Genomic DNA, 56,730 nt, shown 5'->3' with positions numbered 1-56,730 from the left:
GTTTTGATACCATTACTGATTTAGCCTTACTTAAAATAAATGCAGATCACCTTCCGGTCATTCCTGTCGATGATAGCTATGTATCGAGCGTAGGCGATGTGGTACTTGCTATAGGTAACCCGCTTAATTTAGGTCAAACAATCACGCAAGGCATCATTAGCGCAACGGGTAAGCAAAAGATTACAGACAGTCCGTACAATAACTTATTACAAATGGATGCGGCTATTAACGTGGGCAACTCTGGCGGCGCATTAGTTAACTCCAATGGTGATTTAGTCGGTATTACCTCTGCGCAGTTTAAAACGCGTGAGAATCTGAATATTCAAGGAATATTCTTTGCGGTGCCTTACTCGCTTGCTAAAAAAGTAATGGGAAAACTCATTCGTCATGGTCGTGTTGTACGTGGCTATCTAGGCTTCGAAGGCACGGCAGTAGATAGTACCGGTAAAGAAGTCAACGACAGCCTAACTCCCGTTACGGGCATGCGAATTACTAATTTAGACCCTTTGGGTCCAGCATGGCAAGCGGGCATTGAAGAGCAAGATATCGTTATTAAAATTGCAGGCCTTTCGGTAGCAAACCCACAAAAAGTGCTGGAAGAAATAGGTAATACAGAGCCCGGTAAAGAAATAGAGTTTGAGCTTTACAGAGATGGGAAAATAGAAAAAATCATGGTGGTGGTAGCTGAGCTTGAAACAAAGCTTTAATAAAGAATAATACCAACCTGCATAAATCGTCAATAAAAAGGTCGGATAGCAATTCGCATATCCGACCTTTTTTCAAAATAGTGTAATTAGTTAAGTATCTACTTAGCTACTTCTACGTTTAATATTTGCACCTAACGCACTTAGCTTATCTTCAATGCGCTGATAACCTCTATCAACGTGATAAATACGATCAACGACCGTTTCACCTTGAGCCACTATACCCGTCAAAATTAAACTAGCTGAAGCGCGTAGATCGGTTGCCATCACTTGCGCACCCGTTAAGCTTTCAGTCTCACCACAAATTGCGGTATGTCCTTCTAATCGAATATTAGCGCCCATACGCTGTAACTCTGGTACATGCATGAAACGGTTTTCAAAAATCGTTTCTGTAATAGTCGCACTACCATTTGCTACTACATTCAATGCTGTAAACTGAGCTTGCATATCCGTAGGAAAACCTGGGTGTGGGGCTGTTTTAATATTAACGGCTCTTAGTTCTCGGCCGCGCATATCAAGATAAATACTGTCGTTATTCACCTCTAGGTGTGCATTGGTTGCGCGTAATTTTTCAATCACAGGCTCAAGGGAGTGAAAGTCAGTGTTTTTACAAAGTACTTCACCGCCTGCCATTGCTGCCGCGACTAAAAACGTACCAGTCTCAATTCTATCTGGTAAAATACTGTGCTCGCATCCTGCTAAACGCTCAACGCCTTCAACTTCAATGCGGCTGGTTCCTGCACCTGTGATTTTAGCGCCCATCGCAATTAAGCAATTAGCTAAATCAATTATTTCGGGCTCGCGAGCAGCATTATCAAGTATGGTTTTGCCATCAGCAAGAGCAGCTGCCATCAATAGGTTTTCAGTAGCGCCTACGCTTACCATTTCCATAAAGATTTCAGCGCCTTTTAAGCGCCCGTTTACCTTGGCATTAATATAACCATTTTCAACGTTAATTACCGCGCCCATGCGCTCCAAACCTTGAATATGTATATCAACAGGACGAGCACCAATAGCACACCCACCAGGTAAAGACACTTGAGCTTCACCAAAACGTGCAACTAAAGGGCCTAATGCAAGTACAGAGGCACGCATTTGCTTAACTAAGTCGTATGGCGCTAATGTTTTATTAACCGTTGCGCCGTCAATCACTAGCGTATCGCCGTGCCAATTAACATCAGCACCTAGAGTTTTTAATAAGGCTTCAGTGGTCACTATATCGCGAAGGCGCGGTACATTAGTAAATGTACTTTTTCCATCAGCTAATAATGAAGCAAACAAAATAGGAAGTGCGGCATTTTTAGCGCCAGAAATAGTCACTTCACCAGCAAGTGAAGTACCACCTTGAATTACAAATTGATCCATTAAGAGGCCCTATTTATTGCGGTAAAATAAATTTTTGTTCACGCTTCCACTCTACAGGAGTAAATGCACGAATAGATACTGCGTGAATTGTGCCATCTGAAATTGTATTCATTAATGGACCATAGACTAGCTGCTGCTTTTTAACTCGGCTTAAACCGTCAAAGCATTCGCCTACTGCAACAACTTCATAATGGCTACCATTGGCTTTTACATGTACTTCAGCTAATTGAAGTTCTTCGCGTAATAATGTTTCGACTTGGCTAGTTTCCATAACTCTCACTCAAATAGGGTTGTAACCTGACCCAATTGCATTAAATTTTGCAATTGCTCAGGTAGGTTTTGCAATTCAAGGCGAATGCCTTGCTGCTTTAATTCTGCAAAAGAGTGAATTAACCAAGCTAAGCCCGCTGTGTCAACCCTAGATACTCCACTTAGGTCGAAATAGATGATTTTATGCTTAGTTAATAACTTGTTGTTCAGAAGCTGTTCATCGCCAATTGAATTTCGAGTAAGCTCACCGCTTACTCGAAAATGTTGTCCATCAACTTGGCTTATTGCCAATTTAGTCATTCGAGTTACTGCCTCTAAACTGAACTGGTAGCTGACTCTTTTGCTCTAAAAGGTTACTTACATTATCAATACCTTGCTGGCGCAAAATACCTTGTAGCTCACTTTGTTTTGCATCTAGTAAACTAATACCTTCAGCAATCATATCGTACGCGCGCCATTCACCGTCGCGGTCTTCGCGTACTTTAAAATCGATTCTGATATCTGGCTTACCGTCTTCAATAATTTTAGTCTTAACAACAACGACATCTTTGCCTTTAAATGCTTGCTCGGCACCAAACTCAACTTTTTGGTTTGTATATTGAGTGAATACACCAGCATAAGTTGCAACTAAGTACTCTCTAAATACACCAATAAAGCGTTGAATTTCTTTAATTGCTTTGGCTTTTTCAGCTTCGTCGGTAATTGCACGTACTTTAGATACTTCACTACCTAGTACGCGAAGTGCTGCATATTTGTAGTCGATATAAGGCATTAATTCTTCTTCAACGATTACGCGAAGATGCTCTTGATCTTTAACAATTAATGGCTGGTCTTTTTTAATACGTGCAAATGTATTATCGGCAACTTGGCGTACCATTTTATTTGGATCAACCAATTTAACATCTGCTGCACTTACGCTTTGAGTTAGCGTCATTGCGCCAATTGCTACAATAGCTAAAAACTTTTTCAACATAATAATTACTCACTACCTTGGTTGAATAAAAACTGCCCGATTAATTCTTCAAGTACAATGGCAGACTTAGTATCAGTAATTGAATCGCCATCACCTAGTGCTTTACTTTCCACACCAAACAAATCGTCAATTGCTTCATCTTGCTTGTTTTCAGTCACTGTTTCGCCTAAACAACGTTGTTTAGCTGAATCTGGAGAAATGACAGGGTGAATACCTAAGTACTGCTCACCTAAAATACCCGACGTTAAAATAGAGATTGAGCTTGTGTCTGAAAAACGACATAAATACTGTGCATCAATGGTCATATTTACCACTGGTAAAAACTCTTGTGGGTGAACATAAATTGATTCAACACGACCAATTACAACACCACCTACTTTTACCGGCGCACGCGCTTTTAACGAGCCAATGTTTTCAAACTTGGCATTAAGCGTATATGTTTCTCCAGAGCCACTAATACCTGAATTGGCAACTTTAAGTGCAAGCATCGCAAACGCTAAAATGCCAAGTGCTACAAAAAAACCAACTAAAATTTCTAATTTCCGTGAATTCATTATCTATACCCTATTAGCTGGTAAACATTACCGCTGTCAAAATAAAGTCAAAACCTAAAACTGCTAATGACGAATGAACAACCGTTTCGGTGGTTGCTTTGCTGATCCCTTCGGAGGTCGGCACACAGTCATATCCTTTATAAAGCGCAATCCAGGTCACCACTATGGCGAATACAAAACTCTTAATAATACCGTTTAGTATGTCTTGCTGAAACGACACTTGTGATTGCATGATTGACCAAAAACTACCTGTATCAACCCCCAGCCAATCTACACCCACTAAATGAGCGCCTATAATTGCTACGGCTGAAAATATCAAGGCAAGCAATGGCATGCTTATAAAACCCGCCCAAAAGCGTGGTGCAATAATACGTTTTAGCGGATCGATTGCCATCATCTCAAGTGATGAAAGCTGCTCTGTTGCTTTCATTAAGCCAATTTCAGCAGTCAATGCGCTGCCTGCGCGTCCTGCAAACAGTAATGCAGTAACAACCGGGCCCAGTTCTCGCAATAAACTCAGTGCCACTAACGGCCCTAAACTATCCTCAGCGCCATAACCAACTAATACGGTGTAACCTTGTAAAGCCAATACCATGCCGATAAACAAGCCCGACACCATAATAATCAGTAACGATTGCGAACCCACCATATAAAGCTGGCGAACAAGTAACGGTGTGCCTTTTCTAAAATTAGGAACATGCGCTAATGCACTAAACAGCATATAAGCTGAACGACCGAGAGCCGCAAAGCGTCCTAGCGTTTTATGCCCTAGCTTTTGAAATAAATCCAACATTATGCTTTTTCTCCAAGCAGCTCGTCTGCATAAGCTTGAGCCGGAAAATGAAATGGTACCGGACCATCCGACAAGCCTTTTAAAAACTGTTGAACTAAAGGAGATTCGTGATTACGCATTTCATCTGGGGTACCACAACCAATTACCCCTTGATCAGCGATAATTATAACGTGATCGGCAATACTCATTACCTCTGTCACATCGTGCGTCACAATTAAAGACGATAAACCTAATACCTCGTTAAGCGACTTAATTAGCTTAACCAATACGCCCATCGAAATAGGATCTTGTCCTGCAAATGGCTCATCGTACATGATTAGCTCTGGATCAAGTGCTATAGCGCGCGCAAGTGCAGCACGTCTTGCCATACCGCCTGATAACTCAGAGGGCATTAAATCTTTAGCGCCACGTAGCCCAACCGCTTGCAGCTTCATTAATACAACTAATCGAATAAGGTCTTCACTTAGCTTTGTGTGCTCTCTTATAGGAAACGCAATATTGTCAAATACCGACATATCAGTAAACAGCGCACCACTTTGAAAAAGCATGCTCATTTTAGTACGTGCTTCGTATAACTCTTTACGAGACATTTTAGGAATGCTGCCACCTTCAAATAAAATATCACCTGAATCTGGTTTAAGCTGACCACCAATTAAACGCAACATAGTGGTTTTGCCAATTCCGCTTGGCCCCATGATCGCAGTAATTTTACCTTTAGGAACGCTAAAACTCATATTTTTATATATAGTTCTATTGCCTCTCGAAAAGCTAACATCCTTGACTTCTACTATTGATTGCGACAAGTCGCTCTCCATAAAAATGTTCACTAGTGCTCCTATTTTAAAGCTTTTTTGTCAAAGATGGAAAAAACAATTCGTAAGATTTTGTAATACACCTGTGAAAAGGATTATAAGACTCGCTCAAAACAGCTTAACCCCGGCTTAAATTTTTAAATTAGCACTTCAAAAGCAGTACCATCATATAGTTGACCTTACTCTTTTATTTATACTTTCATCTTGGCTTTTGTTACTATTCGCGCCATCTGTATTTTGTATAACTGGCTTAACACAATGGTTACCTCGTTTGTTATTTTAATTCTTGGTTTTGCAGCTCTTGTTTGGAGTGCAGACAGGTTTGTTTATGGCGCTGCGGCTCTTGCTAAAAACTTTGGTGTACCTACACTTATTGTCGGTTTGACCGTTGTAGCCATGGGCTCTTCAGCCCCTGAAATGATGGTTTCAGCCTCTGCTGCTCTGGCTAACAAAACCGACACTGCCGTCGGTAATGCTGTTGGCTCTAACATTACAAACATTTTACTTGTGCTAGGTATTACAGCTCTATTTCGCCCTCTTTCAGTTTCATCTAGTACGTTAAAACGCGAAATGCCATTGGTAATGCTAGTATCTCTTGCTACTTGGTATGTCTTTTCGGATAACTACTTTTCATTTAATGAAGGTGTTGCACTTTTAGTTGGCTTTATCGTATTCATCGGTGGGTTAATTATTGTATCTATGCGTGCAAAAAACCAAGATGACCCATTTGTCTCAGAAGCCTGCGACGACGTACCTAACGATGTACCTACAAAAAAAGCGATATTTTGGTTAGTTATAGGCATGATACTCCTACCTGTTAGCTCTCATTTTTTAATAGGTTCAGCTGTAGACATTGCAAAATACTTCGGCTTAAGCGACTTAGTCATTGGCTTAACAATTATTGCCATTGGTACTAGCTTGCCAGAGCTTGCAGCTTCGGTAGCTGGTGTACTTAAAAATGAAGATGATTTAGCACTAGGTAATATTGTTGGCTCAAATATATTTAATATTCTAGCGGTATTACCACTTGCAGGTATCATTAACCCTTCTGCCATTGACCCATCATTAGTAAGTCGAGACGTATTAATTATGATTGGTGCAACACTTGCTCTTATTATTATGTCATTGAACTTTAGAGGCACCCAACGTATCAATAGAGTAGAAGGCGGCTTATTGCTAATAGCGTTTTTGGGTTACCAAGGGTATATTTTTAGTCAAGTAGGGTAAATGATGACAACGCTAAATTTTATTGAACAAGGTCTTCGCGTTTTAGATGTTGAGCGCCAAGCACTTAGTGATATTGCACAATATGTAGATGAGAATTTTAATAACGCGTGCCAATTAATGTACGACTGCGAAGGCCGTATTATTGTCATTGGCATGGGTAAATCAGGTCATATTGGCAATAAAATCGCGGCCACTCTTGCGAGTACTGGCAGCCCTGCATTTTTTGTTCACCCTGGTGAAGCAAGTCATGGTGATTTAGGTATGATCACTAAAAATGACGTGGTTATGCTTATTTCTAATTCAGGAGAGACCAGCGAAGTTTTAAATATCATTCCGGTTTTAAAACGACTTGGTGCCAAAATGATATCGATGACTGGCAATACGCAATCAACCATGGCGACCCTTGCTAATGTACATGTGTGTATTAAAGTAGAAAAAGAAGCCTGTTCATTGGGTCTAGCTCCTACATCAAGCACCACTGCAACGCTTGCGATGGGCGATGCCATGGCAGTTGCACTATTAGAAGCCCGCGGCTTTACAGCTGATGACTTCGCGCTATCTCACCCAGGTGGTAGTTTAGGCAAGCGCTTACTGCTTACTTTAAAAGATGTTATGCACGGTGGCGCAAATACACCTATTATTAGCGTTTCACAAACAGTTAAAGACGCCCTTATTGAAATGTCCGCCAAAGGTTTAGGCATGACAGCCATTGTTGATGAAAATCAGCAGCTCGTGGGATTATTTACCGATGGCGATTTACGTCGTATTTTAGAGCAAAGAATTGATATTCATACAACACAAATAGATGTTGTTATGACTAAGTCATGTACTACGGCTACACAAGATATTTTAGCCGCTGAAGCGCTTAATATTATGGAACACAAACGTATAAATGGCTTAATCGTCGTCAATGAGAAAAACCAACCTATTGGCGCATTAAACATGCAAGACCTATTAAAAGCAGGAGTGTTATAAATGCAATTTGAAGAACTCTATCAACCGCTGAGCGATGATGCAAAAGCACGCGCTAAAAAAGTAAAGCTACTTATATGCGATATTGATGGTGTATTTTCTGATGGCCGTATTTATCTTGGTAATCAAGGTGAAGAGCTAAAAGCATTTAATACAAAAGATGGTTTTGGCATTAAAGCGCTTATAAACAGTGGCTTTGAAGTGGCTGTAATTACTGGTCGTCATTCACAAATAGTGCAACAACGTATGAGCAGCTTAACCGTACAGCATATTTATCAAGGTCAAGAAAATAAGCTCATTGCCTATCAAGAATTAAAAGACAAACTCAACCTTAGCGATGAACAAATTGCTTATATCGGTGATGATGGCCCTGACATGCCCGTTATGGAATTAGTCGGCTTTGCTGTTGCAGTAAATGATGCCCATCCACTTATTAAACGTTTATCACACTATGTAACGCAAATGCCTGGCGGCTTTGGTGCAGTAAGAGAGCTCACCGACTTACTTATGCTTGAAAATGGTAAAGCGTTGACTACACAAGGCACTAGTTCATGAATGCAGCGCGCATAATATTAAGCGTTTTATTCATTAGCTGTATGGTTTGGCTTTGGTACCCTTATTTTACACAACCAAATATTTTGCCTCAGACTGAGCCTGAAGTTATTGCCAAGCCTGATTACATAGCCATTGAACTCAAACAAACAGCCTATGACGAACAAGGTACAATCAGCCACAAAGTAACTGCGGCTAAAATGGAACTATATCAGCAATTAGGTTTCACGTTTTTTGAAAAACCCATTTTTACTTTATATAACGAAAAGCAAACGTGGCAAATAAATGCAGACGAAGCAACATTATACGAAGACAAACAATTAATTTTAGAAGGTAATGTGGTTGCCAAAAACTTAACCGATAACGCCATGATAGACAAAATCAATGCTGATAATATTCAGGTAGATATAAAGCTATTAACAATGCGCTCGGAGCAACCCGTTATCATCACTGGACCCAATTTAAAAATCACCGGCAAAGGCCTAGAAGCCGACTTAAAAACCGAAGTGATAAAACTAATTAACCATACGCGAACCATATATTATGACCAATAAAATATTAAAATCACTTATTATTCCTACACTTATACTAGCATTTAATAGCAGTGCTGCAGAGCCAAATACACAGCCTGCTGCAAATCAAATATCAATAAGCGCCGATAAGCAAGAAGGTCAATTAAAAGCTAATGTCGGGATTTTTGAGAAAAACGTTGAAATTATTCACGGTAACCGCCGTATTACAGCCGACCGTCTCGAAGTACATAAACGCGATGAACTTGGTGATAATAAGCAATTATTAATTGCCACTGGTAGCCCTGCCCACTTTGAAGAGAAGCAATCAGACGGCACGACTATGAGCGCCAGTGCTGACGAAGTACGTTACGATGTATCTAAGCGTTTTTTAACGCTTGTTGGTAATGCACAGGTATCGCAAGCAGGACAAAAAATAAATGCTAAAAGCATTACCTACGACATTGAGCAACAGCTAATCAGTGCCGAAAAAGATGAAAACTCAACTGACCGCGTTCATACAATTTTAGTACCCATTGAAACTAAAAAAAGTAAAAAAAGCGACAAAGGTCAACCATGAGCACATTAAAAGCAGAACTATTAGCAAAGAGCTATAAAGGCCGTGAAGTTGTAAAAAACGTTGGCCTTGAAGTAAAAGCTGGCAGTATTGTTGGCTTACTTGGCCCTAACGGCGCAGGCAAAACAACCACGTTTTATATGATTGTAGGTCTTGTGCCCAGCGATAAAGGTAAAATATCGATAGATGATAACGATATTACTCTTTTACCTATGCATAGTCGTGCTAGATTAGGCATAGGCTACTTACCGCAAGAGTCTTCAATTTTCAGAAAGCTAACTGTTTATCAAAACTTAATGGCAATTTTAGAAACGCGCAAAGAGTTAAATAAACAAGCTAGAGAAGACACTCTCGATAAATTGTTAGATGAATTTAGCATACAACACATTCGTGATAGCCAAGGTATGGCATTATCAGGTGGCGAACGTCGTCGTGTTGAAATAGCACGTGCGCTGGCAGCAGATCCTAAATTTATATTACTGGATGAACCGTTCGCTGGTGTTGATCCAATTTCAGTATTAGATATAAAGAAAATAATAGAACATCTTAAAAATCGTGGGATTGGAGTATTAATTACCGACCATAACGTAAGAGAAACCCTTGATGTTTGTGAAAAAGCCTACATTGTTTCTCATGGGGAGCTGATTGCATCAGGTACTCCAGAACACGTATTAAATGATAAAACAGTACGCGATGTTTACTTAGGCGAGCAATTTAGGCTGTAACATTTACGCCATGTCTTTAAGCATCTGCTAGTATTAATTATAACAACATAAAAGGATTGTTAGAGATACATGAGGCAATCACTACAGCTGCGCATGGGCCAGCAACTTACAATGACTCCACAGCTGCAACAAGCTATTCGTTTGTTGCAACTCAGTACATTGGATCTCCAGCAAGAAATACAAGAAGCTCTCGACAGCAACCCGCTATTAGAGGTTGAAGAACAAGACTACTCAGAAGATGCTGCTGGCAAAAACGAGCAAAAAGCTGATACCGATGACATAACTGTTAGCGCATCTGCCGATGATGCTCCAAGCGAATACGAACAAGATAGTGGTGAAGCACTTGCGAAAGACACGCTAAGTGACGACATGGCTATGGATGTTAGCTGGGATGAGTACATGAGTGCCGCTCCTGCAGCATCATCGGGTCCAATGCCTGAAGATGAATCAATTTATCAAGGTGCCTCTACAGAGACGCTCCATGAGTATTTAATGTGGCAGTTACAATTAACGCCATTTAGCCCTACAGACGAAGCTATTGCTATTGCCATCGTAGAAGCAGTTGATGATTCAGGTATTTTAACACTAAGCTGCGAAGAGATTTTAGAAAGCTTTAATCAAGAAAACGAAGATGATAACGAAGTCGAACTTGATGAAATTGAAGCTGTATTAAAGCGCATCCAACTGTTTGATCCTGTTGGTATTGCTGCACGTAGTTTACAAGAGTGTTTGTGTATTCAGCTTAACCAGTTTGATAAAGAAACACCTTACATTAATGAAACAAAAATGATTTTAACCGAGCATATTGATTTATTAGCTGCTCGTGACTATCGTACATTAATGAAGAAAACCAAGCTCAAAGAAGAAGAGCTTAAAGAAGTAATGACATTAATCCATACTCTTAGTCCTAAGCCAGCAGATACTATTGTAAGAGAAGAATCTGAGTATGTTATTCCAGACGTGTCAGTTAAAAAAATTAAAGGCCGCTGGGTTGTTGAGTTAAACCCAGATAGCATGCCTAAAATTCGTGTTAATAGCCAATACGCTGCAATGTCTCGCACTGTAAAATCCAGTGGTGACAGCCAGTTTATTCGCTCGCATTTACAAGAAGCTAAATGGTTTATTAAAAGCTTAGAAAGTAGAAACGACACGCTATTAAAAGTAACTAATTGTATTGTTAAGCAACAACAAGGCTTTTTTGAACACGGCCCTGAAGCAATGAAACCGATGGTTTTAAATGATGTTGCTGAAATGGTAGAAATGCACGAATCAACAATTTCGCGCGTAACAACTCAAAAGTATATGCATACACCCCGTGGTATATTTGAGCTTAAATACTTTTTCTCAAGCCATGTAAGCACCGAAAACGGTGGTGAATGTTCATCTACAGCAATTCGTGCACTTATCCGCAAATTAATCGCTGCAGAAAACTCAGCAAAACCATTGAGTGATAGTAAAATAGCGGATATATTGGCTGAGCAAGGAATTAAAGTAGCAAGACGTACAATCGCAAAATACCGCGAATCTCTGGCTATTCCACCGTCAAATCAACGTAAAAGCTTGATCTAAGACGCAAAAAAAAGAGGGTAATGCTTATGCAACTAAACTTAACTGGTCGTCACGTAGAATTAACCGATTCACTAAGAGACTATATTAATACCAAATTTGCGAAGCTAGAAAGACACTCTGATCATATTAATAATGTTCATGTCATTCTCGATGTAGAAAAATTAAATCAAAAAGCAGAAGCCACAATACATGTAAGTGGTGCTGAGCTATTTGCATCTACGGAACATCAAGATATGTATGCCGCCATTGACTCGTTGATCGACAAGCTCGATCGACAAGTGATTAAACACAAAGAGAAGCTTGCTCGACACTAATATGATGAAATTAAGCTCACTTATATGCCAGGACTGCAGCAAAGCTGCGGTCCTTTTTAATAGCAAAAAAAGGATTTTAGAGTTCATTAGCGAACTTGCTCACGACAAACTTCCGTATTTACCGCAACAGGATATCCTTACTGCTTTAATGAGTAGAGAGAAACTGGGTAGTACAGGTATTGGCCGTGGCATTGCCATTCCTCATGGTCGAATGAGCGGTGCAGAAGAGCCTTTAGCTTTAGTACTCGTTAGCGAAACTCCAATAAATTTTGATGCAATAGATAATCGTCCTGTTGATATTTTTGTCGCACTCATCGTACCAGATGGCGATAACCAACAGCACTTAAAGACTCTCGCAACCATTGCTGATAAACTAAACAACAAAGATTTTTGTAAACAGTTACGCTGTGCAAAATCAGATGCTGAGCTTTACCAAGTTATTGTCGATCAATCATAGTTTTATAAAGGGTGTTAAATGGAGTTAATTATCATAAGCGGCCGTTCTGGTTCTGGAAAGTCGGTTGCTTTACGCGTTGTAGAAGATTTAGGCTATTATTGCGTAGATAATATTCCAGTTAACTTGCTTCCTTCATTAGTTCGCAGTGTGTCTGATAGCTACGATAAAATTGCTGTTAGCATTGATGTGCGAAACATCCCTAAAGAGCAAGATGAATTTAACGATATTCTTGAATACTTACCAGGCTTTGCAAATCCTACGTTATTTTATTTAGATAGCGACGATCAAACGTTGATAAAACGCTTTTCAGAAACACGCAGGTTACACCCACTATCAATTGACTCGCTGCCTCTTGATTTAGCCATCAAAAAAGAAAAAGAATTACTTGATGTATTAATCACCCGCGCCGACTTTATGATAGACACAACTGATTTAAGCGTTCACCAGCTTGCTGAATCTATTCGTGAAAAGATTTTAGGTAAAAAAGATAAGCAACTAATTGTCACGTTTGAATCGTTTGGTTTTAAACACGGTATACCAAAAGAAGCAGACTATGTATTTGATGCGCGTTTTTTACCAAATCCACACTGGGAACCTGAATTAAAACCTTTAAATGGGTTAGATCAACCCGTTAAAGATTATTTGGCCAATCACAGCATAGTACAAAAATTCACATGGCAAATTCAAACATTTGTACAAACGTGGTTACCGCACTTAGAGCGAAATAACCGCAGTTATTTAACCATTGCTATTGGGTGTACAGGCGGACAACATCGCTCTGTATATTTAGCGCAAACTATCGGTGAAAGTTTTGCAATGACACATCCCAATGTAAAAATTCGCCATCGTGAACAAGAAAAATAATAGAGCTGAATAATCACCTGTTCAGCTTAGGTAGAGTAAGTTATGCACTGTGAAGACACTTTTTTAATAAAAAACAAATTAGGCTTACACGCTAGAGCAGCTACTGTGCTTGCGCAGTTAGCAGTACAATTTGATGCGACAATCACATTATTTCAAGATGATAAAGAAGCCGCGGGCGATAGCGTACTTGCACTAATGTTACTTGAAAGTAGCCAAGGCAAAGAAGTAAAAGTTGTATGCAAAGGCCCGGATTCTGAGCAAGCTTTACATGCTGTTGGAGAGTTAATAGCACAACGTTTTAATGAGCAAGAATAAACAGTTATAAAAATAATGCTCGCATTACTAACGCCTCAACTAAAACAGATATATAAATACGGTTAGTGACGCCAGTTAACTCACCTCTCCCCATAAAGTAATATAAAAATTTATAAAGGACGCCAATGCCTGAAGCTTTTGAACAAGATTACCCACTACAGCAACTAAAACAGGTGACTAAGTCACTCAATAGTGGTCAATTTGTTCAAGTTAGGCGCATGCTCGCAAAAACAGCTCCTTGTGATACCGCATTATTATTAGAATCATCCCCCCATAAAATTCGCCGACTCCTCTGGCAGTTGGTTGATCCTGATGTGCAAGGCGATGTTCTTGAAGAACTATCAGAAGATGTTCGTTTAGGCATTATTGCCCAGATGGAACCTAAGCACATTGCAGCCGCAACAGAGGATATGGGCCACGATGACTTAGGTGAAGTATTACGTAGTCTGCCAGACACCGTTTATAAAGACGTTGTTAGCGCGATGGACATTCAAGACCGTGAACGTGCAACACAAGCACTTTCGTATCAAGAGCGCTCTGCTGGCGCGCTAATGAACACCGATACGGTGACCATTCGCCCCGACGTTACGCTTGATGTTGTACTTAGGTATATTAGGCTACGCGGTGAGTTACCAGAAGGTACCGATGACTTGTATGTTGTTGATAAGCATAACTGCTTTATAGGCGCTTTATCACTCAGTACATTATTAACTAACCCGCCAGAAAAAATTGTTCGCGATTTAATGGATGAAGATTGTGAGTCTATCCCAATCTCTATGGATGAAAGTGAAGTCGCGCAATTATTTGAACGTCATAATTGGATATCGGCCCCCGTAGTTGATGATAACGATCAGCTCCTTGGTCGTGTCACTATCGATGATATTGTTGACGTAATAAGAGAAGATGCGGAGCATAGCTTACTAAGTTTAGCCGGTCTTGATGATGAAGAAGATACCTTTGCACCAGTACTAAAAAGCTCTAAAAAACGCTCAGTTTGGTTAGGTGTCAACTTACTAACTGCACTTGCAGCTGCTTTTGTAGCTAGCTTTTTTGAAGGAACTTTAGATGTTTTACCTATTTTAGCTGTACTTAACGGTATTGTCCCTTCTATGGGTGGTGTTGCAGGCAGCCAATCATTAACGCTTGTTATTCGTGGTATTGCGGTAGGTCATATAAATCAAACAAACCAACGTTTCTTGATGATGAAAGAGCTTGCTATTGGCGCGTTAAACGGTGTTTTGTGGTCGTTGTTAATAGCAGGTGTTATAGCACTATGGCAGTGGGACTTTATGCTTGGTGGCGTACTCGCCTTCGCTATGTTTATGAACTTAGTGGTGGCAGGTGTTGCTGGTGCGAGTATCCCTATTATTCTTAAGAGAATGAATATAGACCCAGCACTTGCAGGGAGTGTAGTGCTAACCACGGTGACAGATATTGTGGGTATATTCGCCTTTTTAGGTACTGCTACTTGGTTGCTGGTTTAAATTAGAAACTTTTGCAAATAACTAAAGTAAAAAACACTTAGGGTAAAGCTGCAGCTATGACAACGGATACCAAAAATAAAAAAGACACACCTAAAAAAACGCCAAAACAAAAAGGGCTATCAATATTAAAAAGTGTATTGATATATGGCTCTATATTTTTCGTAATTTATAACGCTGTTAATTGGTGGAGGCAACCGGTCATGCCTGCAAATCCTCAATTACAATTAATCGATTATAAAGGGCAAAACATTGATTTAGCAGCAATGAGCCAAGACAAACCAACACTTGTCTATTTTTGGGGAACTTGGTGCCCTATTTGTAGTATTACCTCCCCTGCCATAAACGAACTCGCAAACGAGAATAACTACCCTGTCGTGAGCATCGCAATAAAATCAGGCTCGGATCAAAAACTACATGAGTATCTAAATGATCATGGCTACAGTTTTACCACTGTCAACGATCAACACGGTGAGATATTTGCCGATTGGCAAGGGCAAGTCACGCCATCTTATATAATCTTAAAAGATAATAAAATGACGCAAGGGCTAACAGGCATTCAGCCGTTATGGTCTCTTAAATTACGTTTGTGGTTATCATCAACGTTTTAAAAAACTAACTAGAAGTATATAGGCTCTAAATACGCCAATCTTAAGGGGAGTTTCTGAAAGCTCGCTCTTTATTACCTACAATAATATAGCCAATAAAGAGCAAGGTTTACTTAATTTACGTACTAAAGAGGCTTAAAAATCCTTAGCGTAATTAAACTAATTACGCTAGATATTAATAGATTAGATTACTAACGTGTACTTTGACGATTACCGCCTACTTTTGGTTTAGTGTTTGCTTTTTTAAATTGGCTAAAACCGGTATGTCGCGTTAGTGCCGGACGTCCGCCTTTACTGCGACCTTTACCTGCTTTTTCATCACGCCCTTCTTCAGGCACTAAACAGTTAGGCCCTTTACCAATTAAATTAGCTTTACCCATTTTACGCAGTGCTTCGCGTATCATCGGCCAACCTGCTGCATCATGGTAGCGTAAAATAGCTTTATGTAATCTACGTTGGCGAGCACCTTTAGGTACTGGAACAACTTCTGTATTGTTTTTTATATTACGTAAAGAGTTCATCTCTGTATGGTAAATAGTCGTTGCATTAGCCATCGGTGACGGGTAAAAATTTTGTACCTGATCAAGCTTAAAGTCGTTTGATTTAAGCCATAAAGCCATGTTTACCATGTCTTCGTCTTTTGTACCTGGATGAGCTGATATAAAGTAAGGAATTAAATACTGCTTTTTACCTGCTTCTTTAGAGTACTTATCAAATAATTCTTTAAATTGATCATACGCGCCCATACCTGGTTTCATCATTTTTGATAATGGACCATCCTCTGTATGCTCCGGCGCTATTTTTAAGTAGCCGCCCACATGATGCGTTACTAATTCTTTAACGTAACGAGGGTCGCGTACAGCTAGGTCATAACGTACACCAGAAGCAATCAAAACCTTTTTAATACCCTTAACTTCACGTGCTTTTTTATATAAGTCTATTGTTGGCGTATGGTCGGTATCCATGTGCTTACAAATCTCAGGGTACACACATGATAAGCGTCTACAGGTACTTTCTGCTTTTTTACTCGTACAACGCAGTTTATACATATTTGCCGTTGGGCCACCTAAATCAGAAATCACACCAGTAAAGCCAGGTACTTTATCTCTAATCTGTTCAATTTCTTCAATAATAGATTCTTGCGAACGACTTTGAATAATACGCCCTTCATGCTCCGTAATTGAGCAAAACGAACAACCACCAAAACAACCGCGCATAATATTTACCGATGTTTTTATCATGTCGTAAGCAGGAATTTTAGAGTCGCCGTAACTTGGGTGAGGAATTCGCTGATACGGTAAACCAAACACAGCGTCCATCTCATGTGTTTCTAATGGGTATGCAGGCGGGTTTACCCAAATAGAGCGATCGCCGTGTCGCTGAAACAGCGCTCTTGCACAACCAGGGTTTGTTTCTTGATGTAAAATACGCGAAGCGTGGGCGTATAGAGGTTTGTTAACACTTACTTGCTCATAAGCAGGTAACTTAACGTAAGTTTTTTCCCACGGTTTAGGTCGCGCAGGCTGAACCATGATTGGTTTTGCAGCTTCCGCCTTTAAATCAATACCCGCTTGTTTAAATTCAGATTTGCTACAGCCAACATCATCAGCGCCGTATGGATTTGGAATTGGATCAATTTTACCAATTTTATCTATAGCGGTAGAGTCACTACCACGCCAACCTGGTAAAGGTTCTTTTCTAATAACAGCCGTGCCGCGAATATCTTGAATAGTATCCATTGTTTCGCCTGCGGCAATACGATGCGCAACTTCAACTAACGGACGCTCTGCGTTACCGTAAATTAAAATATCAGCTTTAGCATCAAACAAAATACTACGACGTACTTTTTCTTGCCAATAGTCGTAATGAGCAATACGACGAAGACTCGCTTCAATACCACCAATAACAATTGGTATTCCTTTGTATGCTTCACGACATTTTTGCGAGTAAATCATTACGGCGCGATCTGGACGTTTACCACCTACGTTATCTGGCGTGTAAGCATCATCGTGGCGCATACGCTTTTCAGCTGTATAGCGATTGATCATCGAATCCATGTTGCCAGCTGTTACACCAAAAAATAAATTCGGTCTGCCTAGCTCCATAAATGCATCTTTAGAGTCCCACGCGGGCTGGGCAATAATACCCACTCTAAAGCCTTGCGCTTCAAGTACACGGCCAATTACCGCCATACCAAAGCTAGGATGATCAACGTACGCGTCACCACTAATTATTATTATGTCGCAGCTATCCCAGCCAAGTGCATCCATTTCTTCACGTGTAGTTGGTAAAAATGGCGCGGTGCCATAACATTCAGCCCAATATTTAGGGTATGAAAATAAGGCGCGCTTAGCTTTGAGTGTGCTCATAATTGTGGCCGTAGAATAACAAAAGGCGCGAATTATACCCTACTAAATTGTTTATATATACAAAGTAGTCAAAGCATATCGCACCTTAAATTCTAAATCGTTCATTAGCTTAAATAATAAATTAATCTTTTTTAGCGTTTATTTATAAATTCTATTAATTCATTCTCAGGCATGGGTTTAGCATACATAAACCCTTGTACCTCATCACACCCTAAATTCTTTAAAAACTGGGCTTGCGCTTGTGTTTCGACCCCTTCAGCAATCGTTTTTAAACCCAACTTAGCGCCAAGTGATATAACTAAAGCAGCAATAGCACCTGTATCATCGTTTGGTAAACCCTTTATAAATGCGCGGTCTATCTTTAATCTATCCAGGGGCAAACTTTGAATATAGCTTAGCGACGAAAAACCAGTGCCAAAGTCATCAATAGCAACTTCCAACCCTAGTTCTTTAAGCTCTCTTAGAGTATTAATAACAGTTTCTAGCTCATCCATTACTACGCTCTCGGTAACTTCTAATTCTATGTTCTTTGGCTTAACACCATATTTTAACAATGTATTTTTAACAGTTTGTGCATAGCCTTTTACTTTAAACTGCGGAACAGACACATTAACCGCAATACAAATTTCTGTACCCATATTTTCTAGGCGCTTTTGCTGTTGGCAAGCTTGCTCTAATACCCACTGCCCTATATCGACAATTAAGCCAGCATCCTCTGCAAGTGGTACAAATACAGCTGGTGATATATACACGCCATCACCTGTCGGCCAGCGTAATAATGCTTCACACCCAATTAGCGATAAATCATCTAGTGCAAGTTGGGGTTGATACCATACCTCTAACTTATTCCGAGCAAAGTCATGACGTAGCTGCCTAATAATACCTAAACGCCAAGCCATTTTATCTTGCATATCAATACTGTAATAAACGCCTTCTTTATGCTTTGCTTTTTTAGCTTGATTAAGTGCGATATAAGCAACTTTCAGTGTATCAATACCACTACTTTGAAAGTCTTGTTGTTGGCATAAGCCCACTCTAAAGTCGATAGGCAGTAAATGTTCTTCTGCGTAAAATGGAATACCTAGTTGCTCATTCAATTTTTTTAAGTCAAATTCGTCTTGGCGAATAATAAACCCAAAAACATCTGCGCCAATACGTGAAAGTAATTTAGCTGATTGGTAATTTTCTTTTAGCCTTTGAACAATACCAATTAATACTTTATTACCGACCTCTTGCCCTAAGCCATTATTAATATCTGCAAAGTTAACTACATCAAGTAATACAAATACATAATCATTAACGTGCGGCTTTTGATAATGCACTACCCGTTCAATAAAGTTAGTACGATTTGAAATACCAGTAAGCACATCTTTATAAGCTGCATCTCTTAACTTTACAAATAGCCTTATGTTATCAAGTGCTACACTTACATTAGTTAAGAAAATTTCAGCAAATTGCAGCTGTGCTTGTAAGGGGGTGTGGTCGCACTCTATATATAAAGCCGCTTTTCGATGTTTGCTTTTTAATATAAATGTTGAACTTGAATCTATATGTTGGTGCTTTGACAAAGCAAAACATGACTCAACTTGTTCAAATACTCTGCTATCAACATTAATTAATTTTTCACCAAAATAGCCTTCGTAATGCCCACAACCACCTAATACTTGAATAAAGTCATCGCCATCCAACTTGCTACAAACAAGCCCTCTAGGTGCGCACTTTAAAATAACACTCATATGCTTGATGACTTCTTTGCATAATTGCTTAATATCAGTAAGTCCTAAAATAGACTTTGATGCTGAAACAATCGTGTTCATCGCATCACTTTGATATTCAAGCTGGCATACCTGCTCGTATGAGCGAATAGCCGTTATAAGCGAAGTTAATAACTTAGAGCGAGTAAGCTCTGTTTTCGTTTTATAATCATTTATGTCGTATTCTCGTATTACTTTTTCTTCTGGTGTATTGCCTGCTTGCCCTGTTCTTAAAATAATTCTTACATGTTGATTATTTAATTCGTCACGCACTCTTTTTACAACCTGCAAACCGGCATCGTCAGTTTCCATAACAACATCTAAAAAAATAACCGAAATATTTTTATTTTTAGCTAACACTTCTATTGCTTCTGCACCCGAATAAGCATCGTGAAATCGCAAACCAGCCCCTAAAAACTCAACTCCAGACAAAGCTAATTTTGTTACAGAATGAATCTCAGGTTCGTCATCAACAATTAAAATATCCCAAAACTTAGTCTGCTCAACAACAGCATCGTCTTCAAAATCTTGTTCAAAAAATAAAAAATCGTTTTGATCTGACGACATTCGCTCTCCTAAGTAGCAATCTATAAATTATTTTTGGTTTATAATCTAATTCATACTATAGTCGATTAATAAAAAGTTGTTGTATTTCAACTTGAAAAACTAATAAAAGGTGTGCTTATTAAACCATTAAAAATATTAATCAAATGCGTGCTGTTATTACTATTGGTATTGGCACTGGTAGGGCTAATACTGCCTCAAAGTTATAGTGTAAATAAAACAATCGAAATTAATGCCAATCTTAAAGTAATAAAGCCGCTTATCACCGACTTTAGTCAATGGCAAAAATGGTCTCCATGGGAAAAAGTAGACCCCAGCATACGTTTTACTTTGGGCGAACCCAGTTCTGGCCTAGGAGCTCATCAGTCTTGGAAAGGAAAATGGGGGTATGGTGAAATGATCATAACTTCGGTAAGCCAAAATAAAGTCAGCTTCAACATACTTTTAAATGCTGAACATATTATCAGAGGCACTTTTAACCTTAGCGAGCAAAACGGTATAGTTACGTTAATATGTAATATTAAAGGTCAAACAACGGCTCCTTTAATATCTGGTTACACTGCAATTTTAAGCGAGTACGTACTCAGTAATACAGTTTCACTGGGGTTAAATAACCTTCAAACTGTTGCACAGCTTAGTGATCCACAAAGGATAATGCACAGTCATGACAGTCAAAACAGCACAGGCGAGAATTAATCTAGCCAACATCATTGAATCCTTACTTGGTTACCCTATAACAAAAGTAGGAAGTAACGGTGTACTACCTACTAACGAGCAGAGTTACGATATTAAGGGCCAAATTAAGCCACTTTATCATATCAATAGTGAAAACTCTGTTTTAGCTCGTGCTCAAAAGCGCCAAGATTTATTACTTATTAAACAACAACAAAATATAGAATCAATTTTAGCAATGGCTATGGGATTTTGCCCTGATGTAGCAAGTAGTAAACAGCCCGATGTTGACTGGGTAGAACACTTTATAGCCCTATGTGAAGATACCTCAAATGCGTCAATGCAAATTTTATGGGCCAAAATTTTAACGGGAGAAACCCTTAATCCTGGTACGTTTTCAATTAAAAGCCTACAAACTTTAAAACATATGACACAGCGAGAAGCAGACTCTTTGCAAAAATGTGTGTCGCTCTCAGGCTATAACGAAAAAGACGACAGCCACTTTATATTACTCGGCTTTTACAAAAAACCGTCCTTGTTTGATTTGCTACGAAAAGGCAATAAAGTATCTCTAAATTTAGGAAAAACGGGTATTAGCTTTCCTGATATTTTAACGCTCATGGATCTTAATTTACTGTATAGAAAAGAAATTGAATCTGCAGTGCTTAAAGCGGGGCAAGAGCTTACCCTTTCATTTTTATCGCAAAAAGTAACGTTAAAGGCAAAGAGTAGTGATTTGGTATTAAGCTATTACAAATTTACGCAAACAGGTGATGAGCTTTCTAAACTCATTAATTTCCCTGTCAATAAGGTCTATAAGCAGTTGATTAATAATGCGCTAGAGGGAGAGTTTGATTTAGCGTGGCACGCAATAAAATAAAATGCCACGCTTTGTTTAATTAGAAAATACTAATTAAAAATGAACCTGAATACCCGCAAATGGGCCAGATGCATCAATATCAGTAGTAATATCATCTACATCATCAAGTTCTAATACCATAGAGCGGTAACCGGCTTTAACAGCAACATCTACTGCTAGGTTATCAATAAGTTCCCACGCTACGCCTACTTGGTAATCTTGTACTTTGCTATCGTCAATAGCCAAAAAGCTACCTTCAAAAAATACACTTAAACCAGTAAATGGTAAGCCAGCTTCGGCACGGCCGTATGCAAGAGGAACAAAACCGGAGAAGTCTTTGGTTTCGGTAAAGTTAGTACCACCATTTTGGGTAGTGCCACTTACAACAATATCACCGTCAAACTGTTTAGCATTTAAACCTAGATCTATTGAAATTAAGTCATTATCAAAAATTTCATAATAAAAAATATAATCAATATGCGTTAAATCACTTACCGTATTTACAGTAGAACCAACAACATAATCAGAACCATTGAAGCTAAATGTATCTGTAAGCAGCGCTGAACCATTTAGCTCAAGCTCTGTATACTTTAATTTAATATTTGGAACTAGTGGCACTGGGTGCTCAAGCGCCGCGTAGTAACTTACAAAAGTCTCATCTTCAAAATCAAAATCTTGAGATGCATTATTTTTGTAAGAAAATTGGCCATCGTTATCTGACTTCCATCCATCAACACCTACATATAAACCTAATAGGGTGTCAGCTTGCGCCGCTGGTGCTAAACATGCCATTGAAAGGGCTGCTGCTAAACAATACTTTTTCATTTTTTATCCTTGAGCTAGTAGTTCGCTAAGTTCGATTAAAGCCGCATTGGCTCTAGAAATATAATTTGCCATAACTAAAGAGTGGTTAGCAACATAGCCAAAACCATTCCCGTTTAAAATAAGTGGGCTCCATACTGTTTCTTGAGTTGCCTCAAGTTCACGTATGATTTGTTGTAAACTTACACGTGCATTTTTCTTTTCAAGTACATCATTAAAGTCATACTCTATCGCTTGTAAAAAGTGTAGTAACGCCCAAGTAGCACCGCGCGACTCGTAAAACACGTCGTCAATTTCTAACCACGGCGTTCTTACTTGTTGTTGTAGTGGAGCAAGAGTTGCTTGTTTATTAGATGAATTACCTGCTAAATCGGTATTCACTTTTTCTTGGCCTACACTGGCGCTTAAACGCTGACTTAAACTACCTAAACGTTTTTCAGCTTCTTTAAGCCAACTACGTAAGTTATCTGCTCGTGCGTAAAATTGGCTATCGCGCTCATGCTCGTTAGCAATTTGTCCTCGATATACCATTAAGTAGTCAATACCTTTTTGGTACTCACCTTCAGCACTTGGCCATGCCCATGCTTCAGAGCTTATATTAAACTGTGGCTGCGCCTTTTTAAGTGCTTCATGTTCAGTAGACTGTGATTGTGAACGACTAAAATCTTTTCGCATAGAAAGCGATAAATCACGTACCATTTCTAGCGCACCATATTCCCACGCTGGCATATCATCCATAATAATACTTGGCGGTATTACATCATTTGATAAGTATCCACCCGGTTTATCGAGTAAGGTATTGGCTACTGTAATCAATGTAGAAGTAGTTACATAACCCGTTACTATTTTTTCATTACGAAGCTGCGCTTGCTCTTTAGCGTTTGCAACAACGTCAAAACGTGAAGGTTCAGTGCTCCAATAAACAGCAATTGCGTAAAAAATGATAAGCAGTAAAACAACTATTCCTGCTATTTTTCCTTTATGTTGCGACATGTGTACTCCTAATGGTGAGCGTGTTGAGTAGAAGGTTTCGACTGTTTAGCTTGAGCTTCAAGCGACACGACTTGAGCATTAGTAAACAAGCGATTACCGTCACTAAAATATAGCGTGAGTTTACGTTCTTGCCCTACTTTTAATGGCTCTTGTGGTTCAAATACCATTAAATGATAACCGCCAGGTTGAAAACTGACACTTTCATGAGCTTTAATTTCAACCGATTTAACTTGTTGCATTTTCATCATGCCGTCTACATGTGAGTGCTCGTGTATTTCAACACGGCCCAAGCCATCAAGCGTTGCCTTAGTTAAAGTTGCTGCTGTTCCGCCGTGATTAGTAAGCGTTAAGTAACCTACAGTTGAAGTACTGCCAGGTAAAAACTCTCTAACTTGCGCGTTAGCTACTTCGAGTACAGCCACATCAGAAGCATGTTCATGTCCTGAGTGCGCCGCCAACGATGACGAAAAAAAACTAAATAGTAATGCAGAAGCCATCGAAAAACATAGTTTCGTCATCATTCTTATCCTTATGAAAACTTTAAATTACAGGCTAAATTTAACATAGTTAACCTATAATAGTCAGTCAAATTAAGGATTAAGAGGCTACTTTTTTGTTACCGGCAACAAGCCAACACAACACTGCAACAAATAGTAACGGCCATGCAATCATTATAGATCCGAATAAAAGCGCTAAAACAGTCCCTGCTAACGCCACTACACCCGCACCTACTAATCCAATAGTAATTAAAGCTACTACCGCAACTACAGTAACAATTGCGGCCAAAGCGCCTACAAGCTCTAGCCCTGCCCAGCTAATATCAGCAATCCATAACGGCAACTGCCAAGAGTCAACATGCACAAACGCTATTAAATCAGTAAACAGTAATAAATAGATAATTACACATACTGCCAAAGCTTTCATAGTAATTCTCCTTATACCAACCGGCTTATATACGGGGTTTATTTAACGATAAGCAAATTGCGCTATAACTAGGCAAAAGTTTTTATATCTAGTTGTTATACATATAAATTTCAACAACGTTATAGAGTGATTTAATTCGTCAAATTGTTCAAATTTTTATGCCTATTGGTATTAATACTCTTTATTTTCAAGGCAGCAATGCGCAATAAAATAACCAAGAGCAACTGCAAACGGAAAACTTAAAAATAATAAAATAGTTACTAAGCGCGTTGCCCACACCGGAAAATCTAATCGATGCGCCAAACCACTACATACACCTGATATTTTTTTATTTAACGTATCTTTATACCAACCACGTTGGCGATTAAAGCTGTTCATAATCTTCTCCTTAAGCAGTCTGTTTTAAATCAGTTTTTAAACTTGTTTTCAACTGAGCTAGCTCAGCATCTATTTTTTCATTTTTAACTAAGGCTTCAATTTGTGCAGCAGTCGTATTTGCAGAGTCGGTTAACTCATACGCTTCTATTTGCGCTTCAATACTTTCTACACGTTGCTCAACTTGCTCAAACCGAGATAATGCATTAGCTACTTTGTCGCTTTGTAACGTTGTACTTATCTTTTTTCTTGCAGCTGCTACATCATGGCGTTTAACTAATTGTGCTTGCTTCGTTTTAGCTTCTACTATTTTTTGCTGCAGGCGCTCACAATCAACTTTAATTTTTGCGATAGACTCTTGCAAAGTTTCTAACTGAGTTTGCTTATTTACAATGCTTTCGTTAACGCGCTGCTTTTCAAGTAAAGCAGATTTAGCAAGGTTATCACTGCCTTTTTCAACCGCATGTTCAGCCTTAACTTGCCAAGCTGCTAATTCTGTTTTTTTAGTATCAATTTGACGATTAATTATTTTTTCTTCACACAATAAAGCAGCAGCTGTACTACGACACTCATTCAACGCATCTTGCATGTCGGTAAGCATTAGGTTTAAAAGTTTTTCAGGGTCTTCTGCTTTATCAAGCATAGCCACAATGTTTGATTGAATAACGTCATTTACGCGGTTAAATATTCCCATGGTATTCTCCTGTTGATTTTTAATTAATTTCAACAAGAAGATTCCAAGAGTTGTGCCAAGTCCATCAAAATAAAAATAAAACATTTAAAATCAAGGTAATAAACAATAAGGCATCTAAATTTTAGTGACTTCAAGCTGAACAGCATAGAGTGTAATTGGCCAATAAATTATGATTTTGACTAATTTTTAGGATCAAAAAAGCCACTCGAAAGTGGCTTAAATTTAGAATTTTTAAAGCTTAGCTTTATTCTGGTACAAAGCTTAATGCTTTATCCATTACCGATAAATCAGCTTGTTTCCCATGACCACTTTCAGAAAGGTGGCGCCTAAAGCCTCGTGCACCTGGTTGCCCCTGAAAAATACCGAGCATGTGACGTGCAATATGCCAAAAATTAGCCCCCAAACGCATTTCTTCTTCAATGTAACTGTACATTGAGCGCACTACGTCGTGGCGTGATTGTGTGTTTGCAGCATCACCATAAATTTTCTCATCAACGTCATTGAGCATAAATGGGTTACTGTAAGCTTCACGCCCAATCATTACACCATCGATATGTTGTAAATGTTCTAGGCTCTGCTCAATTGTTTTAACACCGCCATTTAAGCTTAAATCGAGTTGCGGATAATCTTTTTTAAGTTGATAAACACGTGGGTAATCAAGCGGTGGAACTTCACGATTTTCTTTTGGGCTTAAACCATTGAGCCATGCTTTACGAGCATGAATAATAAAGTCATCACACCCTACTTTATGGGACGCTTCAATTAGCGCACATAAAAACTCATACGAATCTTGCTCATCAATGCCAATGCGCGTTTTAACGGTAACAGGAATGTTTACTTCGTTTTTCATTGCTGCAACACAGTCCGCAACTAATTGAGGTTCAGCCATTAAACATGCGCCAAATCGACCATTTTGAACTCTGTCTGACGGGCAACCTACATTTAAATTTATTTCGTCATAACCACGCTCACCGGCTAATTTTGCACATTGCGCAAGCGCTTTAGGATCAGAGCCACCAAGCTGCAACGCCACTGGGCCTTCGTGTTTATTAAAATGTAAGTAGTCGCCTCGACCAAATAAGATAGCTCCTGTGGTTATCATTTCAGTATAAAGCACAGTATGTTTAGTCATTTTGCGATGAAAAGTACGACAATGGCGATCAGTCCAATCCAACATTGGTGCCACAGAAAAGCGTCTATCCAAAGTACATTTATTCAAAGCAAACCTCAGGGTATTAAAGTTATTAAGCACAGCTTAAAAGGCGCTGCATTTTACACAAAAGCCTAACGGGCATCAATGTTAAGAGAACACCTGCAAGCCAAAATAATGGGCTATGCCATTTAAAATATTGGTAACCGCAACCGAACTTAAAATAAGCCCCATAATTCTACTTATTATACTTGCACCACTGTCACCAATTAATTTATGTACATGCGTTGCAAGCAATAACAAAACCAGTACAACCGCTAATACAGCAAGCATCATTGAAGACGTTAGTAACTGCTCAACCCATGTATATTCTTCGTTGCGAGTCATTAATACGGCGCCTAACATAGCGCCCGGGCTCGCAATAGATGGAATCGCTAACGGAAAAATAGCGGTTTCAGTACTATCGCGCACACTTTTAATTTCGGCTTCAGGTTTACTTTCACCAAATATCATTGAAAGCGCAAAAATAAGTAATATGATTCCGCCGGCTATTTGAAAAGCCGAAAGTGGGATTTCAATTGCGTTAAGTAATTGCTCACCTGCAAGTACAAAAAATAAGAGCACTAATGCAGATACGCCTACCGCTTTAAATATAACTTTACGTTTAAATTTCTCATCATCACCACGTGTGACTGCAATAAATACAGGGACAGTGCCAATGGGGTCAATAACCGCAAAAAAGAAAATAAATATAGCCAATAGTTCGTGCATTACTGGGTTTCCTAGGTAAAAAGCGCTTAATAAAAACGCTGCAACTACAACACAGTATGTTAGTATACCACGGTAGCATAAGGATAAGAGTAATGATGAATATAGAATCACTCGTAAGTAAAGCAAAACAAGTTTGTGACAACCGTGGTGCGCGTTTTACGCCTATCCGCGAGAAAGTATTTCGTCTATTAGCCAGTGCACAAGGTGGTGTTGGTGCATACGATTTGCTTGAGCAATTAAAAGTAACTGAAACAGGTGCTAAACCTGCAACTATTTATCGTGCATTAGACTTTTTAGCTGAACTAGGTTTTATTCATAAAATTGAAAGCACAAATGCATTTATGCTGTGCCATCATTTTGATCATATTCATCCTGTACAGTTATTAATTTGCGATACCTGTGGATTTGTTAAAGAGTTGCACTCGACCGTTATCTCTCATGAGTTAAATAATTTAGCCGCTGAAGGTGGCTTCGTTGTTTCTGGACAAACAATCGAAGCACATGGCAAATGTGAGTCTTGTAGAGCATCATAATCCCCCAAAATTATCCTTAGTGGCTATACTCATACTATATAGCCATTTATTAGCCCCAATTTAAGAGTACCCACTATGAATGTAGAGTTCATCAATCCGTTTTTATCATCTTTAATTAATGTTTTGAGCACTATGGCTCAAACTCAATTAAAACCGGGTAAACCTCGCATTAAAACTGATGAGATTGCCTGTGGTGATGTATCAGGTTTGATTGGTATGGTTGGCCCGCAAACTCGCGGATCATTTTCAATTACGTTTGATGAAGGGCTAGCATTAACCATTATGGAACGTATGCTTGGCGAAAGGCCAGATACTATAGATGAAGAAGTAACTGACATGGTTGGCGAGATAACCAACATGGTAACCGGCGGTGCTAAAAACTTACTAGGTGAGAAAGGCTTCGACTTTGATATGGCAACGCCTATTGTGGTATCGGGTAAGGGTCATACAATTACTCATAAAAGCCAAGGTAAAAAGATTATCATGCCATTTAGCTGTGACGCTGGTAATGCAAACATTGAAGTTAGCTTCGATAAACTATGAGTTGGCAGCAAAAGCAAATTACATTAAAACCTCGCCCGCGAGGTTTTCATATAATTGATGACGAAATATTGTCTCAACTTCCTGAACTGGCAAATTACAAAATAGGCTTGTTACATTTATTTATTCAGCATACCTCAGCAAGTCTTACCATAAACGAGAATGCAGACCCCACTGTTCGTATGGATATGGAGAGCCATTTCAATAAATTTGTTCCTGAACGTCAACCTTATTATCGTCACGATTATGAAGGTGATGACGACATGCCCGCACATATTAAAACCAGTACGTTAGGCTGTGAGTTAAGTATTCCTATTTCAAATGGTTATTTAGCGTTAGGTACATGGCAAGGTGTTTACTTGGGGGAGCATCGTGACTCTGGTGGCTCAAGGCGAATTATAGCGACTATTCAAGGGGAGCTGTTTTAACACAAGCTTCTCGGTTTAAAATGTTAACCTCTGTTTTTCTTCAGTCATACCCTCATAGATTCAAAATACGCCACTCTATAGACGTAAATCTTAGGCGCGCGAAGTAATAATTTCTAATAATCAAAACTTCAATGCTGAATATTACACATAGAATAAAGTAGATGAGAGATATTTTAAATCATGATTTTTAATACAGAAAATTTTGAAAGGATATAAAATAATTGGAGCGGTACACGAGGCTCGAACTCGTGACCTCGACCTTGGCAAGGTCGCGCTCTACCAACTGAGCTAGTACCGCATTATATTTTCATTCAACACTACAATTTCTTTTGGTTAGAAATTGGAGCGGTACACGAGGCTCGAACTCGTGACCTCGACCTTGGCAAGGTCGCGCTCTACCAACTGAGCTAGTACCGCATTATATTTTCATTCAACACTACAATTTCTTTTGGTTAGAAATTGGAGCGGTACACGAGGCTCGAACTCGTGACCTCGACCTTGGCAAGGTCGCGCTCTACCAACTGAGCTAGTACCGCATTTTAATTATGGATATAAAATGACCACAATAAAAACAACTCAAACACACTAACCCCGCGTGGGTTATCGTCTTGAGCGGGGCAGGATTCTACAATAATCCGATGTGTTTGCAAGTGTTTTTTACAAATTAAAGAAATTTTCTCTATAGACTTTTAATTCCATAATCGAATCTTTAATATCATCCAGAGCAAGATGCGAGCCTTTTTTGTTCACTTTTGCAAGAACTTCTGGTTTCCAGCGACGTGCTAATTCTTTAATAGTACTTACGTCAAGATTTCGGTAATGGAAAAAATCTTCAAGATCGCGCATATATTTATTCATAAAGCGGCGATCTTGCCCAATTGAATTACCACACATTGGTGATACACCCGCAGGCACCCACTGTTTTAAAAAATCTAAAGTTTGTGCAACGGCATACTCTTCATCGAAAGTACTTGCTTTACAGCGTGTTGTTAAACCTGACTTTCCATGTTGAGTAGTACACCACTCGTCCATACCATTTAGTAATTCATCACTTTGATGAATAGCGATAGTTGGCCCTTCGGCTAATATATTCAAGTCTGCGTCAGTGACAACCGTCGCAATTTCGAGTATTTTATCGGTCTCTGGTTCGAGCCCTGTCATTTCAAGGTCGAGCCAAATTAAATTTGATTTATTAATAGTCATAATTACCTAAGCGGTGCTTTCCTTTAGATCCAACGCATTTCGATATATCATATTAGCATCAACCGTCGAGCTAAAGCTTTTTTTAGGAAAAGCGACATTTAACTAAGGTTATAGGCCTCCAGTGGCAAAACAAAAAAAATTAAGTAAAGGCCAATCGCGTCAGATCAAGGCCAATCACCAAAAGCGCATTAATAGCGCAGACTCAAGACCGGCTAAAAAAGGGGCGCAAGAATGGCAAACCGATAACTTAGGTCAGGTCGAGAGCGCAATTGTGATCAGTCGTTTTGGCCAGCACGCCGATGTAGAAACTGAAAATGGCGATGTACTGCGCTGTAATATACGCCGTACCGTGTCTAATTTAGTATGTGGTGATGAAGTATTGTTTCGCCGTGCCAAAGTAAGTGAAGGCGATTTAGCCGGTGTAATTGAAGCCACGCAAGAGCGTCGTTCGCAACTTACCCGCCCTGACTTTTACGACGGTGTAAAAGTTATTGCAGCCAACATTGACCAAATATTGATGGTGTCGGCAGTATTACCCGAGTTTACCCCTAGTATTATCGACCGTTATTTAATAGCCTGTGAAGATATGGGTATTGAGCCAATTTTAGTGCTCAATAAAACCGATTTAATTGACGAAGCAGGCCTTAGCGAAATACAAAAAGTTCTCGATATCTATCGTAAACTTGATTACCAAGTACTCCTTGTTAGTAATATATCAGGCGATGGTATTGATAAATTAAAAGAAGTACTTGTTGATAAAAATAATATTTTTGTTGGCCAAAGTGGTGTGGGTAAATCAACCCTCGTTAATACTGTATTGCCTAACGCTGAAATATTAACTAAAGAAGTATCTGAAAACAGCGGCTTAGGCCAGCACACAACAACAGTTTCGCGACTACACCATTTACCAAGTGGCGGTAACCTAATCGACTCGCCAGGAATTCGTGAATTTGGATTATGGCATTTAGATGTTGAGCGTGTAACGTGGTGTTTTAAAGAGTTTAGAGAATTTATAGGCGGGTGCCGCTTTAGAGACTGTAAACATTTAAACGATCCGGGTTGCATAGTTAAAGAAGCTGTAGCCGATGGCAGAATTTCTCAATTGCGCTTTGACAGCTACCACCGAATTTTAGAAACAATGGCCGATGGCCGTGCAGGCGCCCGTGCGCCTCGCGTATAATTTAGGATAAATACTGTGAGTTTAGACAAATTTAAAATCGCAATGCAGTACGCAATGCCAAAACATTTTATTTCACGCGTAGTAGGTAAATTAGCTGCTGCAAAAGCGGGCGCTTTAACAACTACTTTAATTAAACTATTTATTAAGCAATACAAAGTAGACATGAGCGAAGCGCAATACCCAGATCCGGCTCATTATAAAAGCTTTAATGAATTTTTTACTCGTCCTTTAAAAGACGGCATGCGCCCAATGGTAGAAGATAGCAATATCATCACTCAGCCAGTGGATGGCGCAATCAGCCAGCTAGGCGATATTGTTGACGGACAGCTAATACAAGCTAAAGGTCACGATTACAGCTTACAAGCGCTACTAGGCGGCTCACAAGATGACACAACACCATTTTTAGGCGGTAAGTTTGCCACTATTTATTTAGCGCCTAAAGATTACCACCGTATTCATATGCCAATTGATGGCACACTAAGCAAAATGGTTTACGTGCCAGGTGACTTATTTTCAGTAAACCCACTTACAGCGCAAAACGTGCCTAATTTGTTTGCACGTAACGAACGTGTGGTAGCAATTTTTGAAACTGAAATTGGTCCGCTTGCAATGGTACTTGTTGGCGCAACAATTGTAGCCAGCATAGAAACTATTTGGGCAGGTACTGTCACGCCACCAGCAGGTAGCGATGTATTTAGTTGGAAATACCCAACCACTGGCGATAATGCCATCACGCTTAAAAAGGGTGAAGAAATGGGCCGCTTTAAATTAGGCTCTACTGTGGTACTTGCATGGGGTGCTAATAAAGCTGAAATACTGGACGATCAACTACCAGAAGTGGTTACTCGCTTAGGTACTGCGTTTGCAAAAATTAACGACTAAAATCAATCGTTAATTAAAAATAAAAAACCGCGTTTATTTAAACGCGGTTTTTTATTTTTGTAGACGTAGAGCTTGCTCACGTTAAAAGCGTCAGCTTTTGGTTTCTTAACGCCACATGTAATAACAGGCACAAGCCCCTCAAAAACCTATTTACCACACTCTTTACACTCTAAATCTTTAATCACTTTAAAGTGCTGTTGTTTTAAAGTAAGCGCATGAAAGGTTATAAACACACCCCCCTCTGCATGCCCCAGCAATAAATTGAGCGTAAGTTGCGCCTGCATAGAGCCTATTACACCAAGTAGCGGGCTGATAACCCCTGCGTTACTGCAATTTATAACGGGTGTAGCTTCGCTTTGTGGAAAAACACAGCCATAACACGGGCTATTACTTTGCCTAAAGTCAAAGCCCATTAACTGCCCTTTAGTTGCGAGTGCAGCACCAGAAATTAACGGTGTTTTATTAGCAATACAATAACGATTAACACAATAGCGAGTGCTAAAGTTATCAGAGCAATCAAGTACTATGTCAGCCCCTTTTAGCATGTAAGTTGCGTTACTCTCATCTAACTTTTGGCAATGCGTTACTATTTCTATTTGATTATTAAGACTCGCTAATACTTTACCTGCGGCGGCGACCTTGTTTTGCCCTAAGTGATTTATTTTATAAAGCACTTGGCGCTGTAAATTTGAAAGCTCAACCTCGTCATCGTCAATTAAAATAAGCGTTCCAATACCCGCCGCAGCTAAATACAAAAGTGCTGGGCTACCTAACCCGCCTGCCCCAACAACCGCAACCGTTGAAGTTTTAAGCGTTAATTGCCCTTCAAGCCCTACTTCTTCAAGCAATAAATGGCGGCTGTATCGTAGGGTTTCTTTATCGCTTAGCTCATTCACTTTTACTGACCATATTAAGATTAGCCTTGTTAGTATTACCCTTGTTAGTATTAATGTGCACTGCTTATGGCTACTTGCAGAGCGTTTATAGCCTCTACGTAATTATCAGCGTCGGTTATAGCACGCACTACGGCAACACTGCCTACGCCGGTTTTAGCTACCTGCTCAGCACGGCTTAAATCTATACCGCCTATTGCTACTGTTGGGTAACTTTGCATAAGTGGTACAAACTTAATGAGCTTTTCAAGACCTTGTATTTGACCTGTCATGTCTTTTGTTGTGGTTGGGTAAATAGCGCCAAATGCCATGTAACTAGGGCGATAATTATGCGCACGCAGCATTTCATAAAAACCATGAGTCGAAAGCCCAAGCCTTAACCCAGCCTCTTTAATAGCGGCTAAATTAGCAATGTCTAAATCCTCTTGCCCTAAATGCACACCATATGCACCGTGCTTAATAGCTAACTGCCAAAAGTCGTTTATAAATACCTGTGCGTTGTATTGCTTGCCCAGCTCAACAGCTTGCTTAATGAGCCCATCAAGCTCGTCTTGCGTTTTATTTTTTACACGTAACTGCGCTGTTTTAATGCCTTGTTGTAAGCACTTTTCTAGCCAATCGGTACTATCTACAACTGCATATAAGCCAAGCGATTTACTTTCGCACGTTGCAAAATCAGCAGCCATATTAAAATCAAGTGGCACATCAAAATCGAGTTCATCGCCAAGCCAGCTACCTGGCTCAATTACTTGTGGGTAGTCAGCTAAATTAGTGGGGAATGAAGTCTGAGCAACCGGTCCAATTCCCTCGCCGTAGCGTACAGACTGTTTTAACCCTTGGTTTATATATGCTTTAGCTAAAATAAAGGCATCTTTTAATGGGTAATCTTTAGCTAAACACGCAGCAATTACCGAAGCCATGCTACATCCGGTGCCGTGGTTATGCGGTGTTTGTATTTTTTGATTACCAAGCCAATACTCTTCACCATCTTGCGTAAAATTATTTACACAATAATCAATACAATAGCCGCTTGGGTAATCCCAATGCCCGCCTTTAATAACAACGGCTTTTGCACCCCAGCTTAATAGCTTATTAGCCGCTTCTTTTATTGCCGCAGGGCCAATTAAATACACACCGGTTAATAACTGTGTTTCGTGGGTGTTTGGGGTTATTACATCCACCAGCGGCAGTAAACATTCTTTAATTGCGCTTACCGTATCTTCTTCTGTTAGTAAGTCACCGCTTGAGGCAATCGCAACAGGGTCATATACAATAACGGGAGGCACTGGCCACTTAGCTTTATAGTGACTTATATGTTCGCTGATCAACTGAATTTGCTGCACGTTGGCTAACATACCAATTTTAATCACTTTGGCTTTCATGTCTTTTTCAAGCGCTAGTAACTGCGATTCAATAATATCGGTAGACACTGCATTAATAGCCTCCACACCTAAACTATTTTGCGCAGTAAGCGCTGTAATTGCCGTGCAGCCATGCACACCAAAACTTTGCATTGCTTTTATATCAGCTTGAATGCCTGCACCGCCGCCAGAGTCAGAGCCGGCAATTGTCCATACTACGTTATTCATATTTTTTCCTTCACTGCTGATGCCAAAATGGCATCCCCATTGTAGGGGTTGATGGGGCTGCTACGTCTTTTTCCGGCATCGCTTTTGCTTTGTATGCAAAGCGCCCCGCTTCAACTGCGGCTTTAAATGCGCGGCTCATAGTAATTGGGCAACCCGCCCCTGCAATGGCTGAATTTAATAATACCGCATCATACCCCATTTCGAGTGCTTGGCAGGCATGCGATGGCAAACCTAAACCTGCATCGACTATTAATGTGGTATCGGGTAAGCGCTCTCGAATAGTTTTTAAATTATAGCTATTTAACAAGCCTTTGCCTGTACCTATTGGTGCTCCCCACGGCATAAGAACCTCACACCCTAGCTCATTTAAACGCTGGCAAAGTACTAAGTCATCGGTGCAATAAGGCAGTACCTTAAAGCCATCATTAATCAATATTTTTGTCGCTTCAAGTAGCGCAAAAGGATCCGGCTGTAAATTGTAATCATCGCCAATCAGCTCTAGCTTTATCCAATCGGTGGCAAATACCTCTCGGCACATTTTTGCAAGCGTTATCGCTTCTTTAACACTGTGGCATCCTGCGGTATTAGGCAGTATTTTTAAACCTGTATTTTTTATTAACTGCCAAAAGTCATCACCCGCTGCTGCACTTTGTTGGCGTCTTAGCGACACAGTTACTATTTCAGCCCCAGAGGCAACTATCGATTGGGTCATAATATCGGGCGACGGATAAAGCGCAGAGCCTATCAATAAACGACTCTTTATTTGCTCTCCATAAATAGTTAAACAGCCTTTAGTTTGCATGAGCTTTATCCGCCTTGAATGGGCGATAGCAACTCAACACTGTCGCCTTCATTAAGTACATAGTTACTGTGCTGACTTTGTGGAATAAATTCGCTATTAACAGCAACAGCAAAAGGCGCGGCTGCACCAAAACTTTGAAGTACCTCAACGAGCGCTTTGCTATTAACATTAAGTAGCTCGCCATTAATTGTAATGTTCATTTTATTCTCACTCTATTCGTGAAACTGCTTGCGCCACTAATGCCGGCGCCAACATATAACCATGTCGATATAAGCCGTTAATGCTAATTACATTACCAACTTGTGATACTTCTGGGCGGTTATCGCTAAATGCGGGGCGTAATCCGGTTTGAATATTAAGTAGTCGTGCTTCGGCAAACCCGCTATGTACGGTATAAGCGGCTGAAAGTAATTCAAGGGTTGAGCGCACTGTTGCCGCGCCGCTGTCTTGCGATTCGATTTCGGTCGCACCAATTACATATTCATTATTGGGTTTAGGCGCTATATAAATTGGATAACGCGGGTGCATTAAACGCACGGGCCTGATTAAACTTACCTCTGGTGCGTATAACCTTGCTACTTCGCCGCGCACACCTCTAAGCGGTTTATCAACTTGAGTATTTTTAGCACCAAGCCCACGGCAATCAATAATGTAATCGAATGGTCGATTATTTATTTGGTTGTCGCTAATGGTTACGCGCTGATTAAATACAAACTTTACTTTGCGTTTGTTGAGCTGTGCAAAGCTGGCTTTATAAAATGCTTGGTTATCTATTTGCCCCTCGCAGGGTAAAAATAAGCCTTGATTAAAGCGCCCTGCAAGTTCAGGTTCAAGCTTTGTAATTTGTTGAGCATTTATATGTTCGGCAGTGTGATCAGCTAGCGGTTTTATACGCTGTGCAAAGCTTTGTAAATCGCCTTTGTCCTGTTGGTGCGCAATGACCAAAGTGCCTTGCTGCTGAAAAAAAACTTCACTTTCAAGTTCAGCAATAATACCCGGCCAGCGCTTCATTGAATCAAGGCCCATTAATGCTAAGTCAGCCTCGCATAATACCGACTCAGCCAGCGGTGCCAGCATAGCTGCAGCCACTTTACCGGCGCTATTTGGGGTTTGCTCATCGTCAGCTTCAAACACCGTTACATGATGCAACTTACTTAGCTCAAGGGCAGCTAAGCGCCCAGCTAAACCAAAACCCACCACAGCAATGTTATAAAACATAAAACCTCCAAAGCAGTTATTAGTAGGTGCGAATTCACTCGCACTTCTTCAACTTTTAAAGAAGCGAGGTATAAAACCTCACCTACGTCTGCATCTAACTTTTAGCTATACCGCTTTGTGGTAAATCTCTGAGCCTGTTTGCTTAAACTCAGCTGATTTAGCTTTCATTTCGGCTTCTACATCAACCATTTTGATTTCAATAGCCTCGCCAGCATCATTTGGATCAATACCGCGTGTTTCTAAATCTTTAGCGTAATCGCGTACTTCTTGGCTAATTTTCATAGAGCAAAATTTAGGACCACACATAGAGCAAAAGTGAGCTACTTTGCCTGATTCTTGCGGCAAGGTTTCATCGTGATATTCACGAGCACGGTCAGGGTCTAAACCAATATTAAATTGGTCATGCCATCTAAACTCAAAGCGTGCTTTTGATAAGGCGTTATCGCGCTCTTGCGCGCCTGGGTGCCCTTTTGCTAAATCAGCGGCATGCGCTGCAATTTTGTAGGTAATTAAGCCTTCTTTAACATCTTCTTTATTTGGCAGACCTAAATGCTCTTTAGGTGTTACATAACACAGCATTGCACAGCCGTACCATGCTATTTGAGCCGCCCCAATACCTGAGGTAATATGGTCATACCCTGGTGCAATATCAGTCGTTAGCGGGCCTAATGTATAAAATGGCGCTTCGTCGCAATGCTTTAATTGCTCATCCATATTGGCTTTAATCATGTGCATTGGTACATGACCAGGGCCTTCAATAAATACCTGTACATCGTGCTTCCACGCAATTTTAGTCAGTTCACCTAATGTGCGTAGCTCACTAAACTGCGCCTCATCGTTAGCATCAGCAATAGAGCCTGGGCGAAGTCCATCACCCAATGAAAAACACACATCGTATTGTTTTAAAATTTCGCAAATGTCTTCAAAGTGCGTGTATAAAAAATTTTCTTTATGATGCGCCAAACACCACTTAGCCATAATTGAGCCACCGCGCGATACAATACCGGTCACGCGTTTAGCCGTCATTGGTACGTAACGAAGTAATACACCCGCGTGAATAGTAAAGTAATCAACGCCCTGCTCGGCTTGCTCTATAAGCGTATCGCGGAAAATTTCCCACGTTAAATCCTCAGCCACACCGTTTACTTTTTCAAGCGCTTGATAAATCGGTACTGTGCCAATAGGGACAGGCGAGTTACGTACAACCCATTCGCGCGTTTCGTGAATGTAGCGTCCCGTTGATAAGTCCATCACGGTGTCTGCACCCCAGCGGGTAGACCACACCATTTTTTCTACTTCTTCTTCAATAGATGAGCTTACCGATGAATTACCAATGTTCGCGTTAACTTTAACTAAAAAGTTACGCCCTACAATCATAGGTTCTGTTTCTGGGTGGTTTATATTATTTGGTAAAATAGCGCGACCACGGGCTATTTCGTCGCGTACAAACTCTGGGGTAATAAATTCAGGAATACTCGCACCAAACGACTCGCCTTTATGCTGAGCGGCTAGTAATTCTTTACGAATTTCTGCACGTCCCATATTTTCGCGAACGGCTACGTATTCCATTTCAGGAGTAATAATCCCTTGGCGTGCGTAGTGCATTTGCGTTACGTTTTTGCCCGCGATACCACGGCGAATTTTTGGAAGGTGATCAAAGCGAATATGATCCAGCCCTTCATCCGCCATACGTTGCTGCGAAAATTGCGACGTTACTGATTCTAAAACCTCGGTGTCACTACGGCTTTCAATCCATTGTTCACGAAATTTTGGTAAGCCTTTGCGCACGTCTAGTTCAAAATTAGGATCGGTATACGGGCCCGACGTATCGTAAACACGTAACGGATCGTTTGACTCATAAACAGGGTTTTCATCTGTGCCACCAATAAACGTATCACTTAACGTAATTTCACGCATACCAACACGCACACCAGGTTGAGTACCTTCAACGTATACTTTATGAGAATTTGGAAACGGTTGACCCGTTAAGTTATAAATATATTCAGACGCGGCAGCACGAGTTTCTCGGCGTGACGCTTTATTTGTAGTATTTGACATGACTTGCCTCATTGCTTAAGGGTTGTCTTGTCAGATATTCCGAGGAATAGAGAAAGATCGTAAAGTAGCGTACATGCTACTTTGCAGCCTAAAATAAACAAAATCACTTTATTGTGCGCATAAAAAAAGACGCACAAGCGTCCCATTTTAGGCAGCTTGTTCCCTACGCAGGTATTAACCTGATCAGGTTCACGGATCCCGCTTTCGCGATCTCAGCCAAAAACTAATTACTTAGCTTTGGCACTCCGACAAGTATTGATATATAAATTCTGTTCGTTGATTTGAAGGTATTACCCAACAAATCTGCACTGAGTGTACGTCAGTTAAAAACTGCCCGCAAGGGGCTGTTTTTCAAAAACTTAAAATTATTTAGGGATAAACACAAATGTTTGCTCGCCTTGCATGACTAATTGCTGGTCTTGCATTTTAAGCTCGGCACCTTGCTTTAAGGCTTGCAATAGCTGCTGCTCAAACTCATCAAGGTCTTCGCCGCACGACTTGCGCGTCATTCCTAATTTACTTACGGTAAGGTTACTTTCTTCAAGCGAGCCCTCACCAAAAAATTTGTTACAGCCAGCAAAACCGTTTACTTGCAGTGCTTCAATAAAGCTCATTGATGCATTAAACGAAGGTGGAATTGCTAAACCATCAACACGTGATAATTGCCATTGGGTGTATTTAAGCTGCTCACTGGTAACCGTCCCTGTTGATGCGCAACCAACACATAAACCGACTATAAGCATCGGTATTGCTGCTAATTTCATGCTACTACTAACTAATTGTCTAATTAATATAATTGTAACAATATTTATGCCCTTTATCCGTTAAAAATGCATGTTTTAAATGTAAATTTTTGTTCTATGATAGTTTAAAAGTTATACAATTAAGCACTAAGTTGTAGTTTTGAATACGTTATCTATTTGCTCTGGTAAAAACGGCCTACCTTTTTCATTAACGGACGTTCCTATAACCAGTGCATTGAGCATTACTTTTTCATCGCTTTTGCGTACAACAGTTTGCTTAAACGCAAATTTTAAACGACTAATACGCTGCGGCTCTACAGCCACATAAAATTCATCCCCAGGTAATAGTGAATGTTTATAGTCCATTTCGCTGCGCATCACGACTAGGTTAATTTTATCTTTCGCTAATTGAGCAAAATCAATACCGTGTGCGGACAAAAATTCATGGCGAGCATGCTCTAAATAATTAAAATAAACACTGTTATTTACGATACCTTGTAAGTCACATTCGTAATCACGTACTTTGAAGTCAACTTTAAAGGTCATATTAGTAATCCTGATTATTTAACGTATAATTGCCGCGTTTATAGCACATGTGTTTAAATAATTGCTACCATACGAGTCCCTAAAATGGAGTTAAGTAACCCAATGAACTTACGTTTGTCTTTAATTACTGCCGCACTTTTACCGCTGCTTGGTGCACCAATTGCAGCTAACGCTGATGATAGCGACCTAGAAAGAATTGTTGTAACCGGCGATTTTCAGCGCGAAAGCATTCAAACTTTAAGCGCGAGTGCGAGCTTATTCAGCGAAGATGAAATTAATCAACGTGGTGCAAGTTACTTAGACGAAATGTTAGGCAGTGCCGCCAATGTAAATTTTGCATCTGGTGCGTCGCGTGGTCGTTACATCCAAATTCGTGGCGTGGGACTTCGCTCACAATTTGTAGACCCTATTAATCCATCTGTAGGCTTAGTAATTGATGGCATTAACTATTCTGGACTTGGTGGCAGCTCATTATTATTTGATATAGACCAAGTAGAAATTTATCGTGGCCCACAAGGTACACGCTTTGGCGCAGACGGTATGGCCGGTATGATCCAAATGGGTTCAGCTAAAGCCACGAGCGATCCAAGTTTAAAATTACAAGTAGGTGCTGGCACATACAACACACGTGAAGCAGGCATTGCAGCAAGCACAGGCTTAACAGATGACACTAGCGCACGCATTAGCTACTTTCGCAGAAAGTCAGACGGTTACGTAGATAACTTGTATTTAAATGACGAAACACAAAATCAAGACGAACAAGTAGCCCGCTTTAAAATAAACAGTCAGCTTACAAAGCATTTAAATACTGAGTTAAACCTTCACTATATTGATATAAACAACGGTTACGATGCATTTACGCTTGATAACAGCCGCAATAGTGTTGCCGATGAGCCAGGGCAAGATAATCAAGAAAGCTACGCAATCGGTGTTAATAATACTTACACGGGTTTTGATTTATTTGATGTAAATCTAAACCTATCGGCTATTGATACCGAATTACTTTACAGCTTTGATGAAGACTGGGTATGTAACGATACAAGTGAACCACAGTTATGCGCTGCTGGCTTACATCCTGATGGATACAGCTATGAAGACGCTTACTATCGCGATCGTGATGATAGAGCAGCTGAATTACAGCTCAGTGGAAAATTAAAAAATTGGGTCTTGGGGGCATATTACCAAGTGCGTGATGTAGACCTTGACCGTCAACGTAGAAAATTTTCTGAATACCAAACCTTTAATTCTCGATATGAAGTAAGTAATACTGCGATTTATGGCCAAGTAGAGACATCAATTGGTCCAAAAACTACATTAATTACTGGTTTACGTGTAGAGCAATACCAAGGTGACTACACCGATAGCAATGGCTTTATAGAAGATACTGACGATGTAATGGTTGGCGGTAAAATTGCGCTAGAGTATCAGGTAATTGATCGTACGATGATCTACACCAGCATTACGCGTGGCTACAAAGCTGGCGGTATTAATTCAGAAGCACTGGCTAAAGCAAAAGATGAAGGCTTAAACCTAAGCGCTGATTTTCTCCAGCAGCACACCAGCTTCGACCCTGAATATTTATGGAGTGGCGAATTTGGTGTTAAAGGTTCATCGCTTGATGACAAATTTACACTTCGCTTAGCCACATTTTACATGCATCGTGACAACATGCAGTTAAAAGGATGGTTAATAGAAGATCAACAATTTACCAGCTATGTTGATAACGCAAGTTCTGGCAGCAATTACGGACTAGAAGTTGAAGGAAGTTACCAACTAACCGATAACCTGTTTTTAACAGGTAGTGCTGGTTACTTAAATACTGAAATAGACGATTTTGTTGCTAGATCTAATATCTATCAAGCCCCTTTAAACCAAGACGGTCGTGAGCAAGCACAGTCACCTAAATACCAGTATGCGTTTACTGCTCGCTATAACTTTACAAGTGAGCTTTACGGTATGATTGGTGTTGAAGGTAAGGACGACTACTACTTCTCAGATAGTCATAACTCACAGGCACCAAGCAGCAACTTAGTTAACTTAAGCTTTGGTTACGAAGCAGACATGTGGGCAGTTCGCGCATGGGCTCGTAACGTGTTTGACGAAACAGTCCCTACTCGTGGTTTTGAGTTTGGTAACGATCCACAAGATGGTTACACAACGCATACCTACACACAATTAGGTGAGCCTCGTGTTGCAGGTGTTACGTTTACACTTAATCTGTAAAGCACAGCCGTTGACTTTCAAATGAAAGCTACAGCAAGCAAATAAAAACACCGCGTTTAAATTAAACGCGGTGTTTTTATTTGTAGGTGAGGTTTTATACCTCGCTTTTTATAAAGTTAAATTACATGAGCGCGAAATAAATTCGCACCTACAAGTTTGCCGTAGGTTGTTGGGGTTGATGTTTATTGTAGGTGAGGTTTTATACCTCGCTTATTTATAAAGTTAATTTACATGAGCGCGCAATAAATTCGCACCTACAGGTTTGGCGTATGTTGTTGGGGTTGATGTTTATTTGTAGGTGAGGTTTTATACCTCGCTTATTTATAAAGTTAAATTACACGAGCGCGCAATAAATTTGCACCTACAGGTTTGGCGTATGTTGTTGGGGTTGATGTTTATTGTAGGTGAGGTTTTATACCTCGCTTTTTGTAAAGTTAAATTACATGAGCGCGAAATAAATTCGCACCTACAAATATTCCACCTACGCCTACAAGCCAAGCATCACGCTCTTTGAACATCAAACGCTATTACGTCTTTAATTTTTTCTTTATTTGTTGCGAGCATTACCAACCTATCAATCCCCAAAGCCACCCCTGCGCACTGTGGTAATCCATGCTCCAGCGCTTTAATTAAACGCGTATCCATTGGCACTTGCTTTAAACCGTTTTCAGCGCGGTATGCGTTATCTTCATTAAAACGTTTAGCTTGCTCACTGGCATTTGTGAGTTCGTTAAAGCCGTTAGCCAATTCCATATTTTTGTAATAAAGCTCAAAGCGCCCTGCTACGCGTGTATCGTGTTCACAAATTTGTGCAAGTGCCGCTTGAGACGCTGGAAAATGATAAACAAAACACGGTTTTTCTTGTCCTATTGTTGGCTCCACTTTCATACAAAACAATAATTGCAGTAAGGTATCTTTATGCGTTTCATTTTGGGCTATATCAGCAAACCCCTGCTTACACGCTAGTTGCTTTAATTGCTCTATATTTGCGGTTAGCGGGTCAAGTCCGAGTGCTTGTTCAAACGCTTGCTGATAGGTAAGTCTAGTTGCAGGATCGACACCTAAAACAAGCTGCATAAGCTCATCCATTTCATCCATAAGTGCAAATTCATCAAAGCCTGGGCGATACCATTCCAGCATAGTAAATTCAGGATTGTGATGGCTACCCGCTTCTTCATTTCTAAATGCTTTACAAAGCTGAAAAATAGCGCCTGAGCCTGCTGCTAACAAGCGTTTCATGGCAAACTCTGGAGATGTTTGTAAAAATAAAGGAAGCCCACCAGCATGCCCTGGACCTACAAATGTGGTATTAAAACTAGCTAAGTGCACATCGGTTACACTGGCAGCACTTAAGCTTGGCGTTTCTACTTCTAAAACATCACGTGCATAAAAAAATTCACGAATGCGACGTAATATCGCTGCGCGTTGTTTTAGTGTTTCAATGCTTGCGCTTGGGGCCCAAAGATCTGCTGACATATTTTCTCCAAAAAAAATCCCAGCGTAAGCTGGGATTTTATAAACAATGTTAAAGCTTACTTAACACGGCTTACGTATTCACCGTTACGAGTGTCTACTTTAATTACTTCGCCAATTTGTACGAATAATGGAACTCGTACTACAGCACCTGTGCTAAGCGTTGCTGGTTTACCACCAGTACCCGCTGTATCGCCTTTAAGGCCAGGATCTGTTTCAGTGATCTCAAGCTCAACAAAGTTAGGTGGAGTAACAGCAATTGGGCTGCCGTTCCATAATGTAATTGTACATAAGTCATTTTCAACTAACCATTTAACTGCATCGCCTAGTGCTTTTTCGTCAGCAGCAATTTGCTCAAATGTTTCGTTGTTCATGAAATGCCAAAATTCGCCGTCTGTGTATAGATACGCTAAATCAGTATCCATTACATCAGCACCTTCAACTGATTCACCCGATTTAAAGGTTTTTTCAAGCACCTTACCAGAGATAAGTTTACGGATACGAACACGGTTAAACGCCTGGCCTTTACCAGGTTTTACCATTTCATTTTCTAAGATACTGCAAGGCTCGCCGTCCATCATAATTTTTAGGCCGCCCTTGAACTCGTTGGTGCTATAATTCGCCATCGTTTCCTCTATTTATATTTTTTCGAGTAATCTACATGCCAATGATACAAAGAAATGAAGCAAATTTGCATAAAAACTGGCAAAAAGAATTAGCAAATGTAGTTACCTGCCCAAAAACCTTGCTTGAAATGGTCGGTTTATCGAGCCAAGTCCATGAAAACGACCTAAAAGCCCGTAGTTTATTTCCGGTACGCGTGCCTGTCCCTTTTATAAAAAAAATACGCAAAGGCGATCCAAACGATCCTCTTTTGCTACAAGTTATGCCACGCCATCAAGAATTTTTGACTAAGTCGGGTTTTAATAAAGATCCCCTACTTGAGCAAGATAACGAACAACCAGGCCTTTTACATAAGTACAAATCGCGTGTTTTGGTGATGTTTAAAACCGGCTGTGCTGTAAATTGTCGTTACTGCTTTAGAAGGCATTTTCCGTATCAAGAAAACCAGCTTAATAAAAAAAGCCTGCAAGAAACACTGAGCTATATAAAATCAGATACTGATATAAACGAAGTGATTTTAAGTGGAGGCGATCCACTCATGGCCAAAGACGATGCAATAAGCTGGTTTTTAGATGAACTTGAGCAATTACCACAAATTAAACGAATGCGAATTCATAGCCGTTTGCCAGTAGTTATACCTGCGCGAGTGACCGATGAGTTATGTGAACGATTAGCAAAATCGCCATTAAAAATTATTTTTATTAATCACATAAACCACGCAAACGAAATAGACGCTGATTTTAAAGCCGCTATGCAAAAGCTTAAACAAGCAAACGTAACGCTTCTAAACCAAGCTGTAATTTTAAAAGATGTGAATGATACGCTCGATGCACAAATAAATTTAAGCGAAGCGTTATTTGACGCAGACGTATTACCGTATTATTTGTATTTGCTAGATAAAGTTGAAGGGGCCAGCCACTTTGATATTAATGAAGCGCAAGCAATTGAAATAATGGCAGAGCTATTAAAAGCTCTGCCTGGATTTTTAGTGCCTAAATTAGTAAGAGAAATCGGTGGTCAAAAAAGTAAAACACCTATCGACCTTAAGCTAATTTAAAACAGCATTTAAACATATATATTTACGTTGTTACCCAGTGATGCAGTCGCCGATTTAGCCGGCGTTTGCGCACTTGACGATTGCGCTGCACCTTCAATAAGTGCAAGCGCTGCAGCGCCATCAGCTAATTGCTGTTTTTTAGACAAAGCAGCAGTGTAAAGCTCGCTGCCTTGGCCTGAACCAGACATAGCTGGTAAATTTCCACCTGATATATTCATAATTATAAGCCTTAATCAACCTGACTTTTAAATGTAATCCACGTATTATGTCGGCCATGCAGCACAAAGCTTTAGGAAAACCATGGATTCTATTATTGAACAACTCAACACTAACTTAAAAATTGTTTATCGTCAGGCACTTGATGCCGATAAAAAATTAGACGAATTACAACAACAAGGCCATGGCAAATTTAAAGCCTTATTTACTGCCGATTCAGGCTTTAATTTTGAAGCAAAACGCTTTAAGCCTTATGTTCTTGATGTAGCCGCTGACGTAGAAAGCTTATCTAACGATGGTTTTGATGAAGAAAAGCTTAAAACAACCGTTATTAAGTTACAGCAAATACTCACGCTGTTAGCTACTTTTAAGTAATATAATCAGCTTAAAAAAATGCCGCTATTTAGCGGCATTACTATTTTAAGTTAATCTAAACTTGGTAATATTTGCTCACCAAACCACTCTGTTAGTAAACGTTTTTCATAATAGAATGATTCGTCGCGGCCCATTTTAATTTTATCCATAAAGCCCATATCTTTAAGCTCCACATCAGTATCTTTACTTAGCACTGTACCGTCGTTATCGGTTAACGAGTAATCTAGCTTAATGCGTGGAAAATAAATTGGTTTCACTACACGAATTTCATCCATACCGCCATAACGCACATCACCCGCTAAATCTAAATCAGTAAACTCTACGTTTAATTTATAATCTTTTGGCAATTGTTCGGCCAGTTTAGCCATATGCTTTTCGAAACTTGCTGCCACACTTTTGTGATATGAGCTCTTAGTTTGATTTGACGCTCGCACATCACGATAATCATTAAAGTCATGCCATTTAACAACAGACTCGCCAGCATGGGCAAGTGCAGGCAATGCGATACACATTGTTGCTGCTATTTTTTTAACTAAATTCATATCTTTCTCCAAAGAGGTAGACCAATCACAAAGGTGTAGATTGGAATAAACCTAGCATTAGCTATTACTAGACCCAGTTTAGCACTTGTTTATTAACTATAACTTAATCTTACGTATAAAGTGTTACTTATAGCGAGCAAAATGTAATCAACGTTATTAATATTAATTCATATAAATATCATGATTTACTGTAAATAATAAAAGTCACAGATAAAGCATGTAAATCACCTCTATTTATGGTGAAATTAACTCAATTGATAAAAGGTACCCACGGAGCTTTCATGACTATTTTAGTAACCGGTGGCGCTGGCTATATTGGCTCGCACACTGTTTTAGAACTTTTACAGCAAGGTAACGATGTTGTTGTTATTGATAATTTAAGTAACTCATCACAAGAATCACTTGCGCGCGTAAAGAATATTACAGGCAAAGAAGCCACTTTTTACCAAGGCGATATTCTCGATAAACCCTTTTTAGACTCTGTATTTGCAAAACACACAGTTGATAGTGTTATACATTTTGCAGGTTTAAAATCAGTGGGCGAGTCGGTTGCAAAGCCTGTTGAGTACTATCAAAACAATGTACAAGGTACGCTTACGCTTGTTGATGCAATGCGCGACGCAGGCGTATTTAAGTTAGTGTTTAGCTCGTCAGCCACGGTATACGGCGACCCTGCAAGCTTACCAATTAAAGAAGACTTCCCTGTAGGTGGTACTACTAACCCTTACGGCACATCTAAGTTAATGGTTGAGATGATGCTGCAAGATATCGCTAAATCAGATGAGCGCTTTGCGTTTGCTATTTTGCGTTACTTTAACCCAGTGGGTGCACATGAGTCGGGCTTAATTGGTGAAGATCCTAATGGTATCCCAAATAACCTTTTACCGTTTATCGCACAAGTAGCGGTAGGTAAATTAAAGCAACTCGCTGTATTTGGTGATGACTACGACACAGTTGATGGCACAGGCGTGCGCGACTACATCCACGTTGTAGATTTAGCTATTGGCCATTTAAAAGCGCTTAATAAAATTGCCAGCAGCACAGGTGCATTAGTTTATAACCTAGGTACTGGTAACGGGTATTCTGTACTACAAATGGTTAATGCATTTATTAAAGCAAGCGATCAGGCTGTGCCCTATCAGGTTTCACCTCGCCGCCCTGGTGATATTGCAGCGTGTTATGCCGCACCAGAAAAAGCACTTAATGAACTTGGCTGGGAAGCAGTACGCGGTATAGATGAAATGATGCAAGATACGTGGCGTTGGCAGTCAAATAACCCAAATGGTTATAAAGGTTAATTAAAACAAGCTTCGCTCTTAAAATAAGTGCGCGGTATCGAGCCGCGCATACCGAGTATCTTAAACACCGAATTCAATTTGTGGCTGCGTCGTAGGAGTAGAGCTTGCTCACGCGAAAAGCGCAGCTTTTAATATTCAAACTGATTGTTACCTACTTTTGGCTCTCTCAAGCGCAGCGCCCTCTTAACCTCTTTGTGAATAAATCACTTAAAACCTTATTTACAAAGAGAACTAAAAGAGGAGTAAATGAGAAGAGACCAAAGCATATAAATTACGAGCTTCGCTCGTCACGCTAGCAAGCTGGCTGTCTACAAGTAATTTAACCACAGCGTTAAATTTTGACTGTAGGCGTGAAGCTTGCTCACGCGAAAAGCGCAGCTTTTAATTACTTATATTTAATTACTCATATCTAATATCTAACAAAAAATATTTTTTATGTCTGCGCCCACTGTCTTAGCAAGTTATGATAAACCCCCGTCAACTGAATAATCTCTGGGCTATCTTCTACTTTGCTGCGCAAACTTTGAATCGACATATCTAAATCAAAGAGTAAACCACGTTTTTCGTCGCTGTTTACCATGCTCTGTAACCAAAAAAATGAGGCTAATCTACGCCCACTCGTTACAGGCATTACACGATGTAAACTCGTTGAAGGGTACAACACCATACTGCCTGCTGGCAGCTTTACGCTATGCGAGCCATAAGTGTCTTCAATAACAAGTTCACCGCCCTCGTAGTCTTCGGGGTCATTAATAAATAACGTCATTGATACATCTGTACGAATTTTTACTGGCGTACCCGGCACTTGTCTAATCGCATTATCTACATGCACACCAAACGATTGCCCACCTTGGTAACAGTTAAATAGCGGAGGGAAAATTTTTACAGGAAGCGCCGCCGACATAAACAAGTTACTGCGCGCAAGTGCTGCCATTATAATGTCGCCAAGCTCTTGGCATTCAGGGCTATTTTCAGGTAGCTGTAAGTTATTTTTTGCTTTGGTTGATTGATGCCCTGCGGTAATACTGCCATCGGCCCACTGGGCTTTAAGCAAAACCTCATGACAATAAGCCACTTCTTCTTTCGTTAATAGCTCTGGAATTTTAACTAGCATGTGCGCCCTCTCACATTTTCATCAAATAATTAAGGGCAGAGTTAACTCTGCCCTTTTATGCCATACTTATTTTACTCTTAGAAAGAGTAGCTCGCTGTTAAGCTAAACTTACGACCATCACCCGGTACAAAGTGTCCACCACCTAACTGATCAACGTAATCTTTATCACCTAAGTTTTCACCATTAAACTGCAGGCTCAAATCTTTTGATATGTCATATGCAACCATCAGGTCAAAAATAGTATAACCTGGCGCACGAGAACGTGTTGACGTAGTGCCGTTGTAACGCTCACCTACATATTGCGCACCTAAACCAAACGATAACTTATCCGACATATCGTATGTAGTCCAAACACTTGCGCTATTTTTAGGTGTACGTGCAAGCTCGTTACCAATTTGAGTTGCGTCGTCGCCTAATGCTTTAGTTACTTCGCTATCTTGGTAAGTGTATGAAGCAATTACAGTCCACTCTTTAGTAATTAAGCCTGTTGCTGAAAGCTCTAAACCTTGTACGCGCTGTTCACCACCGAGTATTTCATCACTTGAGCTATCTGCAAATGGGTCATCAGTACGGGCATTGGTTTTTTCAGTACGGAAAAGTGCAGCATTAGTTTGCAGGCGACCATCCATTAGGCTCCATTTAGTTCCTAATTCATAACTGCGGCTTTCTTCTGCGTCTAAATCAGCTGCATTTGAACGCGTAGATACCGTTAGCCCTTCAGCCGATGGGTTAAATGAATTACCTGCGCCTAAATATACACTGCCATTTTCTGTAGGTTTATAAACTACTGCTGCATTCCAGCTAAATAAGTCGTCACTTGTAGAAATTAAAGCACTTGGGTTAGCATAATCGTTATGGTAATCCGTAGTGAAGCTATCAAAGCGAATTCCGCCCGTAACTTCCCATTGCTTGTTAAGCGTTACTGTATCAAATGCATAAATAGCTTGGTTTTTAGCTTTAGCTTCAATGCTTGTACCGTCACGGCCGTACACACCCGTAAATGCAATTGTTGCGTCAGGGTTGTATAAGTCGTTACGTATTTCATCTTCAATTAGGTTGTCTGGAGTTGTAGCGACTAATGCGTGACGTGTAAACGTTTCGTTTGCAAGTTCAACACCCACTACAACATCATGAGTAAAGCCAGCAAACTCATAGTTACCAATTAAATCAACTTGAAGTGCAGCAAGTGAATTTTCTGTATCACGTGTTTTTTCATCTGCAAAGGTAATATCAGTGTCGGTTGTAACCGAGAAATAACGCGGTGCAGTTGTTACTGATTCACGCTTAACTTTACCTAAACGACCTTGCACACGTAATGTAGTATTTTGAGAAAAATCATACTCATAACGAGCTGTTGTTGAGTAGGCTTCAATATCTTCGTAATCACGGTAAATATTACCGTAAAAGTTATCAAAATCGACAGGAGAAGGTGAGCGCGCACTATCTGCAAGTTCAGCTACAGGCGTATCACTGTAAACCCAAGGAATGCCGTAATCTGGTAAATTATCTTGGCGTTGATACTCTAGGTTTAAATCAAAACGGCTGTTTGTACCAAGTCCTGTTGCAAATGCAAACGCAACAGCATTTGTTTCATTTTCAACATGGTCGCGACCTGCAACATCACCTTTATCAGTAAGAAGGTTTATACGTAGCGCGCTTGTATCGTTTACTTGAATGTTAGTATCAAAACGACCACGGTAATCGTTTTCTGTACCTAAACGTAGCGAAACGTCGTTAAAATTGTCCAACTTCGCCTTTTTACTTTCTAAATTAACACTACCACCTGTTGCGCCACGACCAGAAACTGCTGAACCTGGGCCTTTTGCAACTTCAACGGCTTCAATGTTGTAAATATCACGTGTGTAACCTGCAACATCACGAATACCATCTACAAAAATATCATTTGTTGCACTAAAACCACGAATCGACATGCTATCGCCAGTAGGTGAGCCACCCTCACCTGCAGCTAAAGAAATACCTGAAACATTACGTAAAGCATCACGTAGGCTATCTACGTTTCTATCTTTCATTACCGCTTGGTTAATTACCGTTACAGTTTTAGCTGTATCGAGTAGCGGTTGAGTGTATTTATGCGACGTTGATTTTTCTACAACATAGCTAGACTCAGTTTTAGTTTCTGCTTTGGTTACCGATAGTTCTTGAACATCCTGTGCACTTGCCCAAGTTGAAAGCGTAGCTGTAACAACCGCTGCAATTGGCTTCACGTACGCATTTCCTTTATTCGATGGCTTACTCATGGTTACTCCGTAGTTTTTATTAAGCACTTAACTATTGTTAATTTAAGGTACATATTTAATTTCGGCGAAATCCTACCATTCAAACAACGCAATGTAAACGATAACTGTTATCAATTGCATTGCTATGTAAATTCCTATATTGTATACACACTCAAAAATTAACAGTAATTACGTCCTTGTAATTACTTGTCGTAACTTTCAGGATTGTTGTTAAGTAATGCGAAGCTTAATTAAACCAATTAGCGTAGTTATCGCGCTTTGTAGCACCATGGCAGTAAAAGCCGACACTGTTAGTGAGCTAGAACAACTCGTTAATAAATGGCTACAAATAGAAAATCAAAACACAGAATTAAATACTCATTGGCTTGAACAAAAAAGCAGTATGGAGCAAACCTTAACGCTTCTAAATGCTGAGCAGCAGCAACTTAGCGAGCTTAATCAGCGAAGAAAAAAAAGCACCAGTGAGCTTGCCCAAAAACGCGAACAGCTTGTTACTCAGCAATCAGAACTTGAAAATGATCAACAGCAATTAAATGATCAACTAGCACGTATTTCTGGGCAATTACTTTCATTACAAGTGCAATTACCCCCGCCACTTTTAAGTAGTTGGAAAAACGCCGGTGATTTAAGCGACTCACAACTCAGTACAACTGACAAATTACAAACAGCGCTAAAAATGCTGATCCTACTTAATGATTTTCAACAACGTATTTCTATTCACGAAATGGCTATTAAGCATCCTGACGGGCAAGAAGTGTGGGTTAAGCAGCTTTATTTAGGTGCAGCTCAAGCATGGTTTGTAAGCGAAGACTTAAGTTACGTAGGTATTGGTTTTCCAAGTGACTTAGGTTGGCAGTGGGAATTTGACCCAAGCATTAATGCTGAGCAAGTTGCACTGGGTATTGCTGTACAGCAAAAAAAGCGCGCTGCTGATTGGGTAACACTCCCAATATTAAGTTATGTAAATAAAAACCAGCAAGGGGCTAAATAATGGCTACTAACAGCATAATTGCAGCATTTAGCGCCACAGTGTTACTTTTTAGTGCAAATATTTCTTTTGCAGCTAGCAGTGATGATGCTAAACAAAGTATTTTAAGTGATATTAAAACAGCGCAACGTACTCTAAATAAAACTCAAAATAGTATTTCAAAAGAGCAAGCTACCCTTGCAAAGAAAATTTATACCAAGCAGCAATCGCTCAGTAAATTGCGCGCGCAAGCAGCCGTTAATCGCCGTCTAGCTGACGAAAATACGTTAAGCCTCGATCAGTTACAAACCCGATTAGACAATTGGCAACAGCAGCAGCAATACCAATTAAACTTACTTAGCCGTTTTGTGCGCCAAAATACCAGCAATAGTGCTAGCAGTAACGAGTCGATTAATAATCAAAACGAGTTATTAAACCGCGTTATATCGCAAATTAATAATCAAGAACAGGCACTTTACCCACACTTTAATAAGCAATCCATTGTGCTCAGTAATGGCGAATTAAGCCAAGCTAGTACTCTTCAAGTAGGCCCTGTTGCATGGTTTAGTACGCAAACACCTAAACTTATGGGCTTATTAAATTTGGATGATGAATCTAATGCATTAAAAGTAGCGTTAGTGCAATCAACAAGTAACGATAACCCACTCGATAATACTTTAAATCAAAATGGTGCAGGCTCGACATTACTTACTTTTGATCCTAGTTTAACGCACTTAGTAACGAGCCAAGCTCAACAAGAAAGTCCGCTTGAACACTTAGAAAAAGGCGGCTTATGGGCCATCCCTATTATTTTATTTGCCTGCTTTGCACTAACTATTGCGCTATTAAAAGCCGCGCAATTACTGCGTTTAAGTAAAATTAAAATGCACTCTCAAATGCAATTACAGCAATTTTTTAAAGCTGAAAATAGCAGTGAATTTGCAGGTATGCAGCAGCAGTTATTTAACTTAACGCTGCAAAGCGAAAAAGGCCAAATACGAGACGATCAATTATTTAACCAGTTAATTCACGATAAGCATAAACTCGATAACTTTATTGGCGCTATTGCCGTTACAGCTGCAGTAGCTCCACTACTTGGCTTGTTAGGTACTGTTAGCGGCATGATCGAAACATTTAAAATGATGACCTTGTTTGGCTCAGGCGACCCAGAAGTTGTATCGGGCGGTATTGCACAAGCCCTTATAACAACCGAACTGGGTTTAGTCGTGGCCATACCTGCTCTGGTATTAAATGCACTGCTATCGCGTAAAGCAAAAGCGTATTACAGCCAACTAGAAGGCTTTGCATTACAGCTTAGTCAACTAGAAAAAGGAGAAACCAATGTTTGAGAAAATCGTTAGTAACCCTATTTGCTGGTGTATTCTTTTACTCGCTTTATTTGTATACCAGCTGATTTTTCATGACTTACTACACCTTAAACAATACCAAGCGCAGCGCAAAGGTTACTGGCAAGAGGTTAGCTCTATTTTAACAGCAGCGCTTCCGCTACTTGGTTTATTAGGTACCATTGTTGGTTTGCTTGATACATTTAAAGTAATGGCGCTGGGCCATAACGAGTTAATGAGTGACGCCATTGGTGATGCATTACTAACAACTCAACTGGGCCTTGTGTGCGCTATTCCTGCGTGGTTAATGCAAGCGTATTTAGCGTATTCGCAGCGTAATCCTAAATTACATACATTAAGTAAGCAGTTAGGGTAACACTATGCAATCACGTTTAAAGCACAAGCTAGAGCAAGAAGCGGGGCAACATATTGATATGTCGCCGCTACTTGATGTGGTATTTATATTGCTAATATTTTTTATTGTTACAACCGTATTTGTACGCGAAAGCGGCGTTGAAGTTGATAAACCACAAGCCGTATCGGCCAGCCGCCTTGAGCAGCAAGTTATATTTTTAGCAATAACCGACTCTCAACAAGTATTCTTTGATGGTAGCCAAATTGGTGTGGCTGGTGTACGTAGTAGTGTCGAACAAATGTTAAAACAGCAACAACGCCCTGTAGTTATTCAAGCTGATAAAACAGTACCTACTGAGTTACTTGTTCAAGTAATTGACGAAGCAAAGCTGGCAGGCGCGGCGCAAGTTAACTTAGCGACCAAGCAATAATATGCACACGATTAACTCGCCTCAAAAAACAAAAAACAATCGCCATCCACTTTTTGCGTTTGGCCTTAGCTTAATTGTACTTAGTGCTGCATTACTACTTTTATGGCTTGGGCAACTTGCAGAGCATCATATAAAAGACAAAGTAGTTGTACGTGAGATTGCCATGGTGGCACTGCCACCGCCCCCTCCACCATCAATATCGCAACAGCAAACAAGTGAGCCAATGCAGAGCTTAGCGGTAGAAGGTGCAGGCGCGTCTATTCAAGCCGTAAAAATTAAGATCACCAGCAATTTAAGTATTGTAAAACCCGATACACCCAACGTAAAAGTAAACGCGCCACAATGGCAATCAATGAGTGTAAATTGGGATGCATTTAGCTTAAATCAACTCGATGGTCTCCCAACTTTGCTTACTCCTGTTAAGGCCGTTTTACCAAAAAGCTTAACCCGTCGAGGTGTTGATGTATTTACTGTAAAACTCGATGTATTTATTGATGAAAGTGGCAAGTTAAGTTTAATTGAGGTAGTACAAAATCCATACCCTGAACTTAAACCAGCTATCGACAAAATTATTAAACAAAGCCGCTTTAGTGCACCTAAAAAAGAAGGTGAAACCGTACGCGCTCGCTTTATTTGGCCAATCGAATTTAAACCTTAAGCCTATTAAAATGAAAAACATGAACGTAATTAAAACGCTAAAACCATTAACTCGCGCAGTTATCACTACTTTAATGTGCTCACTCCCTTTATTAGGTGTAAGTAGCGTGCATGCAAGCGCCGTGAGTACGCCATTAAAAAGTGCGCCACTAAAAGTAACGTTATCGCCTAGCGATCCAACATGGCAGTTGGCTATAAATAATAAATTATTAGGCCCTACAGAGGTCCTTATTGAGCCGACCGAGCGCGGTTTTGCTCGCCAAGTGCAACCACTATTACAAGCCGGTAATTACAGTGAAGTCGCTGCGCTATTTAAAGGCCGTGATATAAGCCAAGATAGCACCGCTTTAAACTTATTACGTGCACAAGTACTGCTTTCAACAAAAGACTTTAATAACGCTGAACTAGCTTACCTAGCGTGTTTAAAAGCTTCACCTGATTTAGTAAAAGCACATCAAGGTTTGAGCCTTCTATACATGCAACAAGCAAAGTATGACAAAGCGCAAACACACCTAGTTCACAGTATTGAACTTGGCCAAGCTGATGCACAAAGTTATGCGCAACTTGCTTATATACACGTGCAGCATAGCCAACCTTGGAGCGCAGTAGCGGCGTACCGCCAAGCGCTTATGCTAGCGCCAGAAACAAGCCAATATCAACAAGGGCTATTGTTTGCGCTAATTGAATCGGGTGACTTAAGTCAGGCAAATGCATTATTAAAAGAATTACTTAATAAAACCCCTAATAATGCTGAACTTTGGCTACAACGTGCACAAATAGCATTACAGCTTGATCACAAAAAGCAGGCGCTTGCTGCTATTGAAGTGGCCTTAAAACTCAACCCTAAAGATACCAGCAACCAGCTTTTAGCAGCCCAGCTACATTTAAGTGAAGGCAGCAGTGAACGCGCTGTTAGTTTATTAAAACAAGGTTTAAAACACGCTGATAAAAAGCAACAAACTGCCGTTATTAATACCACGATGCAAACGTTGGGTTGGCTTGTATCGGAGCAAAAATGGAATTTAGCTAAAGAGCTAATAGGCAGCGCAAAAAGATTAACTAAGCAGCTACCCCGTGATGAACAAGCTCAATTTTCTGTATACAGCGCACAACTTGCTATGCAGCAAGGTAATACTACGCGCGCTCTTAACAGCTTAAATAACGCACTTAAAATAAACCCGAATTTAGGTGATGCCCTACTTAGTTTAGCCAGTATTTATCGCAGTAAAAATCAGCTTACCCAAGCAAAACTTATGTATGTTCGTGCACAAGCCCTACCTGATTATCAACTATCGGCATGGCTTGGGTTATCGCAAATAGCGATTGATTCTAAAGAATACCCGAGTGCGCTAAAGCATCTTAGAAAAGCATTACAAGCAAACCCGGAGCGCCAAGACTTAATTACTAATATTCGCGCCCTTGAGAATATAGTGCGCCAAGAAGGATAAGTTTAACGCGTGGTTAAATTTACTTGTAGATGCAGCGCTTGCTGGCGTGACGAGCAAAGCTCGTAATTTCTATATGCAATAAGATCTTAAGTGATTTGTTCACAAAGAGGTTTAGAGGGCGCTGCGCTTTAGAGAAGTAAAAAT

General features: G+C 40.0%; 63 protein-coding genes, 3 tRNA genes and 1 riboswitch (1 of these 67 only partly in view). Of the genes, 31 read left to right on the top strand and 35 right to left on the bottom strand.

Going from position 1 to position 56,730, the window contains the following annotated elements:
• Positions 1-707, top strand: the 3' portion of a protein-coding gene (locus I6E80_RS01260; protein WP_170071682.1) for a trypsin-like peptidase domain-containing protein. The gene continues 376 nt to the left of window position 1, outside the view; only the last 707 of its 1,083 coding nucleotides appear in the window; its start codon lies beyond the left edge, outside the window; the stop codon is at positions 705-707.
• 102 nt (positions 708-809) lie between these two features.
• Here I6E80_RS01260 and murA read toward each other — a convergent pair whose 3' ends face one another.
• Genes murA through I6E80_RS01225 form a run of 7 tightly spaced genes read right to left on the bottom strand, consistent with a single transcriptional unit; the run spans position 810 to position 5,474 of the window.
• Positions 810-2,069 carry a UDP-N-acetylglucosamine 1-carboxyvinyltransferase gene (gene murA, locus I6E80_RS01255; protein WP_024599263.1) on the bottom strand — a complete coding sequence of 420 codons (1,260 nt, stop codon included), beginning with the start codon at positions 2,067-2,069 and terminating at the stop codon, positions 810-812.
• A gap of 13 nt (positions 2,070-2,082) precedes the next feature.
• Positions 2,083-2,340: a BolA family protein gene (locus I6E80_RS01250; protein ID WP_002957953.1), complete on the bottom strand. Its 258-nt coding sequence runs from the start codon at positions 2,338-2,340 to the stop codon at positions 2,083-2,085.
• Positions 2,341-2,345: 5 nt separating this feature from the next.
• The gene (locus I6E80_RS01245) at positions 2,346-2,639 is read right to left on the bottom strand and encodes a lipid asymmetry maintenance protein MlaB (protein ID WP_024599262.1); all 294 of its coding nucleotides are present in this window, start codon (positions 2,637-2,639) and stop codon (positions 2,346-2,348) included.
• A complete protein-coding gene (locus I6E80_RS01240; protein ID WP_197184585.1) occupies positions 2,632-3,312 on the bottom strand; it encodes a phospholipid-binding protein MlaC in 681 nt (226 codons plus the stop codon). The genes I6E80_RS01245 and I6E80_RS01240 overlap by 8 nt, the downstream gene beginning before the upstream one ends.
• Positions 3,313-3,317: 5 nt before the next feature.
• Positions 3,318-3,866, bottom strand: coding sequence for an outer membrane lipid asymmetry maintenance protein MlaD (mlaD, locus tag I6E80_RS01235; RefSeq protein WP_002957950.1), 549 nt, complete (start codon positions 3,864-3,866; stop codon positions 3,318-3,320).
• Between the two features lie 13 nt (positions 3,867-3,879).
• On the bottom strand, positions 3,880-4,659 hold the full coding sequence (gene mlaE, locus I6E80_RS01230) for a lipid asymmetry maintenance ABC transporter permease subunit MlaE (RefSeq protein ID WP_197184584.1): 780 nt from the start codon (positions 4,657-4,659) through the stop codon (positions 3,880-3,882).
• Entirely contained in the window at positions 4,659-5,474 is an 816-nt protein-coding gene (locus I6E80_RS01225; protein ID WP_076915496.1) for an ATP-binding cassette domain-containing protein, read from the bottom strand. The genes mlaE and I6E80_RS01225 overlap by 1 nt, the downstream gene beginning before the upstream one ends.
• Before the next feature lie 255 nt (positions 5,475-5,729).
• On the opposite strand from I6E80_RS01225, the gene I6E80_RS01220 reads away from it, so the two are divergent.
• The 13 genes from I6E80_RS01220 (at position 5,730) to I6E80_RS01160 (ending at position 15,644) form a co-directional block, all read left to right on the top strand.
• Positions 5,730-6,698, top strand: a complete 969-nt coding sequence (locus I6E80_RS01220; RefSeq protein ID WP_024599260.1) for a calcium/sodium antiporter — start codon at positions 5,730-5,732, stop codon at positions 6,696-6,698.
• Between the two features lie 3 nt (positions 6,699-6,701).
• Complete coding sequence (locus tag I6E80_RS01215; RefSeq protein WP_197184583.1) at positions 6,702-7,673, top strand: KpsF/GutQ family sugar-phosphate isomerase; 972 nt, start codon at positions 6,702-6,704, stop codon at positions 7,671-7,673.
• A complete protein-coding gene (gene kdsC / locus I6E80_RS01210; RefSeq protein WP_007580311.1) occupies positions 7,674-8,225 on the top strand; it encodes a 3-deoxy-manno-octulosonate-8-phosphatase KdsC in 552 nt (183 codons plus the stop codon).
• Entirely contained in the window at positions 8,222-8,776 is a 555-nt protein-coding gene (gene lptC / locus I6E80_RS01205) for an LPS export ABC transporter periplasmic protein LptC (RefSeq protein ID WP_024599258.1), read from the top strand. The genes kdsC and lptC overlap by 4 nt, the downstream gene beginning before the upstream one ends.
• Positions 8,766-9,311, top strand: a complete 546-nt coding sequence (lptA, locus tag I6E80_RS01200; protein ID WP_024599257.1) for a lipopolysaccharide transport periplasmic protein LptA — start codon at positions 8,766-8,768, stop codon at positions 9,309-9,311. The genes lptC and lptA overlap by 11 nt, the downstream gene beginning before the upstream one ends.
• Positions 9,308-10,033, top strand: coding sequence for an LPS export ABC transporter ATP-binding protein (gene lptB, locus I6E80_RS01195; protein ID WP_007580304.1), 726 nt, complete (start codon positions 9,308-9,310; stop codon positions 10,031-10,033). The genes lptA and lptB overlap by 4 nt, the downstream gene beginning before the upstream one ends.
• A gap of 69 nt (positions 10,034-10,102) precedes the next feature.
• Positions 10,103-11,602 (top strand): RNA polymerase factor sigma-54, encoded by a 1,500-nt coding sequence (locus I6E80_RS01190; protein ID WP_024599255.1) that lies wholly within the window; start codon positions 10,103-10,105, stop codon positions 11,600-11,602.
• Positions 11,603-11,628: 26 nt separating this feature from the next.
• Positions 11,629-11,916 (top strand): ribosome hibernation promoting factor, encoded by a 288-nt coding sequence (gene hpf, locus I6E80_RS01185; RefSeq protein ID WP_007580301.1) that lies wholly within the window; start codon positions 11,629-11,631, stop codon positions 11,914-11,916.
• 4 nt (positions 11,917-11,920) lie between these two features.
• The gene (ptsN, locus tag I6E80_RS01180; protein WP_024599254.1) at positions 11,921-12,373 is read left to right on the top strand and encodes a PTS IIA-like nitrogen regulatory protein PtsN; all 453 of its coding nucleotides are present in this window, start codon (positions 11,921-11,923) and stop codon (positions 12,371-12,373) included.
• 18 nt (positions 12,374-12,391) lie between these two features.
• Positions 12,392-13,237, top strand: coding sequence for an RNase adapter RapZ (gene rapZ, locus I6E80_RS01175; protein WP_024599253.1), 846 nt, complete (start codon positions 12,392-12,394; stop codon positions 13,235-13,237).
• 42 nt (positions 13,238-13,279) lie between these two features.
• Complete coding sequence (locus I6E80_RS01170) at positions 13,280-13,552, top strand: HPr family phosphocarrier protein (protein ID WP_002957937.1); 273 nt, start codon at positions 13,280-13,282, stop codon at positions 13,550-13,552.
• Between the two features lie 125 nt (positions 13,553-13,677).
• Entirely contained in the window at positions 13,678-15,036 is a 1,359-nt protein-coding gene (gene mgtE / locus I6E80_RS01165; protein WP_024599252.1) for a magnesium transporter, read from the top strand.
• Between the two features lie 56 nt (positions 15,037-15,092).
• Positions 15,093-15,644, top strand: a complete 552-nt coding sequence (locus tag I6E80_RS01160; RefSeq protein WP_197184582.1) for a protein disulfide oxidoreductase — start codon at positions 15,093-15,095, stop codon at positions 15,642-15,644.
• Positions 15,645-15,832: 188 nt separating this feature from the next.
• On the opposite strand, the gene I6E80_RS01155 is transcribed toward I6E80_RS01160, so the two are convergent.
• Positions 15,833-18,010 carry a YgiQ family radical SAM protein gene (locus tag I6E80_RS01155; RefSeq protein ID WP_024599250.1) on the bottom strand — a complete coding sequence of 726 codons (2,178 nt, stop codon included), beginning with the start codon at positions 18,008-18,010 and terminating at the stop codon, positions 15,833-15,835.
• Positions 18,011-18,141: 131 nt separating this feature from the next.
• A complete protein-coding gene (locus tag I6E80_RS01150; RefSeq protein ID WP_165734635.1) occupies positions 18,142-20,331 on the bottom strand; it encodes an EAL domain-containing protein in 2,190 nt (729 codons plus the stop codon).
• A 111-nt stretch (positions 20,332-20,442) separates the two neighbouring features.
• On the opposite strand from I6E80_RS01150, the gene I6E80_RS01145 reads away from it, so the two are divergent.
• Positions 20,443-21,024 (top strand): SRPBCC family protein, encoded by a 582-nt coding sequence (locus tag I6E80_RS01145; RefSeq protein ID WP_007580289.1) that lies wholly within the window; start codon positions 20,443-20,445, stop codon positions 21,022-21,024.
• Positions 20,993-21,880: a TIGR03899 family protein gene (locus tag I6E80_RS01140; protein WP_024599247.1), complete on the top strand. Its 888-nt coding sequence runs from the start codon at positions 20,993-20,995 to the stop codon at positions 21,878-21,880. The genes I6E80_RS01145 and I6E80_RS01140 overlap by 32 nt, the downstream gene beginning before the upstream one ends.
• Positions 21,881-21,913: 33 nt before the next feature.
• On the opposite strand, the gene I6E80_RS01135 is transcribed toward I6E80_RS01140, so the two are convergent.
• The 8 genes from I6E80_RS01135 to I6E80_RS01100 form a co-directional block, all read right to left on the bottom strand.
• Complete coding sequence (locus I6E80_RS01135; RefSeq protein ID WP_076923723.1) at positions 21,914-22,684, bottom strand: TIGR04219 family outer membrane beta-barrel protein; 771 nt, start codon at positions 22,682-22,684, stop codon at positions 21,914-21,916.
• A 3-nt stretch (positions 22,685-22,687) separates the two neighbouring features.
• Positions 22,688-23,674, bottom strand: coding sequence for a DUF2333 family protein (locus I6E80_RS01130; RefSeq protein WP_002957928.1), 987 nt, complete (start codon positions 23,672-23,674; stop codon positions 22,688-22,690).
• An 8-nt stretch (positions 23,675-23,682) separates the two neighbouring features.
• Entirely contained in the window at positions 23,683-24,192 is a 510-nt protein-coding gene (locus I6E80_RS01125; protein ID WP_024599245.1) for a copper chaperone PCu(A)C, read from the bottom strand.
• A 79-nt stretch (positions 24,193-24,271) separates the two neighbouring features.
• Positions 24,272-24,598 carry a hypothetical protein gene (locus I6E80_RS01120; protein WP_197184581.1) on the bottom strand — a complete coding sequence of 109 codons (327 nt, stop codon included), beginning with the start codon at positions 24,596-24,598 and terminating at the stop codon, positions 24,272-24,274.
• Between the two features lie 171 nt (positions 24,599-24,769).
• Positions 24,770-24,976 carry a PspC domain-containing protein gene (locus I6E80_RS01115; protein ID WP_024599243.1) on the bottom strand — a complete coding sequence of 69 codons (207 nt, stop codon included), beginning with the start codon at positions 24,974-24,976 and terminating at the stop codon, positions 24,770-24,772.
• A 10-nt stretch (positions 24,977-24,986) separates the two neighbouring features.
• Positions 24,987-25,667 carry a PspA/IM30 family protein gene (locus I6E80_RS01110; protein WP_197184580.1) on the bottom strand — a complete coding sequence of 227 codons (681 nt, stop codon included), beginning with the start codon at positions 25,665-25,667 and terminating at the stop codon, positions 24,987-24,989.
• Positions 25,668-25,911: 244 nt separating this feature from the next.
• Complete coding sequence (gene dusA, locus I6E80_RS01105) at positions 25,912-26,844, bottom strand: tRNA dihydrouridine(20/20a) synthase DusA (RefSeq protein WP_231616691.1); 933 nt, start codon at positions 26,842-26,844, stop codon at positions 25,912-25,914.
• 123 nt (positions 26,845-26,967) lie between these two features.
• Positions 26,968-27,588: a MarC family protein gene (locus tag I6E80_RS01100; protein WP_024589771.1), complete on the bottom strand. Its 621-nt coding sequence runs from the start codon at positions 27,586-27,588 to the stop codon at positions 26,968-26,970.
• 95 nt (positions 27,589-27,683) lie between these two features.
• On the opposite strand from I6E80_RS01100, the gene I6E80_RS01095 reads away from it, so the two are divergent.
• The 3 genes from I6E80_RS01095 to I6E80_RS01085 all read left to right on the top strand — a co-directional run bounded on the left by I6E80_RS01095 (position 27,684) and on the right by I6E80_RS01085 (position 29,089).
• Positions 27,684-28,121, top strand: a complete 438-nt coding sequence (locus tag I6E80_RS01095) for a transcriptional repressor (RefSeq protein ID WP_024599240.1) — start codon at positions 27,684-27,686, stop codon at positions 28,119-28,121.
• Between the two features lie 75 nt (positions 28,122-28,196).
• Positions 28,197-28,664, top strand: coding sequence for a chemotaxis protein CheX (locus I6E80_RS01090; RefSeq protein WP_007580265.1), 468 nt, complete (start codon positions 28,197-28,199; stop codon positions 28,662-28,664).
• Positions 28,661-29,089 (top strand): secondary thiamine-phosphate synthase enzyme YjbQ, encoded by a 429-nt coding sequence (locus I6E80_RS01085; protein WP_024599239.1) that lies wholly within the window; start codon positions 28,661-28,663, stop codon positions 29,087-29,089. Before I6E80_RS01090 ends, I6E80_RS01085 begins: the two co-directional genes overlap by 4 nt.
• Before the next feature lie 222 nt (positions 29,090-29,311).
• Here I6E80_RS01085 and I6E80_RS01080 read toward each other — a convergent pair.
• The 4 genes from I6E80_RS01080 to orn all read right to left on the bottom strand — a co-directional run bounded on the left by I6E80_RS01080 (position 29,312) and on the right by orn (position 30,292).
• Positions 29,312-29,387, bottom strand: a tRNA-Gly gene (locus I6E80_RS01080).
• Positions 29,388-29,430: 43 nt separating this feature from the next.
• A tRNA-Gly gene (locus I6E80_RS01075) sits at positions 29,431-29,506 on the bottom strand.
• Between the two features lie 43 nt (positions 29,507-29,549).
• A tRNA-Gly gene (locus I6E80_RS01070) sits at positions 29,550-29,625 on the bottom strand.
• A 121-nt stretch (positions 29,626-29,746) separates the two neighbouring features.
• The gene (gene orn, locus I6E80_RS01065) at positions 29,747-30,292 is read right to left on the bottom strand and encodes an oligoribonuclease (protein ID WP_197184578.1); all 546 of its coding nucleotides are present in this window, start codon (positions 30,290-30,292) and stop codon (positions 29,747-29,749) included.
• A 121-nt stretch (positions 30,293-30,413) separates the two neighbouring features.
• Here orn and rsgA point away from each other — a divergent pair, with 121 nt between their 5' ends.
• Together rsgA and asd are read left to right on the top strand one after the other, a co-directional pair.
• The gene (gene rsgA / locus I6E80_RS01060; protein WP_024606370.1) at positions 30,414-31,472 is read left to right on the top strand and encodes a small ribosomal subunit biogenesis GTPase RsgA; all 1,059 of its coding nucleotides are present in this window, start codon (positions 30,414-30,416) and stop codon (positions 31,470-31,472) included.
• A gap of 15 nt (positions 31,473-31,487) precedes the next feature.
• A complete protein-coding gene (gene asd / locus I6E80_RS01055; RefSeq protein ID WP_197184577.1) occupies positions 31,488-32,354 on the top strand; it encodes an archaetidylserine decarboxylase in 867 nt (288 codons plus the stop codon).
• A gap of 146 nt (positions 32,355-32,500) precedes the next feature.
• Here the strand turns inward: asd and I6E80_RS01050 are convergent, their stop codons facing one another.
• The 8 genes from I6E80_RS01050 to I6E80_RS01015 all read right to left on the bottom strand — a co-directional run bounded on the left by I6E80_RS01050 (position 32,501) and on the right by I6E80_RS01015 (position 40,203).
• Positions 32,501-33,250, bottom strand: coding sequence for a ThiF family adenylyltransferase (locus I6E80_RS01050; RefSeq protein ID WP_197184576.1), 750 nt, complete (start codon positions 33,248-33,250; stop codon positions 32,501-32,503).
• Positions 33,251-33,300: 50 nt separating this feature from the next.
• Positions 33,301-34,836 (bottom strand): thiamine phosphate synthase, encoded by a 1,536-nt coding sequence (thiE, locus tag I6E80_RS01045; RefSeq protein ID WP_197184575.1) that lies wholly within the window; start codon positions 34,834-34,836, stop codon positions 33,301-33,303.
• A gap of 10 nt (positions 34,837-34,846) precedes the next feature.
• Complete coding sequence (locus I6E80_RS01040) at positions 34,847-35,638, bottom strand: thiazole synthase (protein WP_024606374.1); 792 nt, start codon at positions 35,636-35,638, stop codon at positions 34,847-34,849.
• A 5-nt stretch (positions 35,639-35,643) separates the two neighbouring features.
• Positions 35,644-35,838 carry a sulfur carrier protein ThiS gene (gene thiS, locus I6E80_RS01035; RefSeq protein WP_024606375.1) on the bottom strand — a complete coding sequence of 65 codons (195 nt, stop codon included), beginning with the start codon at positions 35,836-35,838 and terminating at the stop codon, positions 35,644-35,646.
• A gap of 7 nt (positions 35,839-35,845) precedes the next feature.
• Entirely contained in the window at positions 35,846-36,856 is a 1,011-nt protein-coding gene (locus tag I6E80_RS01030; RefSeq protein ID WP_197184574.1) for an FAD-dependent oxidoreductase, read from the bottom strand.
• Positions 36,857-36,961: 105 nt separating this feature from the next.
• Positions 36,962-38,914: a phosphomethylpyrimidine synthase ThiC gene (gene thiC, locus I6E80_RS01025; RefSeq protein ID WP_024600334.1), complete on the bottom strand. Its 1,953-nt coding sequence runs from the start codon at positions 38,912-38,914 to the stop codon at positions 36,962-36,964.
• Positions 38,915-39,057: 143 nt separating this feature from the next.
• Positions 39,058-39,172: riboswitch (TPP riboswitch) on the bottom strand.
• A 107-nt stretch (positions 39,173-39,279) separates the two neighbouring features.
• Positions 39,280-39,678 (bottom strand): META domain-containing protein, encoded by a 399-nt coding sequence (locus I6E80_RS01020; protein WP_010555269.1) that lies wholly within the window; start codon positions 39,676-39,678, stop codon positions 39,280-39,282.
• A 126-nt stretch (positions 39,679-39,804) separates the two neighbouring features.
• Positions 39,805-40,203, bottom strand: coding sequence for a thioesterase family protein (locus I6E80_RS01015; protein ID WP_197184573.1), 399 nt, complete (start codon positions 40,201-40,203; stop codon positions 39,805-39,807).
• 84 nt (positions 40,204-40,287) lie between these two features.
• On the opposite strand from I6E80_RS01015, the gene I6E80_RS01010 reads away from it, so the two are divergent.
• Positions 40,288-42,426: a TonB-dependent receptor gene (locus I6E80_RS01010; RefSeq protein WP_197184572.1), complete on the top strand. Its 2,139-nt coding sequence runs from the start codon at positions 40,288-40,290 to the stop codon at positions 42,424-42,426.
• A 501-nt stretch (positions 42,427-42,927) separates the two neighbouring features.
• On the opposite strand, the gene epmA is transcribed toward I6E80_RS01010, so the two are convergent.
• The gene (epmA, locus tag I6E80_RS01005) at positions 42,928-43,902 is read right to left on the bottom strand and encodes an elongation factor P--(R)-beta-lysine ligase (protein ID WP_197184571.1); all 975 of its coding nucleotides are present in this window, start codon (positions 43,900-43,902) and stop codon (positions 42,928-42,930) included.
• 56 nt (positions 43,903-43,958) lie between these two features.
• Complete coding sequence (gene efp, locus I6E80_RS01000) at positions 43,959-44,525, bottom strand: elongation factor P (RefSeq protein WP_024596699.1); 567 nt, start codon at positions 44,523-44,525, stop codon at positions 43,959-43,961.
• 41 nt (positions 44,526-44,566) lie between these two features.
• Here efp and epmB point away from each other — a divergent pair, with 41 nt between their 5' ends.
• A complete protein-coding gene (epmB, locus tag I6E80_RS00995; protein WP_197184715.1) occupies positions 44,567-45,580 on the top strand; it encodes an EF-P beta-lysylation protein EpmB in 1,014 nt (337 codons plus the stop codon).
• Positions 45,581-45,588: 8 nt separating this feature from the next.
• Here the strand turns inward: epmB and I6E80_RS00990 are convergent, their stop codons facing one another.
• The gene (locus tag I6E80_RS00990) at positions 45,589-45,798 is read right to left on the bottom strand and encodes a hypothetical protein (RefSeq protein WP_024600329.1); all 210 of its coding nucleotides are present in this window, start codon (positions 45,796-45,798) and stop codon (positions 45,589-45,591) included.
• Positions 45,799-45,880: 82 nt separating this feature from the next.
• On the opposite strand from I6E80_RS00990, the gene I6E80_RS00985 reads away from it, so the two are divergent.
• The gene (locus I6E80_RS00985; protein WP_076923732.1) at positions 45,881-46,171 is read left to right on the top strand and encodes a prephenate dehydrogenase; all 291 of its coding nucleotides are present in this window, start codon (positions 45,881-45,883) and stop codon (positions 46,169-46,171) included.
• A 50-nt stretch (positions 46,172-46,221) separates the two neighbouring features.
• Here I6E80_RS00985 and I6E80_RS00980 read toward each other — a convergent pair whose 3' ends face one another.
• Entirely contained in the window at positions 46,222-46,713 is a 492-nt protein-coding gene (locus I6E80_RS00980) for a DUF3016 domain-containing protein (protein ID WP_197184570.1), read from the bottom strand.
• Positions 46,714-46,994: 281 nt separating this feature from the next.
• On the opposite strand from I6E80_RS00980, the gene galE reads away from it, so the two are divergent.
• Complete coding sequence (gene galE, locus I6E80_RS00975; protein WP_024600327.1) at positions 46,995-48,011, top strand: UDP-glucose 4-epimerase GalE; 1,017 nt, start codon at positions 46,995-46,997, stop codon at positions 48,009-48,011.
• 433 nt (positions 48,012-48,444) lie between these two features.
• Here the strand turns inward: galE and I6E80_RS00970 are convergent, their stop codons facing one another.
• Both I6E80_RS00970 and I6E80_RS00965 read right to left on the bottom strand, forming a co-directional pair.
• The gene (locus I6E80_RS00970) at positions 48,445-49,125 is read right to left on the bottom strand and encodes a Fe2+-dependent dioxygenase (RefSeq protein ID WP_197184569.1); all 681 of its coding nucleotides are present in this window, start codon (positions 49,123-49,125) and stop codon (positions 48,445-48,447) included.
• 77 nt (positions 49,126-49,202) lie between these two features.
• Positions 49,203-51,383, bottom strand: coding sequence for a TonB-dependent siderophore receptor (locus tag I6E80_RS00965; protein WP_024608008.1), 2,181 nt, complete (start codon positions 51,381-51,383; stop codon positions 49,203-49,205).
• A gap of 217 nt (positions 51,384-51,600) precedes the next feature.
• Here I6E80_RS00965 and I6E80_RS00960 point away from each other — a divergent pair, with 217 nt between their 5' ends.
• From I6E80_RS00960 to I6E80_RS00935, 6 genes are read left to right on the top strand one after another with little or no spacing between them, the layout of a single operon-like run.
• Positions 51,601-52,374 carry a DUF3450 family protein gene (locus tag I6E80_RS00960; RefSeq protein WP_197184568.1) on the top strand — a complete coding sequence of 258 codons (774 nt, stop codon included), beginning with the start codon at positions 51,601-51,603 and terminating at the stop codon, positions 52,372-52,374.
• Positions 52,374-53,699, top strand: coding sequence for a MotA/TolQ/ExbB proton channel family protein (locus I6E80_RS00955; protein WP_197184567.1), 1,326 nt, complete (start codon positions 52,374-52,376; stop codon positions 53,697-53,699). The genes I6E80_RS00960 and I6E80_RS00955 overlap by 1 nt, the downstream gene beginning before the upstream one ends.
• Entirely contained in the window at positions 53,692-54,072 is a 381-nt protein-coding gene (locus I6E80_RS00950; protein WP_002960812.1) for a MotA/TolQ/ExbB proton channel family protein, read from the top strand. Before I6E80_RS00955 ends, I6E80_RS00950 begins: the two co-directional genes overlap by 8 nt.
• Before the next feature lie 4 nt (positions 54,073-54,076).
• On the top strand, positions 54,077-54,481 hold the full coding sequence (locus I6E80_RS00945; protein ID WP_010555259.1) for a biopolymer transporter ExbD: 405 nt from the start codon (positions 54,077-54,079) through the stop codon (positions 54,479-54,481).
• Between the two features lies 1 nt (position 54,482).
• Positions 54,483-55,139 carry an energy transducer TonB gene (locus I6E80_RS00940; RefSeq protein ID WP_197184566.1) on the top strand — a complete coding sequence of 219 codons (657 nt, stop codon included), beginning with the start codon at positions 54,483-54,485 and terminating at the stop codon, positions 55,137-55,139.
• Between the two features lie 19 nt (positions 55,140-55,158).
• Entirely contained in the window at positions 55,159-56,586 is a 1,428-nt protein-coding gene (locus I6E80_RS00935; protein WP_197184565.1) for a lipopolysaccharide assembly protein LapB, read from the top strand.
• The last annotated feature ends 144 nt before the right edge of the window (positions 56,587-56,730 follow it).

This window comes from Pseudoalteromonas sp. NSLLW218, from assembly GCF_015864775.1.
In the GTDB taxonomy this organism is placed as follows: domain Bacteria; phylum Pseudomonadota; class Gammaproteobacteria; order Enterobacterales; family Alteromonadaceae; genus Pseudoalteromonas.
Note: the sequence above shows the minus strand (reverse complement) of the source record. Positions and strands in the feature narration are given on the sequence as shown.

Bases quoted from the DNA above. Each gene is read 5' to 3' on its own strand.
- murA (WP_024599263.1), bottom strand. From the start codon at position 2,069: ATGGATCAATTTGTAATTCAAGGTGGTACTTCACTTGCTGGTGAAGTG.
- I6E80_RS01250 (WP_002957953.1), bottom strand. From the start codon at position 2,340: ATGGAAACTAGCCAAGTCGAAACATTATTACGCGAAGAACTTCAATTA.
- I6E80_RS01245 (WP_024599262.1), bottom strand. From the start codon at position 2,639: ATGACTAAATTGGCAATAAGCCAAGTTGATGGACAACATTTTCGAGTA.
- I6E80_RS01240 (WP_197184585.1), bottom strand. From the start codon at position 3,312: ATGTTGAAAAAGTTTTTAGCTATTGTAGCAATTGGCGCAATGACGCTA.
- mlaD (WP_002957950.1), bottom strand. From the start codon at position 3,866: ATGAATTCACGGAAATTAGAAATTTTAGTTGGTTTTTTTGTAGCACTT.
- mlaE (WP_197184584.1), bottom strand. From the start codon at position 4,659: ATGTTGGATTTATTTCAAAAGCTAGGGCATAAAACGCTAGGACGCTTT.
- I6E80_RS01225 (WP_076915496.1), bottom strand. From the start codon at position 5,474: ATGGAGAGCGACTTGTCGCAATCAATAGTAGAAGTCAAGGATGTTAGC.
- I6E80_RS01220 (WP_024599260.1), top strand. From the start codon at position 5,730: ATGGTTACCTCGTTTGTTATTTTAATTCTTGGTTTTGCAGCTCTTGTT.
- I6E80_RS01215 (WP_197184583.1), top strand. From the start codon at position 6,702: ATGACAACGCTAAATTTTATTGAACAAGGTCTTCGCGTTTTAGATGTT.
- kdsC (WP_007580311.1), top strand. From the start codon at position 7,674: ATGCAATTTGAAGAACTCTATCAACCGCTGAGCGATGATGCAAAAGCA.
- lptC (WP_024599258.1), top strand. From the start codon at position 8,222: ATGAATGCAGCGCGCATAATATTAAGCGTTTTATTCATTAGCTGTATG.
- lptA (WP_024599257.1), top strand. From the start codon at position 8,766: ATGACCAATAAAATATTAAAATCACTTATTATTCCTACACTTATACTA.
- lptB (WP_007580304.1), top strand. From the start codon at position 9,308: ATGAGCACATTAAAAGCAGAACTATTAGCAAAGAGCTATAAAGGCCGT.
- I6E80_RS01190 (WP_024599255.1), top strand. From the start codon at position 10,103: ATGAGGCAATCACTACAGCTGCGCATGGGCCAGCAACTTACAATGACT.
- hpf (WP_007580301.1), top strand. From the start codon at position 11,629: ATGCAACTAAACTTAACTGGTCGTCACGTAGAATTAACCGATTCACTA.
- ptsN (WP_024599254.1), top strand. From the start codon at position 11,921: ATGAAATTAAGCTCACTTATATGCCAGGACTGCAGCAAAGCTGCGGTC.
- rapZ (WP_024599253.1), top strand. From the start codon at position 12,392: ATGGAGTTAATTATCATAAGCGGCCGTTCTGGTTCTGGAAAGTCGGTT.
- I6E80_RS01170 (WP_002957937.1), top strand. From the start codon at position 13,280: ATGCACTGTGAAGACACTTTTTTAATAAAAAACAAATTAGGCTTACAC.
- mgtE (WP_024599252.1), top strand. From the start codon at position 13,678: ATGCCTGAAGCTTTTGAACAAGATTACCCACTACAGCAACTAAAACAG.
- I6E80_RS01160 (WP_197184582.1), top strand. From the start codon at position 15,093: ATGACAACGGATACCAAAAATAAAAAAGACACACCTAAAAAAACGCCA.
- I6E80_RS01155 (WP_024599250.1), bottom strand. From the start codon at position 18,010: ATGAGCACACTCAAAGCTAAGCGCGCCTTATTTTCATACCCTAAATAT.
- I6E80_RS01150 (WP_165734635.1), bottom strand. From the start codon at position 20,331: ATGTCGTCAGATCAAAACGATTTTTTATTTTTTGAACAAGATTTTGAA.
- I6E80_RS01140 (WP_024599247.1), top strand. From the start codon at position 20,993: ATGACAGTCAAAACAGCACAGGCGAGAATTAATCTAGCCAACATCATT.
- I6E80_RS01135 (WP_076923723.1), bottom strand. From the start codon at position 22,684: ATGAAAAAGTATTGTTTAGCAGCAGCCCTTTCAATGGCATGTTTAGCA.
- I6E80_RS01130 (WP_002957928.1), bottom strand. From the start codon at position 23,674: ATGTCGCAACATAAAGGAAAAATAGCAGGAATAGTTGTTTTACTGCTT.
- I6E80_RS01125 (WP_024599245.1), bottom strand. From the start codon at position 24,192: ATGACGAAACTATGTTTTTCGATGGCTTCTGCATTACTATTTAGTTTT.
- I6E80_RS01120 (WP_197184581.1), bottom strand. From the start codon at position 24,598: ATGAAAGCTTTGGCAGTATGTGTAATTATCTATTTATTACTGTTTACT.
- I6E80_RS01115 (WP_024599243.1), bottom strand. From the start codon at position 24,976: ATGAACAGCTTTAATCGCCAACGTGGTTGGTATAAAGATACGTTAAAT.
- I6E80_RS01110 (WP_197184580.1), bottom strand. From the start codon at position 25,667: ATGGGAATATTTAACCGCGTAAATGACGTTATTCAATCAAACATTGTG.
- dusA (WP_231616691.1), bottom strand. From the start codon at position 26,844: ATGTTGGATTGGACTGATCGCCATTGTCGTACTTTTCATCGCAAAATG.
- I6E80_RS01100 (WP_024589771.1), bottom strand. From the start codon at position 27,588: ATGCACGAACTATTGGCTATATTTATTTTCTTTTTTGCGGTTATTGAC.
- I6E80_RS01095 (WP_024599240.1), top strand. From the start codon at position 27,684: ATGAATATAGAATCACTCGTAAGTAAAGCAAAACAAGTTTGTGACAAC.
- I6E80_RS01090 (WP_007580265.1), top strand. From the start codon at position 28,197: ATGAATGTAGAGTTCATCAATCCGTTTTTATCATCTTTAATTAATGTT.
- I6E80_RS01085 (WP_024599239.1), top strand. From the start codon at position 28,661: ATGAGTTGGCAGCAAAAGCAAATTACATTAAAACCTCGCCCGCGAGGT.
- orn (WP_197184578.1), bottom strand. From the start codon at position 30,292: ATGACTATTAATAAATCAAATTTAATTTGGCTCGACCTTGAAATGACA.
- thiE (WP_197184575.1), bottom strand. From the start codon at position 34,836: ATGAATAACGTAGTATGGACAATTGCCGGCTCTGACTCTGGCGGCGGT.
- I6E80_RS01040 (WP_024606374.1), bottom strand. From the start codon at position 35,638: ATGCAAACTAAAGGCTGTTTAACTATTTATGGAGAGCAAATAAAGAGT.
- thiS (WP_024606375.1), bottom strand. From the start codon at position 35,838: ATGAACATTACAATTAATGGCGAGCTACTTAATGTTAATAGCAAAGCG.
- I6E80_RS01030 (WP_197184574.1), bottom strand. From the start codon at position 36,856: ATGTTTTATAACATTGCTGTGGTGGGTTTTGGTTTAGCTGGGCGCTTA.
- thiC (WP_024600334.1), bottom strand. From the start codon at position 38,914: ATGTCAAATACTACAAATAAAGCGTCACGCCGAGAAACTCGTGCTGCC.
- I6E80_RS01020 (WP_010555269.1), bottom strand. From the start codon at position 39,678: ATGAAATTAGCAGCAATACCGATGCTTATAGTCGGTTTATGTGTTGGT.
- I6E80_RS01015 (WP_197184573.1), bottom strand. From the start codon at position 40,203: ATGACCTTTAAAGTTGACTTCAAAGTACGTGATTACGAATGTGACTTA.
- I6E80_RS01010 (WP_197184572.1), top strand. From the start codon at position 40,288: ATGGAGTTAAGTAACCCAATGAACTTACGTTTGTCTTTAATTACTGCC.
- epmA (WP_197184571.1), bottom strand. From the start codon at position 43,902: ATGTCAGCAGATCTTTGGGCCCCAAGCGCAAGCATTGAAACACTAAAA.
- efp (WP_024596699.1), bottom strand. From the start codon at position 44,525: ATGGCGAATTATAGCACCAACGAGTTCAAGGGCGGCCTAAAAATTATG.
- epmB (WP_197184715.1), top strand. From the start codon at position 44,567: ATGATACAAAGAAATGAAGCAAATTTGCATAAAAACTGGCAAAAAGAA.
- I6E80_RS00990 (WP_024600329.1), bottom strand. From the start codon at position 45,798: ATGAATATATCAGGTGGAAATTTACCAGCTATGTCTGGTTCAGGCCAA.
- I6E80_RS00985 (WP_076923732.1), top strand. From the start codon at position 45,881: ATGGATTCTATTATTGAACAACTCAACACTAACTTAAAAATTGTTTAT.
- I6E80_RS00980 (WP_197184570.1), bottom strand. From the start codon at position 46,713: ATGAATTTAGTTAAAAAAATAGCAGCAACAATGTGTATCGCATTGCCT.
- galE (WP_024600327.1), top strand. From the start codon at position 46,995: ATGACTATTTTAGTAACCGGTGGCGCTGGCTATATTGGCTCGCACACT.
- I6E80_RS00970 (WP_197184569.1), bottom strand. From the start codon at position 49,125: ATGCTAGTTAAAATTCCAGAGCTATTAACGAAAGAAGAAGTGGCTTAT.
- I6E80_RS00965 (WP_024608008.1), bottom strand. From the start codon at position 51,383: ATGAGTAAGCCATCGAATAAAGGAAATGCGTACGTGAAGCCAATTGCA.
- I6E80_RS00960 (WP_197184568.1), top strand. From the start codon at position 51,601: ATGCGAAGCTTAATTAAACCAATTAGCGTAGTTATCGCGCTTTGTAGC.
- I6E80_RS00955 (WP_197184567.1), top strand. From the start codon at position 52,374: ATGGCTACTAACAGCATAATTGCAGCATTTAGCGCCACAGTGTTACTT.
- I6E80_RS00950 (WP_002960812.1), top strand. From the start codon at position 53,692: ATGTTTGAGAAAATCGTTAGTAACCCTATTTGCTGGTGTATTCTTTTA.
- I6E80_RS00945 (WP_010555259.1), top strand. From the start codon at position 54,077: ATGCAATCACGTTTAAAGCACAAGCTAGAGCAAGAAGCGGGGCAACAT.
- I6E80_RS00940 (WP_197184566.1), top strand. From the start codon at position 54,483: ATGCACACGATTAACTCGCCTCAAAAAACAAAAAACAATCGCCATCCA.
- I6E80_RS00935 (WP_197184565.1), top strand. From the start codon at position 55,159: ATGAACGTAATTAAAACGCTAAAACCATTAACTCGCGCAGTTATCACT.